Origin of the sequence: Acinetobacter higginsii (genome assembly GCF_000369525.1) — a bacterium.
Lineage (GTDB): Bacteria > Pseudomonadota > Gammaproteobacteria > Pseudomonadales > Moraxellaceae > Acinetobacter > Acinetobacter higginsii.
The window spans coordinates 57,672-115,342 of the sequence record NZ_KB850072.1 but is presented as its reverse complement, the minus strand read 5'-3'; the positions used below and the strand labels follow the sequence as shown (position 1 = coordinate 115,342).

The 57,671-nt window shown below is 39.7% G+C and carries 52 protein-coding genes, 3 tRNA genes and 1 pseudogene (2 of these 56 cut by a window edge); 14 read left to right on the top strand and 42 right to left on the bottom strand.

Annotated elements, in window-relative coordinates; all coding sequences use genetic code 11:
• From F902_RS06530 to F902_RS06515, 4 genes are all read right to left on the bottom strand, one after another.
• Positions 1 to 193, bottom strand: the 5' portion of a protein-coding gene (locus tag F902_RS06530; RefSeq protein WP_004652030.1) for a co-chaperone GroES. The gene continues 98 nt to the left of window position 1, outside the view; the window shows 193 of its 291 coding nt (coding positions 1–193); its start codon is at positions 191 to 193; its stop codon lies beyond the left edge, outside the window.
• 236 nt (positions 194 to 429) lie between these two features.
• Positions 430 to 6,702: an Ig-like domain-containing protein gene (locus F902_RS06525; protein ID WP_005202095.1), complete on the bottom strand. Its 6,273-nt coding sequence runs from the start codon at positions 6,700 to 6,702 to the stop codon at positions 430 to 432.
• A gap of 363 nt (positions 6,703 to 7,065) precedes the next feature.
• A complete protein-coding gene (locus tag F902_RS06520; RefSeq protein WP_005202091.1) occupies positions 7,066 to 7,824 on the bottom strand; it encodes a metallophosphoesterase family protein in 759 nt (252 codons plus the stop codon).
• A complete protein-coding gene (locus tag F902_RS06515; RefSeq protein WP_005202089.1) occupies positions 7,805 to 8,743 on the bottom strand; it encodes a diacylglycerol/lipid kinase family protein in 939 nt (312 codons plus the stop codon). The genes F902_RS06520 and F902_RS06515 overlap by 20 nt, the downstream gene beginning before the upstream one ends.
• Positions 8,744 to 9,140: 397 nt before the next feature.
• Here F902_RS06515 and F902_RS06510 point away from each other — a divergent pair, with 397 nt between their 5' ends.
• The 3 genes from F902_RS06510 to F902_RS06500 all read left to right on the top strand — a co-directional run bounded on the left by F902_RS06510 (position 9,141) and on the right by F902_RS06500 (position 14,226).
• The gene (locus F902_RS06510; protein WP_005202087.1) at positions 9,141 to 10,970 is read left to right on the top strand and encodes a phosphoenolpyruvate carboxykinase (GTP); all 1,830 of its coding nucleotides are present in this window, start codon (positions 9,141 to 9,143) and stop codon (positions 10,968 to 10,970) included.
• Positions 10,971 to 11,163: 193 nt separating this feature from the next.
• Positions 11,164 to 11,871, top strand: coding sequence for a hypothetical protein (locus tag F902_RS06505; RefSeq protein WP_005202085.1), 708 nt, complete (start codon positions 11,164 to 11,166; stop codon positions 11,869 to 11,871).
• 174 nt (positions 11,872 to 12,045) lie between these two features.
• Entirely contained in the window at positions 12,046 to 14,226 is a 2,181-nt protein-coding gene (locus tag F902_RS06500) for a TonB-dependent siderophore receptor (protein ID WP_005202084.1), read from the top strand.
• A 53-nt stretch (positions 14,227 to 14,279) separates the two neighbouring features.
• Here the strand turns inward: F902_RS06500 and glpD are convergent, their stop codons facing one another.
• The 3 genes from glpD to glpK all read right to left on the bottom strand — a co-directional run bounded on the left by glpD (position 14,280) and on the right by glpK (position 18,385).
• Positions 14,280 to 15,800: a glycerol-3-phosphate dehydrogenase gene (gene glpD, locus F902_RS06495; protein ID WP_005202081.1), complete on the bottom strand. Its 1,521-nt coding sequence runs from the start codon at positions 15,798 to 15,800 to the stop codon at positions 14,280 to 14,282.
• A gap of 261 nt (positions 15,801 to 16,061) precedes the next feature.
• Positions 16,062 to 16,820, bottom strand: a complete 759-nt coding sequence (locus tag F902_RS06490) for a DeoR family transcriptional regulator (RefSeq protein ID WP_005202080.1) — start codon at positions 16,818 to 16,820, stop codon at positions 16,062 to 16,064.
• A gap of 50 nt (positions 16,821 to 16,870) precedes the next feature.
• Positions 16,871 to 18,385, bottom strand: a complete 1,515-nt coding sequence (gene glpK / locus F902_RS06485; RefSeq protein WP_005202079.1) for a glycerol kinase GlpK — start codon at positions 18,383 to 18,385, stop codon at positions 16,871 to 16,873.
• Positions 18,386 to 18,646: 261 nt separating this feature from the next.
• Between glpK and F902_RS06480 the strand changes: the two genes are divergently transcribed.
• Positions 18,647 to 19,069 carry a hypothetical protein gene (locus F902_RS06480; RefSeq protein WP_004801483.1) on the top strand — a complete coding sequence of 141 codons (423 nt, stop codon included), beginning with the start codon at positions 18,647 to 18,649 and terminating at the stop codon, positions 19,067 to 19,069.
• A 61-nt stretch (positions 19,070 to 19,130) separates the two neighbouring features.
• Here the strand turns inward: F902_RS06480 and F902_RS06475 are convergent, their stop codons facing one another.
• The 3 genes from F902_RS06475 to folD form a co-directional block, all read right to left on the bottom strand.
• Entirely contained in the window at positions 19,131 to 19,415 is a 285-nt protein-coding gene (locus tag F902_RS06475; protein ID WP_005202073.1) for a GNAT family N-acetyltransferase, read from the bottom strand.
• A 145-nt stretch (positions 19,416 to 19,560) separates the two neighbouring features.
• Positions 19,561 to 20,229, bottom strand: a complete 669-nt coding sequence (locus tag F902_RS06470; protein ID WP_005202071.1) for a class I SAM-dependent methyltransferase — start codon at positions 20,227 to 20,229, stop codon at positions 19,561 to 19,563.
• Between the two features lie 51 nt (positions 20,230 to 20,280).
• Entirely contained in the window at positions 20,281 to 21,129 is an 849-nt protein-coding gene (folD, locus tag F902_RS06465; protein WP_004652016.1) for a bifunctional methylenetetrahydrofolate dehydrogenase/methenyltetrahydrofolate cyclohydrolase FolD, read from the bottom strand.
• A 152-nt stretch (positions 21,130 to 21,281) separates the two neighbouring features.
• Here folD and F902_RS06460 point away from each other — a divergent pair.
• Positions 21,282 to 21,355, top strand: a tRNA-Cys gene (locus F902_RS06460).
• Between the two features lie 8 nt (positions 21,356 to 21,363).
• Positions 21,364 to 21,449 (top strand) — tRNA-Leu (locus F902_RS06455).
• A gap of 126 nt (positions 21,450 to 21,575) precedes the next feature.
• On the opposite strand, the gene F902_RS06450 is transcribed toward F902_RS06455, so the two are convergent.
• Entirely contained in the window at positions 21,576 to 23,336 is a 1,761-nt protein-coding gene (locus tag F902_RS06450) for an alkaline phosphatase D family protein (RefSeq protein WP_005202066.1), read from the bottom strand.
• A 213-nt stretch (positions 23,337 to 23,549) separates the two neighbouring features.
• Here F902_RS06450 and F902_RS06445 point away from each other — a divergent pair.
• Positions 23,550 to 23,635 (top strand) — tRNA-Leu (locus tag F902_RS06445).
• A 142-nt stretch (positions 23,636 to 23,777) separates the two neighbouring features.
• Here the strand turns inward: F902_RS06445 and pgaD are convergent.
• The 7 genes from pgaD to F902_RS06410 all read right to left on the bottom strand — a co-directional run bounded on the left by pgaD (position 23,778) and on the right by F902_RS06410 (position 30,513).
• Positions 23,778 to 24,194 (bottom strand): poly-beta-1,6-N-acetyl-D-glucosamine biosynthesis protein PgaD, encoded by a 417-nt coding sequence (pgaD, locus tag F902_RS06440; protein WP_005202064.1) that lies wholly within the window; start codon positions 24,192 to 24,194, stop codon positions 23,778 to 23,780.
• Positions 24,195 to 24,228: 34 nt separating this feature from the next.
• A complete protein-coding gene (pgaC, locus tag F902_RS06435; protein WP_004801493.1) occupies positions 24,229 to 25,485 on the bottom strand; it encodes a poly-beta-1,6-N-acetyl-D-glucosamine synthase in 1,257 nt (418 codons plus the stop codon).
• A 13-nt stretch (positions 25,486 to 25,498) separates the two neighbouring features.
• Entirely contained in the window at positions 25,499 to 27,496 is a 1,998-nt protein-coding gene (gene pgaB, locus F902_RS06430; RefSeq protein ID WP_005202062.1) for a poly-beta-1,6-N-acetyl-D-glucosamine N-deacetylase PgaB, read from the bottom strand.
• A gap of 255 nt (positions 27,497 to 27,751) precedes the next feature.
• Positions 27,752 to 28,153, bottom strand: a complete 402-nt coding sequence (locus F902_RS06425) for a hypothetical protein (RefSeq protein ID WP_004801498.1) — start codon at positions 28,151 to 28,153, stop codon at positions 27,752 to 27,754.
• A gap of 368 nt (positions 28,154 to 28,521) precedes the next feature.
• Positions 28,522 to 28,863 carry an FKBP-type peptidyl-prolyl cis-trans isomerase gene (locus F902_RS06420; protein ID WP_004652009.1) on the bottom strand — a complete coding sequence of 114 codons (342 nt, stop codon included), beginning with the start codon at positions 28,861 to 28,863 and terminating at the stop codon, positions 28,522 to 28,524.
• Positions 28,864 to 28,893: 30 nt separating this feature from the next.
• Positions 28,894 to 29,424, bottom strand: a complete 531-nt coding sequence (locus F902_RS06415; protein WP_005202060.1) for a YaeQ family protein — start codon at positions 29,422 to 29,424, stop codon at positions 28,894 to 28,896.
• 54 nt (positions 29,425 to 29,478) lie between these two features.
• Positions 29,479 to 30,513, bottom strand: coding sequence for a CobW family GTP-binding protein (locus F902_RS06410; protein ID WP_005202057.1), 1,035 nt, complete (start codon positions 30,511 to 30,513; stop codon positions 29,479 to 29,481).
• A gap of 479 nt (positions 30,514 to 30,992) precedes the next feature.
• On the opposite strand from F902_RS06410, the gene F902_RS06405 reads away from it, so the two are divergent.
• Positions 30,993 to 31,187, top strand: coding sequence for a hypothetical protein (locus F902_RS06405; RefSeq protein ID WP_004801506.1), 195 nt, complete (start codon positions 30,993 to 30,995; stop codon positions 31,185 to 31,187).
• Positions 31,188 to 31,326: 139 nt separating this feature from the next.
• Here F902_RS06405 and F902_RS06400 read toward each other — a convergent pair whose 3' ends face one another.
• The 3 genes from F902_RS06400 to F902_RS06390 all read right to left on the bottom strand — a co-directional run bounded on the left by F902_RS06400 (position 31,327) and on the right by F902_RS06390 (position 33,173).
• Positions 31,327 to 31,848, bottom strand: coding sequence for an acyl-CoA thioesterase (locus tag F902_RS06400; RefSeq protein WP_004801507.1), 522 nt, complete (start codon positions 31,846 to 31,848; stop codon positions 31,327 to 31,329).
• Between the two features lie 217 nt (positions 31,849 to 32,065).
• Positions 32,066 to 32,689 carry a MarC family protein gene (locus tag F902_RS06395; protein WP_004801510.1) on the bottom strand — a complete coding sequence of 208 codons (624 nt, stop codon included), beginning with the start codon at positions 32,687 to 32,689 and terminating at the stop codon, positions 32,066 to 32,068.
• Positions 32,690 to 32,762: 73 nt separating this feature from the next.
• Positions 32,763 to 33,173: a J517_1871 family lipoprotein gene (locus F902_RS06390; RefSeq protein ID WP_005202055.1), complete on the bottom strand. Its 411-nt coding sequence runs from the start codon at positions 33,171 to 33,173 to the stop codon at positions 32,763 to 32,765.
• A gap of 301 nt (positions 33,174 to 33,474) precedes the next feature.
• On the opposite strand from F902_RS06390, the gene F902_RS06385 reads away from it, so the two are divergent.
• On the top strand, positions 33,475 to 33,810 hold the full coding sequence (locus F902_RS06385; RefSeq protein WP_005202054.1) for a hypothetical protein: 336 nt from the start codon (positions 33,475 to 33,477) through the stop codon (positions 33,808 to 33,810).
• A gap of 169 nt (positions 33,811 to 33,979) precedes the next feature.
• On the opposite strand, the gene F902_RS06380 is transcribed toward F902_RS06385, so the two are convergent.
• The gene (locus F902_RS06380; RefSeq protein WP_005202052.1) at positions 33,980 to 34,867 is read right to left on the bottom strand and encodes an ArgP/LysG family DNA-binding transcriptional regulator; all 888 of its coding nucleotides are present in this window, start codon (positions 34,865 to 34,867) and stop codon (positions 33,980 to 33,982) included.
• Positions 34,868 to 34,981: 114 nt separating this feature from the next.
• Positions 34,982 to 36,145: an MFS transporter gene (locus tag F902_RS06375; RefSeq protein WP_005202050.1), complete on the bottom strand. Its 1,164-nt coding sequence runs from the start codon at positions 36,143 to 36,145 to the stop codon at positions 34,982 to 34,984.
• A 552-nt stretch (positions 36,146 to 36,697) separates the two neighbouring features.
• On the opposite strand from F902_RS06375, the gene F902_RS06370 reads away from it, so the two are divergent.
• From F902_RS06370 to chrA, 5 genes and pseudogenes are all read left to right on the top strand, one after another.
• Positions 36,698 to 37,294: a LysE/ArgO family amino acid transporter gene (locus F902_RS06370; RefSeq protein ID WP_004801520.1), complete on the top strand. Its 597-nt coding sequence runs from the start codon at positions 36,698 to 36,700 to the stop codon at positions 37,292 to 37,294.
• Positions 37,295 to 37,582: 288 nt separating this feature from the next.
• A pseudogene (locus tag F902_RS22855) lies at positions 37,583 to 37,807 on the top strand (integrase); the annotation flags it as partial.
• A gap of 82 nt (positions 37,808 to 37,889) precedes the next feature.
• Entirely contained in the window at positions 37,890 to 38,768 is an 879-nt protein-coding gene (locus F902_RS06365) for a toll/interleukin-1 receptor domain-containing protein (RefSeq protein ID WP_005202047.1), read from the top strand.
• A 301-nt stretch (positions 38,769 to 39,069) separates the two neighbouring features.
• Entirely contained in the window at positions 39,070 to 39,981 is a 912-nt protein-coding gene (locus F902_RS06360; protein ID WP_005150545.1) for a chromate resistance protein ChrB domain-containing protein, read from the top strand.
• An 11-nt stretch (positions 39,982 to 39,992) separates the two neighbouring features.
• Positions 39,993 to 41,345, top strand: coding sequence for a chromate efflux transporter (gene chrA / locus F902_RS06355; RefSeq protein ID WP_005058256.1), 1,353 nt, complete (start codon positions 39,993 to 39,995; stop codon positions 41,343 to 41,345).
• A gap of 50 nt (positions 41,346 to 41,395) precedes the next feature.
• Here the strand turns inward: chrA and F902_RS22435 are convergent, their stop codons facing one another.
• From F902_RS22435 to F902_RS06270, 19 genes are all read right to left on the bottom strand, one after another.
• Entirely contained in the window at positions 41,396 to 41,521 is a 126-nt protein-coding gene (locus F902_RS22435) for a YHYH domain-containing protein (RefSeq protein ID WP_000733641.1), read from the bottom strand.
• Between the two features lie 88 nt (positions 41,522 to 41,609).
• On the bottom strand, positions 41,610 to 42,917 hold the full coding sequence (locus F902_RS06350) for an MFS transporter (RefSeq protein WP_005058254.1): 1,308 nt from the start codon (positions 42,915 to 42,917) through the stop codon (positions 41,610 to 41,612).
• 81 nt (positions 42,918 to 42,998) lie between these two features.
• Positions 42,999 to 43,637, bottom strand: a complete 639-nt coding sequence (locus tag F902_RS06345) for a hypothetical protein (protein ID WP_005058253.1) — start codon at positions 43,635 to 43,637, stop codon at positions 42,999 to 43,001.
• Between the two features lie 11 nt (positions 43,638 to 43,648).
• The gene (locus tag F902_RS06340; RefSeq protein WP_005058251.1) at positions 43,649 to 44,362 is read right to left on the bottom strand and encodes a HupE/UreJ family protein; all 714 of its coding nucleotides are present in this window, start codon (positions 44,360 to 44,362) and stop codon (positions 43,649 to 43,651) included.
• Positions 44,363 to 44,403: 41 nt separating this feature from the next.
• The gene (locus F902_RS06335; protein ID WP_005058248.1) at positions 44,404 to 44,739 is read right to left on the bottom strand and encodes a hypothetical protein; all 336 of its coding nucleotides are present in this window, start codon (positions 44,737 to 44,739) and stop codon (positions 44,404 to 44,406) included.
• An 11-nt stretch (positions 44,740 to 44,750) separates the two neighbouring features.
• Positions 44,751 to 47,879 (bottom strand): efflux RND transporter permease subunit, encoded by a 3,129-nt coding sequence (locus tag F902_RS06330; RefSeq protein ID WP_005058246.1) that lies wholly within the window; start codon positions 47,877 to 47,879, stop codon positions 44,751 to 44,753.
• Between the two features lie 11 nt (positions 47,880 to 47,890).
• Positions 47,891 to 49,369 carry an efflux RND transporter periplasmic adaptor subunit gene (locus F902_RS06325; RefSeq protein ID WP_005058244.1) on the bottom strand — a complete coding sequence of 493 codons (1,479 nt, stop codon included), beginning with the start codon at positions 49,367 to 49,369 and terminating at the stop codon, positions 47,891 to 47,893.
• A 10-nt stretch (positions 49,370 to 49,379) separates the two neighbouring features.
• Positions 49,380 to 50,579 carry a TolC family protein gene (locus tag F902_RS06320; RefSeq protein WP_005150543.1) on the bottom strand — a complete coding sequence of 400 codons (1,200 nt, stop codon included), beginning with the start codon at positions 50,577 to 50,579 and terminating at the stop codon, positions 49,380 to 49,382.
• Positions 50,580 to 50,627: 48 nt separating this feature from the next.
• A complete protein-coding gene (locus F902_RS06315) occupies positions 50,628 to 51,080 on the bottom strand; it encodes a hypothetical protein (RefSeq protein WP_005058242.1) in 453 nt (150 codons plus the stop codon).
• Between the two features lie 155 nt (positions 51,081 to 51,235).
• Entirely contained in the window at positions 51,236 to 52,132 is an 897-nt protein-coding gene (locus tag F902_RS06310) for a recombination directionality factor (RefSeq protein ID WP_005202042.1), read from the bottom strand.
• An 84-nt stretch (positions 52,133 to 52,216) separates the two neighbouring features.
• A complete protein-coding gene (locus tag F902_RS06305) occupies positions 52,217 to 53,359 on the bottom strand; it encodes a YqaJ viral recombinase family nuclease (RefSeq protein ID WP_005150509.1) in 1,143 nt (380 codons plus the stop codon).
• A 123-nt stretch (positions 53,360 to 53,482) separates the two neighbouring features.
• Entirely contained in the window at positions 53,483 to 53,743 is a 261-nt protein-coding gene (locus F902_RS06300; protein WP_005150507.1) for a hypothetical protein, read from the bottom strand.
• A 212-nt stretch (positions 53,744 to 53,955) separates the two neighbouring features.
• Complete coding sequence (locus F902_RS06295) at positions 53,956 to 55,005, bottom strand: DUF932 domain-containing protein (protein WP_005150506.1); 1,050 nt, start codon at positions 55,003 to 55,005, stop codon at positions 53,956 to 53,958.
• 88 nt (positions 55,006 to 55,093) lie between these two features.
• Positions 55,094 to 55,393 carry a hypothetical protein gene (locus F902_RS06290; protein ID WP_005150504.1) on the bottom strand — a complete coding sequence of 100 codons (300 nt, stop codon included), beginning with the start codon at positions 55,391 to 55,393 and terminating at the stop codon, positions 55,094 to 55,096.
• A gap of 139 nt (positions 55,394 to 55,532) precedes the next feature.
• Complete coding sequence (locus F902_RS06285; RefSeq protein ID WP_016805083.1) at positions 55,533 to 55,895, bottom strand: hypothetical protein; 363 nt, start codon at positions 55,893 to 55,895, stop codon at positions 55,533 to 55,535.
• A gap of 135 nt (positions 55,896 to 56,030) precedes the next feature.
• Positions 56,031 to 56,897, bottom strand: a complete 867-nt coding sequence (locus F902_RS06280) for a hypothetical protein (protein WP_005150497.1) — start codon at positions 56,895 to 56,897, stop codon at positions 56,031 to 56,033.
• A 34-nt stretch (positions 56,898 to 56,931) separates the two neighbouring features.
• Positions 56,932 to 57,084: a hypothetical protein gene (locus F902_RS22615; RefSeq protein WP_005150496.1), complete on the bottom strand. Its 153-nt coding sequence runs from the start codon at positions 57,082 to 57,084 to the stop codon at positions 56,932 to 56,934.
• A 33-nt stretch (positions 57,085 to 57,117) separates the two neighbouring features.
• Positions 57,118 to 57,483, bottom strand: coding sequence for a hypothetical protein (locus F902_RS06275; protein ID WP_005150493.1), 366 nt, complete (start codon positions 57,481 to 57,483; stop codon positions 57,118 to 57,120).
• Positions 57,484 to 57,671, bottom strand: the 3' portion of a protein-coding gene (locus F902_RS06270) for a hypothetical protein (RefSeq protein WP_005150491.1). Its footprint extends 937 nt past the window's final position; 188 of the gene's 1,125 nt are visible here — the last part of the coding sequence; its start codon lies beyond the right edge, outside the window; the stop codon is at positions 57,484 to 57,486.

Genomic DNA, 57,671 nt, shown 5'->3' with positions numbered 1-57,671 from the left:
CTTTATCGCCAACTTTAACGTCTAAAGCGCGAACGCCATTGTCAGTGATTTGACCATTACCTACTGCAATTACTTCACCTTGAGAAGGTTTTTCAGCAGCAGAACCTGGAAGTAAAATACCACCAGCCGTTTTAGTTTCTTCTTCTACGCGACGAATAACAACACGATCATGTAATGGACGAATGTTGCTCATAGTTAACTCCATCAGACTTAGTCTTTTTGATTAATTCGTATCGCCAATTCATGGCAATACATAAAATTTTGATATGCCACTTTTGTGGGGTTAAAAAAAATAGCTTCAAGGGGTGAATAAAAAAAAACTCGACTTTTTTAGTATTTTTTCTTCAAACTGATTTTGATTGAACAAATTGTCTACAACCAAGAAAAAGAGCTGTCATTGACAGCTCTTGGATTTTCATAAAAAGATGTTTAAAAAATAATTTGATGGTTGCCCAATAATTCACTCAATGTTGTGTTGACATTGTTGAGTAACACTAACTGAACACCGCTCTCAGCAGAGGCTTCACCATCTCGATCTATACTCACGATGGTATTCTCGCCCTCTTGCTTGACATGAATGAATTTTTCCAGAGATGCAACTGAGCCATCTCCAGCATAATCCGTCAATAATTGACTGAGATCAATCTTATCTGCTTGCAAATCTGTCCAGACATTACCGACATGAAAATCTTGCCAGCGATCAACAAGTCCATCACTATAATTCAATATGTTATAAATCACAGTATCCGAACCAGCACCTCCAATATAGGTATCGTGACCACCACGACCATCCAAAATATTGTTCCCAGCATTTCCGGTAAGGACATTATTCAATCCATTACCTGTGGCATTGATATTTGCACTACCAACTAGCTCAAGATCTTCAATATAACGCCCACTTTCTAAATGTCTTTCTATACTTTCTGGGTCATTTACCCAGTCATAATTCCCCATCAGGCTATAACTTACAGAACTCAAAACTTTATCATGCCCACCAAAGTCTATATCTCTGTAACCAGATTCGATTAGTTGATTTTCCCAATAACCACTTTCAACCCACGAATATTCCTCATGCCTTTCAATCCAAACATTTTCATAATGACCTTCAAGCCACTGATCTTCGTAAGAATCACCAACCCAAATTTGTTCAGAATACAGATTGCTAACCCATTCTTGCTCAATCTCAGGTCCATTAAGGGCATAACCGTCCTGCCATAATCCTAATTCGGAGTCAAAATACTGATTTACATAAGCATCATATGAACCATCATCAGTATAGTAACGCTTCCCGTCCTGATCACTATAGTAATCACGGTAGCGCCATTCCCCATTGTCAAACCAAATTTCCTCATAATGGCCTTCTATTAAAACTGGTTCATAATGGCCTTCTATCCATTGCTTTTCATAATATCCATCAAACCACTGAGATACATAATGGCTATCATCTACCCACACTTCTTTATAATTTTCATAATGCTCAATACGATATTCTTGGATAAAATCAGAACCATGATCTACTTGATAAATATTATCGGTCTGATCTCCTCTAAATTGATCTACCTTAATCTGGGGAATCTCTGTTGGTTTAATTATTACCGTAGCACTTTGGTTTCCCGCACTATCAATTACAGTCACAGCCAATGAGGTTGCTTTATTATTCATATAGACTTCAAATATTCCCTCCTTTTTCACAATAACTGTATTGGTATAAGACGGCTGACCATCAAAATTATAAGTTATTTCAACTAAGGCCTTAGGTTCTGCATGACCGATGAGATAACCAGATTGATTGACTGCAAATTGCGTTGCCGCAGCTGGTGCGACAGTATCGACTGGCGTAATAACTTCGGTATAGTTACTTTGATAGCCATTTTGTTCTACAACAACCCGTAGTACCTCACCCGTCGCTTGAGAACGATTTAATTCAATATTAAAATGTCCCCATTTATCGACAACGATATCACCAACAAGAAAACCTTGAGCATTTACAACTTTTAAGTAGCTATCGGGTACAGCATCTCCTGATATAAAGAAACCATTGTCAGACATAACGATATTTTCAGCTGGGCTGGGCGCATTACTATCGGCATTAAAAATAATGTGAACTGGCGTGCTGACATTTTTTGCTAAATCCGTTGCTGTAATAAATAACTGCTCACCGCGTAAAACTGGTGGATAAATACTTAAATTGAAATGCCCCGTTTCATCTGTGTTGAACTCTGCACGAACATCACCATCAGCATCAATGACTTTGATTGTAGCTTTTGGTTCAGATTGTCCACTAATTCCATCACCATTTTCAGTAATAACCACCTCACTGAGCAGTGGCTCAATATTATCCAAAGGTGCAATAACTTCAGTGATTGGGCCATATAGATTGTTCGTTGGGTCTAAGGCACGGACATATAATGTCTGTCCTTGTAAATAGTAGCTATTAAGCTGTACATTAAACGTACCATCTTCATTAACAACTAAATTCCACCAATTACTATCCACGCGCTCGCCAACAGCATTACTCACAATAATTTGCTGGCCAGCAACTGCCTGACCAGATAAATTATGTCCTTCTATATCAAGCAATAAATCTGTCACAGCTTGCGGGGTATTGAGTAATACAGGCAAAACTTTTTGTACAACATCACTGCGATTTCCTGCAGGATCTCTCACCACAAAACTTAAGGTTTGTGTTTGATATTGACTATAGTTGATCCAGTGAGAAAAAGAGCCATTGTAGGCCACAGTCGTTGTGATCAAATTTCCATATTGATCAATAATATCAACTCTTGCATTTGATTCAGCCAGACCAGAAATCCATCCTGCTTCATTTATAGTGATATTTTCAGCAGCGAGAGGTGCAACTTCATCCAATGGCGCAACAATCGTTACTTTTTCACTCACATTGCCTGCACGATCAGTGACTGTGACCGTTAACGTCTGCGCGTTTAAATAAAATTGATTCAAATAAACAGTAAATGTGCCATCAGTATATGCCGTACTGCTCCATCTACTGACTAGATTATTATTCTCATCATAAACTTGAATGATGCTATTAGGTTCAGCGATACCCGTTAAAATAGAGCTATCGCTGCCCTCCGTTAATTTAAGATTCTTAGCCGCATCTGGTGGAGTTGAGTCTTTTATGGCTTCAAGTGAAAGGGCTTCACTTTGATTTCCAGCTCGATCAAAAACAATAAAACTTAATTGTTGTCCTTTTAAATAGACATTATCAAACCAACCTGAAACCTTACCATCACTCCCCGCAGAACCGCGTCCAACTTCATTGTGGTTTGCATCATAAATTTTAATTGTACTATTGGCTTCTGCTATTGCTGTAAAACGACGTCCATCTTGATCAAACTTAACTGATTGAATGGGGTTAGGATTAATATCATCTATAGGCGCAACAATGCTGGTTTTTTCACTGACATTTCCTGCACGGTCAATCACAGTTACAGTTAATATTTGGCCTTTTAAATAATATTGATTTAGATAGACAGCAAATGTTCCATCCGCATTAACCGTATTATTCCATGAATAAACTAACTGACTATTTTCATCATAGATCAAGATCGTGGCATTTGCTTCTGCCATACCCGTTAGAATCGATCCATTATGACTTTCAGCCAGAAGAAGATTTGTCGCTGCCTCTGGTGGTGTATTATCATTTAGTGCATAAGCAGTAACGGCTTCACTCTGGTTGTCTGCCCGATCAAAAACAATAAAACTTAATTGTTGCCCCTTTAAATAAACATAATTTAATTGACCTGAAACTTTACCTTCACTATCGGCATAACCACGCCCAATTTCGTTATGATTTACATCATAGATTCTAACTATGCTATTGGCTTCTGCTATTGCAGTAAAACGACGACCGTCCTCATTGAACTCAATCGATTGAATGGGTTCAGGCTTAATGTTATCTAAAGGTGCAACAATGGCTACCTTTTCACTCACATTTCCCGCGCGGTCAGTTACTGTTACCGTTAAAGTCTGCTCTTTTAAATAATATTGACTAAAATCTATAGCAAATGTGCCATCAGAATTAACTGTCGTGTCCCATGGATAAACCAAACTATTATTTTGATCATACACTTGGATTGTGGCATCAGGTTCTGCGGTGCCTGTTAAGATTGAACCAGATCCTCCCTCTACAAGCTTAAGCTTGGTCGCAACTTCTGGAGCTACTGTATCCACGACAACTTTTTCAATTGCAGTTTCTACAATATTCCCCGCAATGTCTGTTCCAACAACCTTAAATAAATAAGTACCATCAGCTAAATTAACTTGTTTAACAGTCGTTTCTGCCCAGGTTTTCCCACCATCTTTAGAAACTTCATAGCGATTATTAAGCGTGGCTTCTTTATTAATTACAATTGGATTTAATGCCTGTAAATCAAAGCTATTATCTTGGGTAATTCGATCAAAAGGTGAACTCCCAGTGTCATTTAAATTAACTATTTTTAAAGTACCTGCAGCTGGTGCGATCGTATCTATCGTCACGATAGGAGACAATACTTCACTGCTATTCCCCGCTTGATCCGTCACAATGGCTTTAAATTGATAAACTCCATCTGACAAATCTTTTTGTGCGACAACGGTCTCAGTCCACTCACCGCCATTTTTAGACATTTGGTAGGTAACTACTGTTCCCTGTTCCTGTCCGTTAAGATTCAAATTAAAGGTCTGATCGTTGGTGATGTAATCCGTCGCTGAAACACCTGTATCGGTAAAATCTATAAATGATAAAACACCAGTCTGCGGTGGCGTTTTATCAACAGTCACAAGCGGAGACAACACTTCACTGCTATTCCCCGCCGGATCCGTCACAATGGCTTTAAATTGATAAACTCCATCTGACAAATCTTTTTGTGCGACAACGGTCTCAGTCCACTCACCGCCATTTTTAGACACTTGATAGCTAACTACTGTTCCTTGTTCCTGCCCTTTAAGGCTCAAATTAAAGGTCTGATCATTGGTGATGTAATCCGTCGCTGAAACACCTGTATCGGTAAAATCAGTAAATGATAAAACACCAGTCTGCGGTGGCGTTTTATCAACAGTCACAAGCGGAGACAACACTTCACTGCTATTCCCCGCCGGATCCGTCACAATGGCTTTAAATTGATAAACTCCATCTGACAAATCTTTTTGTGCGACAACGGTCTCAGTCCACTCACCGCCATTTTTAGACACTTGATAGCTAACTACTGTTCCTTGTTCCTGCCCTTTAAGGCTCAAATTAAAGGTCTGATCATTGGTGATGTAATCCGTCGCTGAAACACCTGTATCGGTAAAATCAGTAAATGATAAAACACCAGTCTGCGGTGGCGTTTTATCAACAGTCACAAGCGGAGACAACACTTCACTGCTATTCCCCGCCGGATCCGTCACAATGGCTTTAAATTGATAAACTCCATCTGACAAATCTTTTTGTGTGGCAACAGTCTCATTCCACTCACCGCCATTTTTAGACACTTGGTAGTTAACTACTGTTCCTTGTTCCTGCCCCGTCAAGCGCAGATCAAACGTATTATTTTGTGTAATATAGTCCGTATCCGAATAACCACTATCAACAAAATGTGTAAAAGCCAGATGCCCTGCAACAGGTGCGGTTGTATCAGGGGCTGTGATCAGAGTAGCTGTACTTTCATTGCCAACTTGATCTTTAGCAGTTACATAAAGCTGTTCGCCATTGGTCAAAGCATGAACTAAAGTCAGACTAAATTTACCATCAGCTCCCACTATCGTTTCCGCTAACGCTTTACCAGTTACATCTTTCACAATAACCATACTGCCAATTTCAGCTTGGCCAGTTATGGTTTTTCCATCCTGTTGCTCAGTGAAACTACCTTGAGGTGAAACAGGTGCGGTTGTATCAGGTGCCGTGATCCGAGTAGCCGTACTTTCATTGCCAGCTTGATCTTTAGCAGTCATATCAAGCTGTTCACCATTGGTCAAAGCATGAACCAAAGTCAGACTAAATTTACCATCAGCTCCCACTATCGTTTCCGCCAACACTTTACCAGTTACATCTTTCACAATAACCATACTGCCAATTTCAGCTTGACCTATTATGGTTTTTCCATCCTGTTGTGCAGTAAAACTACCTTGAGGTGATACAGGCGCTGTGGTATCAGGGGCTGGATCATTTTTTTTACTGCCATTACCCCCACCACCACTGGCAGCAGCGATTGCACCGACACCTGCCACACTTCCAGTAATCCATGCCCAACTCGGGATGCTCCCTACTGTGCTAGAAGCTGTCGTTGCAATTGCATGGCTAGTCTCAACTGAACGATCAGTTGCAATCGCATTCGGGATCTCAGATAAGGGACGAACAACTGAGCTGTCTGAAGCCAAAACATCGGGCGGAACACCATCTAAGACTAAATAATCGGAAATCGGCTGCTCTTCAACTTTAGTGTCGACAATTGCAGCCCATAAACTTTCTCCATCCTGTAACGGAAGCTGCAAAGTATCCTGTACAAAGAATCCTTCTAGAATAACTTTTGTACCATCAACTAGATGCACAATTGCATCATTACCGATACGTGTAATTGAAGAGATTTGATCAACGTTAACCCCAGATTTTGCAAGCAAAGCTTGATTTAAAAGGATTGGTTTTGTTTGTCCTGCTATTCCGATCTCAGATGTGGCAGCTGCTTTATGATTATTTTTATCCAGTAAAAATACACGTTTCATTTTGACCCCTAACTGCCTACTGAAATCGCAAAAATGTTCAATATTTTATTTGCGATTTGCATATATTATTAAAAAGCAAATCTTAGCAAAACTTAGGCAGTTACAACATATTACAAACTAAAAATTAAAAAGAAAAACTCAGCAGTTTTCAAAGTAATTTATATTTTTTAAGAAAGAATAAGCTCAATTATAAAATGTGTTTTTTATTTTAAAATCCAAACTAACTCATTGATGGATAAAATATTAATCAAAATTTTAGTCGTTAAACACATTTCAATTACCGCCGAACAAAACAAGTAAGGCTAAATTTATATAACCTATAACCATCATCTACTTAAGCACACAAGAATCTTTATAACTGGTTTATTTCAATGTGTGAAAGTTACCCAAGCTCTCATCAAACCAATAATGCTCAATCTTGCCATTATCCGAAATTACATTAAAACTATTGGTTAATCCAAAGCGTAATCGGTTTGAAGTCGCTGTGCCTGCATGGATATCTAAAATTGGATGATCAAATCCCAACTGAAAAATTTGATTTAAATCATGCACAGCAACTTTATGTAAATGTCCGTGCAATAAACCAAACAACCCTGTCTCTCCCCAGCGTTCTAAAGCAATTTTCCCTAGCACAGGACAATCTTTATCACCATGCTCATTTGGAAAGGTATAAAAAGGCTGATGGAAAACCACCAGTTTTATTTTATTCGCTGGCGCATGATTTAACTTTTCATAGGTTTCATGAATTTGATCCAGTGAAATATGTCCCCGCGTATGATATCGCCGACGAATACTGTTCATCCCAACAATATAAAAATGCTCCGTTTCCAGTGTTGTTTCCAAACGACCAAAGAATGCTTGATAACGAACAAAAGGAGAAAAGAAACGGTTCCATACATGATAAAGCGGAATATCGTGATTGCCTGGTACCACCAGATAAGGAAGATCGAGCGCATCTAGAAATTGTCGACATGCATAAAACTGCTTAAAGCGCGCGCGTTGTGTCAGATCACCACTCACGATCACAGCTTCAGGACGATGTTGCTGGCAAAATTGCTTGATTGCTTCAATACAGACGTCACGTTCCGTTCCAAAATGTAGATCAGACAGGTGTAATAACATTCGGAACCATCACTTTTAACGCGGATTTTTTCACTGAAAATTTTAATGGGGTGTCCATCACCATAAGCTCTCCATCTATTGCCACCGTTAATTTTGGCTTTTTACAATTAACCAGTATATGTTCGGCACAAAATGAATACACATCAGAAGCTTGATCAATTTTACCCTGAACCAATTTCCATAACATTTTCATTAAGCTGAAACGATCACTTTTGGCAACAACAACCCCTGCTAACTTTCCATTAGCAGCACATTCTGCAATTCTTAATTTCATATCACTCAGTTGCAGTTGATTATTACCAAAAAAAACTAAAGGGGTTGCAACAGGATAGCTCTGTTCATCAATGGTCACCGCAAGTTTTAAGGATTTATGTTCACGCAGTAATACATCCAAACCCGATGTATAGGCATTTAGCGGAAAACGTCCAAGTCGCTGATTGTATAGTTCACGCTTTTTTATAAATAAAGGATACAACCCTAAACTCGCATTATTGAGATAAATTTGATCATTGATTGAAGCAACGTGCACTGCTTGTATCCTACCCGTTGCAATCACTTCTGCCGCTTGCGCAACATCAATCGGGATATTCAACGCCCGTGCAACATAATTAAACGTACCCAGCGGTATGATCCCCATCGGAATATCTGTATGGATTAACTGTTTTGCAACCGCATTTAAAGTTCCATCTCCCCCAGCCGCAACCACAACGCCACGTAATTCAGTCTGTTGATGCCTAGCCAAAACAGTTCTCATCATGTCATCAAAATTAACCTGCTGATTTAATTCAAAAACCTGAATTTCAAACCCATATTGTGTCCAATATGTCATAAGACGCTCATATTCATCATCTTGCTGCGCAGCATGGAAACCTGATTTTTGATTATAAATAATAGATAAAGGCTGTAAATTTCGACTCATTCGCATCAACCTTGGGGCTTTTGATAAGCCTATTTTTGTTTACAAAATCAACAAATAAAAGCAAGTTTATGTAAATTTTGAATGAACATTATTCATATAATCAATAACAATTCTCAAAAAATTAAAAATAAATTAAAATACTGATTAAAAAAGAAATTTATAAAAAAAATATTACATATAAAAAAACAAAATAATAAAACATAGAATAATAAAATTATTAAAAAACAATATTATAATCACAAACCAACATTTCCCACCTTACACACCTACCTATTCTTTAGTCTTATATTTTTTATGATTTTATGCTTTAATACAGCCACTTTTTTTACTTCATCTGTCTCACTGCCATCCAGTGGATAGAATTTGTACGTCGTACACACTTTAAAAAGGCATCACCATGACCCAAGTGAACGCACCAGAATTCGTTCGTCACCCTAAGCTGATTGCATGGGTGGAAGAAATTGCAAAATTGACCAAACCAGCAAAAATCGAATGGTGTGACGGTAGCGAAGAAGAATATCAACGTCTCATGGACTTGATGATCGCTAACGGCACCATGCAGAAACTCAACCAAGAAAAACATCCTGGTTCTTATCTTGCAAATTCTGATCCTTCTGACGTTGCTCGTGTTGAAGACCGTACTTATATCTGCTCGCAAAATGAAGAAGATGCTGGCGCAACAAACAACTGGGTTGCTCCTGCAGAAATGCGCGAAAAATTAAATGGATTATTTGACGGTGCAATGGAAGGCCGTACCATGTATGTGGTTCCCTTCTCGATGGGTCCTTTAGGAAGCCACATTGCTCACATCGGTATCGAGTTAACAGATTCACCTTACGTTGCAGTCAGCATGACTAAAATGGCACGTATGGGTAAAGCAGTTTATGACGTGTTAGGTACAGATGGTGAGTTTATCCCATGCGTACACACTGTTGCTGCACCATTAAAAGATGGTCAAAAAGACGTTGCTTGGCCATGTAACAACGAAAAATATATCGTTCACTATCCAGAAACGCGTGAAATCTGGTCTTACGGTTCTGGCTACGGCGGTAATGCATTGCTTGGTAAAAAATGCCTAGCATTACGTATTGCTTCTGCAATGGGTCGCGAGCAAGGCTGGTTAGCTGAACACATGCTAATTCTAGGTGTAACTAACCCACAAGGTGAAAAACACTACATCGCAGCAGCATTCCCTTCTGCATGTGGTAAAACCAACTTTGCAATGTTAATTCCACCAGCAGGTTATGAAGGCTGGAAGATTGAAACTGTAGGTGACGATATTGCTTGGATCAAACCAGGTGAAGATGGTCGCTTATATGCAATCAATCCAGAAGCTGGTTTCTTCGGTGTTGCACCTGGTACAAATACCAAAACCAACCCGAACTGCATCGCAACCATGCATAAAGATGTGATTTATACCAACGTTGCTGTAACCAAAGATGGCGAAGTATGGTGGGAAGGTCTTACTAAAGAAGTTCCAGCTGACCTAATCACTTGGAAAGGCCAACCATACGTTGAAGGTGAAAAAGCAGCACATCCAAACTCACGTTTTACTGTTTCTGCGGGTCAATGCCCTTCGATTGACGCTGACTGGGAAAATCCAGCAGGCGTACCAATCTCTGCATTCATCTTCGGTGGTCGTCGTGCAGATACCGTGCCTTTAGTTTCTGAAGCATTTGACTGGGTTGATGGCGTTTATAAAGCAGCAACGATGGGTTCTGAAACAACTGCAGCAGCGGTAGGCCAACAAGGTATCGTTCGTCGTGACCCATTCGCAATGCTTCCATTTGCGGGTTATAACATGGCTGATTACTTCGGTCACTGGTTAGACATGGGCAAAAAAGTAGGCGCGAAAGCTGAAGCAGCTGGTAATAAATTACCAAAAATCTTCAACGTAAACTGGTTCCGTCGTGATGCTGAAGGCAATTTCGTATGGCCTGGTTTCGGTCAAAACATGCGTGTTCTTGAATGGATCATTGATCGTTGTGAAGGCCGCGCTGAAGCGACTGAAACACCGATTGGCCTTGTTCCAACTTATGAACAATTGAACTGGACAGGTATCGATTTCTCTAAAGAGCAATTCAACACTGTTACAGCTCAAGATAAAGATCAATGGATCAAAGAACTTGAAAGCCACACTGAGTTATTCACTAAACTTGGTGCTCGCTTACCTCAAGCACTTAAAGATCGTCAAAATGAATTATTAGCAGCTGTTAAATCTGCTTAATCATAATTGACATAAAAAGGTCGCTACGGCGGCCTTTTTTGTCATCTTAAGCTGCAAAACTATAATAAACTAACAGCCTCAAAAGTAATTTTCATCCATCGAAGATGAATAAATTAAGACGTTAATGTGCCAGCAAAAGTCAGTTAAAAAATATAAAGATATCCGTATTTTATCTATTTAAACAGGAAAAGTTATGCAACAAGAGATTACAACTGCACAAGATTTTTTAAAATTACTCCCAGACTCAGACACCGTCTTTACAAGCAAAGACGCCTTTCTCGCAAAGCATTTACTCCCCCTCATTTCGATTGACCTTGCCCAGATCAATCCTGAATGGCACGGTTGGATTCATTTAGTCAATCCAATTGAGCCTTATGAGTGCTACATCGGCTCAGAGACTGCTGAGTTTTATAATGAATTTGCGCATGAAAATTGGTTTATTTTACAGTTGGATGAGCAGTCTCAATATCATTGGCTGGCTGATCAACACTATTTTATTTTAGAAAATAAAAGCCATCCTTCATACACTGAGGTTTTGACTCACAGTCAAGAAATGCATGAAGACTTTAAACAGGTTAAACAACGCTTCTTAGAACAAAAAAGAGTGATTAGCACATCTGATGTCAATTATCAAAATGACAAGCCCACCATTTTACTCAATCAACTGGGTGGTGATGCTGAATATGGCAACTGGTGCTACCCGATTGAAGAACAACTTAAATTGGAAAATATGGAACAAGATGACCATTGTTTTGTACACATCTTTGACCAACAGCAACGACGTTATTATTTTATTGCCTCCGCATCTGGTTGGGAGTATTGCAATCATGGTGCCGACAATATCTTGATGTTTTACCAACCCGAAACTCGACGTGTCCTATTTACATTTGACTGGACATAACCAATCACAGGTCGCTACAGCGGCCTTTTTTAATGCCCGATTTTCGAAAATTCCTATCAATCCTCCACCCCACGCTAGGTATTCCCATTAAGCTTTGGACGAAATAAATTGCAAAGTTAACGAATATTAACAATAATTGTAATAATAATATTTCTCATTTACACGGTTGTAGACATGAGTTCTTCCTTGCTGTTCAAACGCACTCCCCTTTTTTTAGCAATCTCCACATTAGTCAGTATCAGCTCATATAGCCATGCACTTGAGGAAGGATCACAACAACTCCCAACTATCAAAGTTCAAGCCTCGCAAGATAGCAATGCCAGTGAACAAACCAAAGCATATACCATTAAAAATAGTTCAAGCGCCACCAAACTCGATATTGAAGCCAAAGAGATCCCTCAGACCATCAATGTGGTGACACGGCAACAAATTGAAGATTTCGGCCTGACCAGTTCCAGAGATGTGCTCAACAATACCCCTGGTGTGACTGTAAATTCGCTAGAAACTGAGCGCTCGGTGTATATGGCACGTGGTTTTGAAATCTCAAATATTCTAGTCGATGGTGTCGGCTTCCCTTCAAGCGAATGGAATTATAACGACACCAATCCAGACAGCTATTTCTATGACCGCATCGAAGTCATTAAAGGTGCAGATGCACTGACCAATGCTTTTGGTGATCCAAGCGCAACCATTAACTACATCCGTAAACGCCCAACTAAAGAGTTCCAAGCCAATGCAGGTCTAAGCTATGGTTCGTGGGATACTCAACGTTATGAAGCAGATGCTTCAGGCAGCCTCGTATCAGATGGTCGTCTCCGCGGCCGTGTTTCTGGTTTTCAACAAACAGGCGACTCAAACTTAGACCGCTATAGTTCTGAGAAAAATGGTATTGCAGGAATTTTAGAAGCTGATCTTGGAGACAATACCTTACTGACCATTGGTGCCAGCCAAGAAAAAAATAAACCCAATGCCAATAACTGGGGTGCGTTACCGTTGATGGATTCTACGGGTAAACAAATCAGCTATGATCGCTCCTATAACCCTAATCCAGATTGGACCTATTGGGACAATACTTCGCGTAATGCATTTTTTGAGTTAAAACAAAAATTATCAGAAACTTGGTCTGCCAATCTAAGCTACAACTACAATGAGAAGGATCGTGACAGCCGACTGTTATATTATTATGGCTATCCGACCGCAAATGGCGCTGATGTCGATCTTACCGCTAAAGGCTTTCATGAAAAAAATAAACAACACAGTGTTGACCTCAACCTAAATGGAAAGTTTGAATTATTTGGTCAGCAACATGAAGCGATTGTTGGCTATAGCTTTACCCAGAGCAAACAAAATGATGCTCAAATTGTGGGTGATATTCAAGACAGCAATATTGCAACATGTGTGCGCGGTACAAGTCCAAACACCTATAATGCCCAATGCACAACAAACTGGGCAAGTTGGACACCAAACAATGTATCTTGGGGTGCATTTGCAGAAACAGCCGACTATACACAACGCAATCAATCGCTTTATGCAGCAACTCGCCTACACTTCAATGACGATTTAAAATTAACCCTCGGTGCAAATTACGTTCAAGCCAAGAGTGAAGGTACGAGTTATGATGCACCAATGGCCTATGATGAAAGTAAAGTTTCGCCTTATGCAGGCCTTACTTATAACTTTACACCTGAATATACCGGTTATATGAGCTATACCTCAATTTTCCGCCCACAAACCTCGGTTGACCAAGCAACGGGCAAAGTTGCAGATCCAATCGAAGGTAAAAGCTATGAGGTCGGCTTTAAGAGTTCTTGGTTAGACAATAAGCTTACCGGGACACTGGCCGTGTTTAGAACCGAAGAAAACAACTACCCACTTCGTTCAACGGATAACCCTTCAATCAATCGCAAAGTTGAAATTAGCGATTTACGCTCGCAAGGTGTAGAAGTTGGCTTGGCTGGACAATTAACCGATCAGGTCAATATTTCACTCGGTTATACCCAGTTTAGCCTGCAAGATCTAAAGAATGGCGGTGCTGCAAGAACATATAATCCAACACAAAGCTTTAATCTTTTAACAACCTATTCCCCTACTCAGCTACCAAAGTTAAAAGTTGGTGCAGGTCTAAAATGGCAAAGTAAAATCACCCGTTTTGATCCAAGTTTTAATACCTATCTCAAACAAAGTGATTATGCCTTGCTGAATTTGATGGCAAGCTATGACCTTAGTCCAAATTTCAGTATTCAGGCCAATGCCAATAACGTAACGGATAAAAAATATTTAAACAGCTTTACCGATGGACAAGCCTTCTACGGAGCACCTGCAAATTACACCATTGCATTCCGCTTCAAATACTAATGAAGACCAATAAAAAAGCCCCTTATTCAAAGGGGCTTTTTTATTGAGAACTTTTAAGCAGCAACCGTGCTATTTGGTTTATTTGCTAAATATACATCTAAGTTTTCGATTTCACTTGGTGCAAAATTGAGACCAAGCTTTGAACGTCTCCACAGAATATCTTGGCTGGTCGTTACCCACTCAAAGCGGCATAAATAATCCACTTCTTTCGCATACAAACCTTGACCAAAATGTTGACCTAACTGCTCAATCGAAGTTGCTTCACCCAAGATATTCCAAATACGTGAACCATAAGCAGATGCCCAACGTTTTGCCAAAGACTCAGATGCATCAGTGATTTGTGCACGAATCTCTTTCGCCAACTGTTCAGCTGATGCCATATTTTCACCACCCGGCAAAGCCTCAGTTGCTGTCCAACTGCCTTTCATTTCTGGGAAAAATGCTTTGAGCTGCTGCATTGCAGATTCTGCTAACTTACGATACGTGGTTAACTTACCACCAAAGACCGAAAGTAAAGGTGCCTGATCTTCTGCTTCTTGCGATAAAGCCAAAGTATAATCACGGGTAATTGCAGATGGATTGTCTGATTCATCATCACACAATGGACGTACACCAGCAAAAGTCGAAATAATATCGGCTTGGGTTAACTGATTTTTGAAGTGTGCATTACTGACTTCAATCAAGTAATCAATTTCTTCTTGGGTGATTTTTACTTGTGCAGGATCACCTTGATATTCACGATCCGTAGTTCCAATCATGGTGTATTGGTCTAAGTACGGGATTGCGAACACAATACGACGGTCATCATTCTGCATGATAAAGGCTTTATCGCCTTCATACAGCTTCGGCACAATGATATGACTGCCTTGAATCAAACGAATACCATACGGCGATTTAAGCTGCAAATCTTGCTTAATAAATTGTGCCACCCAAGGGCCAGCCGCATTCACTAAAGCCTTTGCCTTAATCTGGAATTGACCTTTTTCATTTTCCAAATCAACAATCCAGTATTGCCCTTCACGTTGTGCTGATAAACAACGTGTACGTGTGACAATGTCCGCACCTTTTTCTCGGGCATGCATGGCGTTCAACACCACCAAACGAGAATCATCAACTGCACAGTCTGAATATTCAAAACCACGAGTAATTGCAGCATTTAAAGGGCTGTCTTCTTTAAAATAAACGTTATTCGAACCCAATAACTTTTCACGTTTACCCAAGTGATCGTAAAAGAATAAACCTGTACGAATCAACCACGCTGGGCGTAAGTGTGGACGATGCGGCATGATAAAACGCATTGGACGGATAATGTGTGGTGCTTTTGCCAACAATACTTCACGTTCAGCCAGCGCTTCGCGTACCAAGCGAAACTCTTTGTGTTCAAGGTAACGTAAACCACCATGGATCAATTTACTGCTTGCAGAAGAGGTATGGCTGGCCAAATCATCTTTTTCACAGAGAAATACTGATAGACCACGACCTGAAGCATCTGCTGCAATACCAACACCGTTGATACCACCACCAATGACAGCAAGGTCATAAATTTTGTCGTTTGACTGAGGAGAAGTTTGCATAAGCCACCGCAAATTTTCATTATTGTTCAATAACGAACATTTAAACATGTAAAATGAAAACAAACAATAAAAAAACGTCAAAAAAATGCCAATTTATAGACATTTTTAGATAAATGGTCAAAATTGAAAATGAATCGATTAAAAAGTGGATCTTCTGGCAATACAAAGACTGCTCATGGTTACAGCATTATTCTTATTTAAATATTCTTGAGCCAAATAATCTCAACTCAAGAAAAGTAACAATTTTTCGAAAATGAAGATTTACTGGGCAACGATCAAGCCAACATCTAAATCTCGAATGGTTTTCATAAACTCATCATTCGGCTGTTGATCGGTAAAAATACAATCAACTTGCTTAAGTGAACCTAAACGGATCATCGCATTACGACCAAACTTACTGCTATCCGCAGCAAGAAACACTTGTCGGGCACTCGAAACAATCTCTTGAGATACGCACACTTCTTGGAAGTCAAAATCCAGTAAAGTCCCGTCTTCTTCGATACCACTGATGCCTACCAGTGCATAGTCTGCCTTAAACTGCTTAAAGAAATCCGCAGTCGCCTGACCAATCACGCCACCATCTGGACGCACACGCCCACTGGCAATCAACACCTCAAAGTCTTCTTTGGTACTCAGAATTTTGGCAACATTGAGGTTATTGGTAATAATCCGCAAACCAGTATGGTTCAATAACGCATGCGCGATTGCTTCAGTTGTAGTCCCAATATTAATAAACAAAGAAGCATGATCTGGAACGGCTGCAGCAACTGCGGCTGCAATCAGTCTCTTTTCTTCCAACATATAGCCGACACGCATCGTATATTCAGTGTTTTCCACACTTGAATCATGCGCTGCACCACCGTGATAACGTCTCAGCAAGCCCTCATCCGCCAATTGATTAATATCACGACGGATGGTTTGCGGGGTGACATCAAAATGTTGAGCAAGTTCTTCAATACTGATATAGCCACGCTCTCTCACTAGTTCGAGGGTTTTTTGTTGGCGTAGTATCAAGCTCATGCTCATCCATCCTGTGTTGTTTTAAGTCATACTAAACGGTCTATTTTAGCTTAATCTTCCGCCCAATCACGAGTGCGTCCGACAGCTTTTAACCAACCTTTATAGAGTTTTTCAGTCACATCCTGACTGCACTCTGGCACAAAGGTATTTTCGATGGTCATTCTACTCTTCAATTCGTTTAAATCCGACCAGAAACCGACAGCCAAACCAGCCAAGAATGCTGCACCCATACCCGTTGTTTCTTTCATTGCAGGACGTTCAACTGAAGTGCCCATGATATCGGCTTGGAACTGCATCAAGAAATTATTGGCAGTTACACCACCATCGACACGCAAGGTACGCAATTTCTCACCTGAATCTTGCTGCATGGCATCCAATACATCACGGGTTTGGTAGGCAATCGATTCCAATGTGGCACGAATAATATGTTCGATACTTACACCGCGGGTAATCCCCAAGATTGCACCACGTGCTGTTGGATCCCAATATGGCGCACCTAAACCTGTAAATGCGGGCACCACATAGACCCCGTTGCTGTCTTTTACTTTGGTTGCATAGTATTCGGAATCATGCGAATCATTGATCGCCTTAAGTTCGTCACGCAACCATTGCACACATGAACCACCATTGAACACCGCACCTTCCAGTGCATAGTTCACTTCACCACGCGGCCCACATGCAATTGTCGTTAATAAACCATGATTAGATTGTACAATGCGTTTGCCCGTATTCATGAGCAAGAAGCAACCTGTACCATAAGTATTTTTTGCCTGACCCGCTTCAACACACATTTGTCCAAATAGCGCAGCCTGCTGATCACCAGCAATACCTGCAATTGGAATTCCAATCTCTTGCCCACTAATGGTATGTGTATAACCGTAGACTTCAGAAGAACCACGAACTTCGGGCAACATCGCTTTAGGAATATTTAACGCTTCAAGCAGTTTATCGTCCCATTCAAGCGTTTCGATGTTGAATAACATGGTGCGAGATGCATTGGTATAGTCAGTCACATGCACTTGGCCATTGGTCAATTTCCACAGCAACCATGTATCGATGGTACCAAATAAAAGCTCGCCACGTTCTGCACGTTCACGACTGCCTTCAACACGATCGAGAATCCACTTAATTTTAGTCGCAGAGAAATACGGATCAAGGACCAAACCAGTCACTTTATGAACGTAATCCTGCCAACCATCTTGACGCAGTTGATTACAAATTTCATTGCTTTGACGGCTTTGCCATACAATTGCATTGTAAATAGGTTTGCCGGTCTGCTTATCCCAAATGACAGTGGTTTCACGCTGATTGGTGATCCCAATCGCTGCAATTTGCTCGCTAGAAATACTTGCTTGCGCTAAAGCTTCAACCCATACCGCACTTTGCGTTGCCCAGATTTCCATTGGATCATGCTCAACCCAACCTGGTTGTGGGTAAATTTGCGTAAATTCACGCTGAGCAATACTGATGACATTCGCATCGTGATCCAATACGATCGCACGTGAACTGGTTGTACCTTGGTCAAATGCAACCACGTATTTCTTTTGACTATCTGTAGAGATCATGACATACCTATCCAGACTTGCTTATGTATAGTGCAATAAATTAAATGCCCGTTAAAAAACGGGCTCAAATACTACAAAAAAGCAATGACTTCTGTATTAAATAAAAAACTTGGCAGATTATATGCAAAATTGTTCGAAAACGAAAATTCTTTCTTTATATTTGAAGCTAAAAAACGATGAATAGCCTGTGTTTTAAAGATTCCTCACAATAAAAAACTTATTTTATGCGATACTAAAACCAGAAATAACAGGATCATTGATATGAAAAAAACCAATTTATTGTTAATTATGAGCGGTGCTCTTGTTCTTGCAGCCTGTCAAAGTAGTCCACATCAATACAATGGCACAACGGGTTATCAAATTGAAAATAAAACTGCCACTTCTGCGACTGTTGCCTATACCCTCGCGGCACGTAGCAATAGCGATCTAGATGAGAAAAAATTACAACATGCCTGCAAGCAAATTTTAGGTGCAGACAAAACCTATAAACTTGCAGTATTGAGTGTCAATGAAATCGTTAATCCAACCCAACAAGAGCAATATGGCGTAAAAATTGGTAATAGCCGCGCAACATTTGGCTTATCTAATTCGCCAGATTTGAATAATAGCGAAGGCTATGCAACCCGTCAGGCACTTGAAACACGTCCAAGCACACTCAAAGTGGTTCGCTATACATGTTCTTAATTTTATGACTTGATCAATAAAAATGGATGTATTCCATCATTGAGAATACATCCAACTCAACCTACCCTTTCAATACGTCATGAATCGAAAGATCTTTATCAAACACCGATTTTGCAAATGGGCATAAAGGAATGACTTTCACCTGACGTTCACGTACAAAGGCGATCAACTCCTTTAACAACTTATGTCCTACACCCTGCCCACGAAATTGATCACTTACATCGGTATGGTCAATAATGAGCATGCTATCTCCTGCCCAAGTGTATGCCATCTCACCCGCAAGCACCCCACCTTCGAACAGCTTAAATGCACCATGTTTCCCATCATCAATCTGCTGAATACTCATACACGTTCCTTTTTTAAACATTCTGCTATATAACAGCCCAAAGGCCATCTGTTTATTTCATTTCAATGTTTTAGCATGCGTGGTGAGGCGATTGTGTTGAGATTTGATAACCTCAACACTATTGTTCTTTTTTAACAAGGAATATTTATTTGGTACGATAAAAACTGACGTTTCTAAACTCTTTGGCTTCATCCAAATCTGGCCAAGTACTTGCACTACGTTCGTCAATTTTTAGATATTGAGGATGACTAAAGTTTTTGACTCGACTATCGGCAACCCAGACTTCAGGTGCGAACTTTAAGAACTCATCCAAAAAGAAACGATTGGATTGGTCGTATAGCACATCTGCTGCCAGTAGCACATCGACTTGTTCGGACTGATACAAATCGTCCAGATACTCAAGCTCAACATCATTCAGCAACGCATTTTCACGACATGATGCCAGACTCACGGGATCAATATCACAACAAATCACACGTTTAGCACCAGCCATTTTTGCCGCAATCGCAACCACACCTGAACCTGCACCAAAGTCCAGTACCACCTTATCTTTAACATGATGTGGCTCTGCCAACAGCCATTGTGCCATTGCCAGACCAGAGGCCCAACAAAAAATCCAGTACGGCGTTTCATTCCAAATCCGTCGAATCACTTCATCATCTAAACGGTCGGTCGGAAATACCGGAGGAATTAACCAGAGTGAAATCGGCGTTTCAGGTAATTGTTGTGCCAACAAATCAGTATTGGGAATCACCTGATGCAAAGCCAGCAACAAATGTTCAGGCGCTTTGGCAAATTGAAAAGTACAACTCATATTTGTTTAATTCTAAAAAAACCCCTCTTCGCGAGGGGTTATCAATAATCTTTACGCTAATGCTTTTTCAGCAGCTTCTACAGTTTGACGAATCAAAGTCGTGATCGTCATCGGCCCCACACCGCCTGGAACTGGGGTATAAGCAGACGCAATTTCTTCGATACCAACCAATTGGATATCACCAACACCACCACCATCACGTGGATGGAAACCTGCATCAACTACAACGGCACCCTGTTTGATCCAGTCTTTTTGAATCAATTCAGCTTTACCGACTGCACCGACAATAATATCTGCTTGTTTAACCAATTCTGGCAAGTTTTGAGTGCGTGAATGGCAAATCGTCACAGTTGCATTGGCTTGTAATAACATCATCGCCATTGGTTTACCCAAAATAGCAGAACGGCCCACAACAACCGCATGTTTACCTGCGATTTCAATTTTGTTTTCTTGCAAAATGGTCATGATGCCAGCTGGAGTTGCTGAACCATATGCAGCCTCACCCATTGCCATACGACCAAAACCTAAACACGTCACGCCATCCACATCTTTTGCCAATGAAATCGCATCGAAACATGCTCTTTCATCAATTTGTTCAGGCACTGGATGTTGCAACAAGATGCCATGTACATCTGGATTGGCATTTAATTTTTCAATTTCAGCCAATAATTGTTCAGTTGTGGTTTCTTTTGGAAGCTCAACTTTCAATGAGTCCATGCCAACACGACGGCAAGCATTCCCTTTCATACGCACATAAGTTGCAGATGCACCATCATCACCAACTAAAATAGTTGCCAAGATTGGGGTACGCCCCGATTTTGCTTTTAATGCTTCTACACGTACCAACAAATCCGTTTCAATTTGTTTTGCTAATGCACGACCGTCTAAAACCAATGCCACAGCGCATCTCCAAAGTGGGTATGAATCAATTGCGTAAATAATACATGATAATTTGAGCAATATTCTTTTAGATGTTGTTTTTATGTGCATATTCGCAATAAACACTATTGTTTTTTTTTTAAAGATTGCTAATATGTGCATCACCAAGAGATGGCGGGGTGGCAGAGTGGTCATGCAGCGGACTGCAACTCCGTGTACGCCGGTTCGATTCCGACCTCCGCCTCCATTGGTAAAGCCCGAGTGGTGAAATCGGTAGACACAGGGGATTTAAAATCCCCCGCCCACAAAGCGTGCCAGTTCGAGTCTGGCCTCGGGCACCATCTTTCAGCTAATGAAATATGGTGCAAATAAAAATCCAGCGTAAGCTGGTTTTTTTATGTCTAAAATTTAAGGACAGATCATAAAAAAGCCAAGTTCATTGACTTGGCTTCCCCCACGTTTGAAACTTAAGCCACTTGCTGCCCTGTTTTCACAGGCAATAAGTTTTTATCCAAGCTCAATTGATAACCACGGGTTTTATCAATCACATATTCAGGCTTTTTGATCGAATCGACATAAATCCATTGTGATTGCACTTGTGCAGCATCAAATTGAACAATCAAATAGCCTCTTTGATTTAAATTGCAGTAATTCAACTCATCAATCAAGGTTGTGAATGCAAATTCAAACTGTTGCAGTTGTGCCAATGGAATATTTAAATATTTTTCTAAGCCCGGTGAAGATACAGAACTGGTTGCTAACTCCACCCCAACGAATGCACCATCTTTACTGTATAAGTTTGACGACCAAGCGTTATGCGTATCCCCTGCCAGTACCACGACTTTTTTCTTTAATTGCGCCAAGGCAGCATACACAATCTCACGCTCAGCAAAATAACCATCCCATGCATCTAAGTTATAAGGTGCAACCGTCAGAACACGCGCTTTTTCTTGTGCTGTTAAACTAGGATCACCTTTCTGCAAGCGAATTTTTAAAGTCACCAACTCGGTAATTTGTACATTCATCTTATTTAAAGTATCTGCACTCGGATTCCCTGCGGTAATTTCAGCTAAAGCAAGCAGTAACTCAGCAGGAACCAACATCTTAGTCATCAGAATTTGCTGACCAAGTACATTCCAGTTTGCGGTCGACTGTTGCAGTTTTCCAATCAGCCAATCACGTTGGGTATAGCCCATTAGAGTACGTGCTGGATTGGTCAAATCTGCTTGGAATTTTGCAATATCCAAACCATTCGCTGTCATATAGTTGGCATAATCCAACTGTTCATCACGCGCAATAATACGCGTATCCAACATCGTCAATTGAACCAGATTACCAAAATCGAACTGGCGATAAATCTTGGTGTGTTGATCATCGACAGGGCGAATTGGCATCCATTCAAAATAGGCCTGTAGAGCTGCCAATTTACGATCAAGGAATGGACCTTCATTCGGCTGGTGATTTTCAGCCCCTTCTCGCCATGCATCATTAGCTAACTCATGGTCGTCCCAAATCACAATAAATGGATGACGATGGTGCAAGGCCTGCAAGTCTTTATCTTTACGATACAACGCATAACGCTTGCGATAATCATCCAACTTAATAATTTCTTTATTATTGTCTGCAGCAAGCGTACGACCTAATTTAGCTGCATCTTCTGCTGCATAACCATCCGCGCCATATTCATAAATATAGTCACCTAAATGGATCACCACATCGACATTTTGCTTGGCCATTTCACGATATACATAGAAATAACCTGCTGGATAGTTTGAACATGAACATACTGCAAAACTGACTTTTGTCGCACTGCTTGGCAAAGTCTTGGTTTGACCCACAGGTGAAACTTTATCCCCGAAGATAAAACGGTAGAAATAGCTTTGATCTGGTTTTAAACCTGTTGCATCTACCTTCACAGTAAAATCTTGTGAAGCCGTTGTGGTGACTTTATCGGTTTTAATGATTTGTTTGAATTGCTGATCTAAAGCAATTTCCCACGTCACTTGCAGACGCGCACTACTCTCATTTGGCGTCAAGCGTGTCCACAAGATCACGCGATCCTGTAAAGGATCACCACTGGCAACCCCATGTTCAAAATTCACTTGTAATGTTGCTGTCTCTTGATCTGAACTGTCATTACATCCTGTAAAACCCGCAGATAAAGACAACGCCCCGAAACCGAATAGACTTTTTTGAATAAGTTCCCGTCGAGAAATTTTTGCTGTCATTTGGATAGCTACCTTAACTTTTATCACTATAAATAAATGATTTAAATTAATCGGCTTAAATGAAGCTTTGATCTCAGTTTGATGAAAGAATCATGAAAGTTATATGACAGTGCTTAATTTTCATCAGATAAGCACATGAATTGATTGAAAAGAAAGCAAATAGCAAGTTTTGCTCTTGCCAAGTTTTAAAGTGTCCTCTATTATTGCGCACATGCCCGAGTGGTGAAATCGGTAGACACAGGGGATTTAAAATCCCCCGCCCACAAAGCGTGCCAGTTCGAGTCTGGCCTCGGGCACCATCTTCCAACTAATGAAAGATGGTGCAAATAAAAATCCAGCATAAGCTGGTTTTTTTATGTCTGAAATTTATGATCTGATCATAAAAAATGCCTTAATTTTTTAATTAAGGCATTTGATATTCTTAATTTAGAACAATAAGTCTTATTCTACGCGAACAATCTTACCATTCTCATCATGATGGACGATACTCACCTTCTGCTGACGTCCAATCTGAATTTCTTGCTCAGGCAATTCGAAATAACGCGCATAATCAGGTAAGGTCTTTTCAATAGCATGCTTTTTATGCACACGTTTTGCAGGTAACAAACTCCAAAGCAATAATGCAACCGCGCACATAAACAATGCCGTTACACCATGCTCAATACCATTACCAAATGCGGACATTAAACGCTGTGCGATATGGGTCTTTTGTAATTCAACCAACACCCATACCAAAATAAATGGACGCCATAACAATAACCACCCTGCCCACATCATTGCGGTGGTAGTAGTCGAGAAGTAGCGTTTATGCCATGGGAGTTGGCGACGTACATCAATAATCAAGCTGTCTGCTTTCATTGCTTTTTACTCAGCAAAATGAATCTTTTAGGATTCAACGAATTCCACGATCTGGGCTAATCCAACGGGCACGCTTCTCATCATTACGCAACAGTACCTTTGGAAAGGCGACGATTGTAGCAGTAATTGTGATCAACCAAAACACAAACGGGTACCAAATCATCCAATAATAATTTTTCCCAAGGTTTGGTTCATAACGACTATCCATCCATTTGCTTAAAGCAAACTGAATTAAACAGGTCGCCCCCAATAAAATTCCACTACCGTAAGGTAAAAATGGCGAGCTCACCACCGCCAGTGCTGGAATTGCAAAGATAAAATGCAATAACCAGATGATCGCCATAATAAGCATCAAATATGACCAAACAAGTGTCAAACACAGTTCAAACATCAACGGCCATAAAAAATTAAGTTTAGGCTTTAAAAACACATCAATATTTTTAACCAAGACCTGTGCGCCACCCATGGCCCAACGTAGACGCTGCTTCCATAAACCATTTAAGGTTTCTGGCATCAAGATCCACACCAAGGCATTTGGCTCAAAACGTACATCCCAACCTGCGCGTTGTAATTTCCAAGTGATGTCGATGTCTTCAGTCAACATGTTCGGTGACCAATAATCAACTTGATGTACTGCACTTTTACGAAAAGCGGTAATCACGCCCGATACGGTAAATAAACGACCAAAGGTTCGTTGTGCACGCTTGATCATACCAACAATCGAAGAGAACTCACCAACCTGAATGCGCCCAAGCAAGGTTGAACGTGTCCGAATACGCGGATTACCAGTTACCGCTGCCACAGTTGGATCTTCCAAGAAATGACGCATCATCCATTTGGCCGCATGCGGATCAAGCAGAGCATCACCATCAATCCCGATCAGAAATTCTGCATCGGTCATCAAGCTACCCGCTTGTAGCCCCATTGCCTTGCCTTGGTTCTGTGCCAGATGTACCACACGTAATTTTTCATACTGTGTCGCCAATCGATCTAGCACTTCACCGGTATTGTCAGAACTACCATCATTAATCGCAATCACTTCAAAGTTAGGGTAATCCAGCTTAAGTGCATGACTAATGGTTTCTTCAGCATTGTCCCCTTCATTAAAGCACGGCACTAAGACCGCAACTTTAGGATATTCAGCTAAAGCCGCAGGTTGCTGATAGGGAGGATCTTGACGCTCTCTCCAATAGAAAATGAGTGCCCCCACCATCCATAAATACGACATAAATAATGGATAGTAAAAAACAAACTTAATGGCATATGACCACAATAAAGCAATCCAACTCATCTACATTACTCGACTATGGCACTAATTGAGATGATTTTAGACCAAAAGCCTTACGCATTGTTTCAACATCTGGATGTCCTTTGATCGGATCATCTGGATAATAGGCCACATGCATTGCACCTTGTTCATATAAGGACTTAATCGTCGCAGCCATTTCTTCAGACGGCACTTTTTGGTCATTGCGCCAGTTTACCGCCTGTAACTCCATCACGGTCTTTTTAATACCGTTTGGATACTGCTTCACGCGATTCATGATATCTGAATAGAACTTAGTTGGATTGTCCGATTGCTCCATATAAGGCATTGCCATAATCGCAGTAAAATCATAACGATTCAGTGATTGCTCTAAAGATTGTGCATACCAGTTTTCTGCATAAGCATTTAAAGCCACCTGCGCATAAAGATTACGAGCAGTCACTAGGAATGGTTGATACTGACGAACCTCTCCTGCCAACTCCATTGCAAAATCATCTAAATAATTGGTTTTATAAGCCGTCCATTTTTGCAAGTCGGCATCGTTATCACGAATTTTAGCAAGGTCAGTTGGTAAGCCTTGTTTGGCATACGCCGCCAACGCATCAGGACTGGCATCTTCATAATCTGACAAAGTCACGTCATCATGGAACAACAGCCCATCAAACGGCGTCGATTTTGCTAAATCCTGATAAATTTCTTTAATGGTTTGGCGCGCTTGTGGTGAAAATGGACTGAGACGAATATAGCCCATATTCAAATGTTCGCCTGCTTTGGCTTGTTGGGTTTCCACTAAATCTTTCGACACTGGATCAGTCTTAGGCAGTTCCCACGCCAAGAGTGGCATCCAGGCATATAAACGCTGTACAGGCGTACGGGTTTGGATTTGCCAAGCCACACGATTGAACAAATCTGCACGCATTGGAATATGACGATTTGGGAAATACACCATATCGGCAGAACCGTTGGCATCTGGATCAGAAAAGGCCTGTAAATACACCGTATTTACGCCCATGCCATTAATACGGTCAATCAGATGATCGAGATTACGTTCTTGCTGCTTGGTATCTGGGTCATAAATGTAATCTAAATCGACATGCATAATTTTTTGCGGTCGATTGTTATCATTCAAATTCAATTCACGGTTCTTAATCTCTTGTGCCAAAGCACTGGTCGACATATTGCCCTGAATCAAAATACGACTCATATTTTGAAGTGATTGCTTGGCATGATCTGCCCCATCATCCAAGGTAATGGTAATCGGCATCCCCAACTGTTTGGAGGTTTGTACCAATTGCATATTATAGCGACCATACGGCCAGACCATTACACGCGGTGAACGTAAACCATGTGATTTTAATAGCTCATTGTTCTTTTTTAAATCTTGATAAACACGGGCTTGATAAGCTGCATCACTTTCATAGCTCTTAGTTTTAGGGTCATAAATACGCGTAATCGCAGCAGGTTCCAGATTGCCCTGCGGATTGCCATTAATGCCTTGATGTAAATGGTAACTGTGGCTGGCGATTTCAACCAAACCACTGTTCTGCATTTCCTTCAACTCATCCCAACTCAAGATTTTATTGCGCTCAATCAGCTCACCACCAAAATCAACTTTCTGGTCTGCTTTAGGTTCTAACCAAGATCCGACGACAGCCAACACCACTGGAATTTTTTTTGCGCGAATAATCGGATAGGCATTTTGATAAAACGACTGATAGCCATCATCCACCGTCAGCAAAATAGGTTTCGTTGGTAATTTATACTTACCTTGATGTGCTTTGATCAGTTGGTCGACATTAATAAAGTGATAGCCATTCTTTTTTAGCCAATCAATATGTTCACCAAATTGTTTGGCTGTCACAGCATAACTTGGAATCAAGGCATCTTTACGTTCTGTGATTTCATGATACCCAATGACCGTCAATGTGGTTGCATCAATTTTTGGATTTGCCGCAAAAGTTGTGGTGCAGGCAACCACCCCAAACACAAGACCTAAAACAGTTTTTAAAGTTGGGGACACTAAACGTGTTGTCATAGAGATATCGTCTCAAGATTAGAAATTCGCTGATCGCAGATCATGCCTGCATCATCTTACAATTTTATGGACAAATAAGATGTTTTTGATGGTCAGCTGGAAGTACGGATTCTATTTATAATTTTAAAAGCTGAAAATAAACTTAAATGTATTTTTTATGAAATCAATCACATTTTAATTCAATATTTTTTGGTAAGCACACTAACCCCTATTTCAAGATTTGAATTAGGGGCATTTAAGCATCCTTATACGAGATTAATATTGTATTAATTGAAAGTTAGGATGATCTGCAAGTTGCTGTAAATAGTGGCGCTCTTTTTGATAAAAATATTTATTCAGACGGTTCACCCATTCACCACGGCGGAAAGTCTGAATTTTTTTATGCACCCCATCATAGTCCAATAACACCACATTGCTATCATTTTCGCCGACTGCCAAACGCGTGATTTTATAGTCATGTGGCGCATACTGATGCGAAGGCTGTAAAGATCTGAGGATTTCAACCTTATAATCACCATCCATCCAGTAGTGTTTGTCCGTCAGCGCTTTTTCATTGACCCAAAAACCAGTCTGGGCGCCATCATGGGTATCAATCAGAAAAAAATGATCTAACTCTCTTAATAGTTCTGATGCAGTGATATCCAAATAATCATTCATATCGACCTCTACTCACTCAAATTCTTATCATTACTTTTTGCGACATTTTTTATCATCGATGAACTATAGCTGACTTACCCCCATCAACTTAGAGTCACCTGAAGCACAACATTTCACACCCTGAAAATACAGATTGATGCTTTAACAATAAGGGCCATAGAAAAATTGCTCTTTTAACTCAAAGATATACAGGACTGTATACAGAATCAATATATTTTTCTTGGGCTGTAATAAAATTCAGATGAAAGAAATGTTTTTAAAATCAAAATCTTATTATACAATTATCAATATTATTTTATCTTTATGATTTTAAAGCGATTTAGTCTAAAAATAAACCAAACCGCTTCGATTTACTCAATCAAAACTGGTTATTCGTCGCGTGTTTTTACGTCGAACAGTTCAATTTCAAAAGTCAGATTGGCATTGGCTGGAATGATCTTGCCCATTTTACGTGAGCCATAGGCCAAATGTGCAGGCACAATCAGCTTACGCTTTCCACCCACACGCATGCCCATAATGCCCTGATCCCAACCTTTAATCACACGACCGGTACCAATCACGGTTTCAAAGTAGTTGCCACGATCTAAAGACGAGTCAAACTTGGTTCCATCTTCCAACCAACCAGTATAATGAGTCGTGATTAAAGCACCACGAACCGCTTCTTTGCCTTCACCTACTTTCAAGTCAATGATTTCTAATTCTGCGCTCATTTCTATCTCTCCACATCACTCAAACTAAAATTATTGCAATTGTTGCCACTGAATGTCGACTTGACCTTTGTCACTTAACAAAGTCCATTCGCCATCCATAATATTCAACTGCAATTGCATGGTACGTTCGCATAAGCTCTCAAGTGCCTGCGTAGTTTGTGGGGCCAATTGCCACACTTGCACATTGCTCAAAGTTTTAATCTTGGTGTTTTTCTGCCACCAATCGTCTGACTGAGAACCATAAGTCACAACTGCAACACTCTTACAACGTGCACTGGCCTTTTTCACTTTATCTTCAGATGGGCAGCCCACTTCGATCCATTGCTCTAGCAGTCCGGTCAGGTCTTTTTGCCATAACGCTGGCTCATCTGTTTCAAATAAGTCTTTGGTGAACTCTAGACGTTCATCGGCAAACCGTGCATAAGCCAGAATACGAACCATTAAACGCTCAATGGTTTCAGAAGGATGCTGAGCAAGTGTGAGCTGATAATCGGCATAGATATGCTCATCCATATTGGCAATATTGAGGTCTGCCTTATATATCGTTGCTTTTAACGCCATAAACTAAACTCTTAAATACAGTGTTCTCAAATTTGGCGCTAAGCATACTCTATTTTACCGAGAAGCATGTGCGATTTGATCAAGTTGATCAACAATCGGATCGATACGGCACTGCAATAATTCTGTTTCAAAAGCCAACCAGTCACGTGTTGACTGACAAATCACCTCAATTCGATTATCAATGCTCTCCTCGGCCGACTTATAGTTAAACTGCTGCGGATTAAAATTAAAACTTTTCCAACCTAGATCGGTATTAAAAATTCCTTTAATTCGTACCCAGTCTTGTTGCGCACACAACACATCTAATAAATCATGAAAATTAAATTGCCAGCGTTTCGGCAATTTCCAACCTGCGACCGTATAACCCTGAGCCGTTTCAACATAATGATAAGGGAGTTGCTTTATTTCTGGCGTCTGTTCAATAGCTTGTGTTTGCTGCAATCTTAATAAGGGTTGGATCTTACGTTGTACAGGTTGCTGCTGAATATCCAATTGTTGCATAACCACCTGCCCATTTTCGGCTTCAATCCAATACTGGACATAGGTTTCATATTCTTGTTTTAAAGCCGCATAGGCTTGATGATCTGCTGCCGTCATACAGTCGATATGCGACAACACCACAATTTGAGCCGCTTTTAATTGATCGCTATATAAATTCTGTTTGACCCAATCCTGATCATGTAGACGACTCCCATCTACAACTATCACCAAAGCTCGCATTGCCAAGCTCGTTTGCCAATGCGGTTCAGTCAATTGCTCCAATAATTGTGCTGGATGCCCTAAGCCCGTTGGTTCAATAAACAATCGATCAGGTTTGCTTTCACTGAGTAAGCGAGAAAGTGCAATCTGCATCGGTAATTGACTGCTACAACACAGGCACCCCCCCAACAACTCTTTCACCGCATAGCCTTGTTGCTGGGTTATCAGTTGTTGGTCAACCCCAATTTGCCCAAACTCATTCATCAGAATCGCCCAAACTTCATGCTCAGGCTTTTGAGTGAGTAAATGCTGCAATAATGTGGTCTTACCTGCCCCTAAAAAGCCAGAAATAATATGAGTGGGAACTGTTTTGGGAGCAATAACCTTCACGATCGACTCGCATTGAAAATTTATTTCATTCTAAAGCGAAAAATTGATGAAATAAAATAAAGAATGATCTCCCTCTATAATTAGACTTAAAAGCCATTAAATAAAAATAAAGAGATATTCATCACATATTAAATCTAAAAATCTTATTTAAAAATAAGATATAAATGGTTTATTCAATTAATAAATTTTTAGAAAATGAAGACTAGTGTTTAAAACACGTAAAACAATAGATTATTTTTTAACCATAAAAACATATTTACATACATTTTAATCCTTAATTTCTTCATGATGTTTTACATAGCAACTACATAAAGCGATTCAATATTTCATATTGTTAAGATAGACGTAATAGATTGTTAAGAACATTGCCGCAAATACGTTTGGCACATAGCATGGACCTCATGCCGAAATTGAGAGATTGGGATTAACCGAATCCTCCTATTGCGGTTGTTATTTTAAATGAAATAAGGATGCCAAACATGAAATTTATCAAAACTGTTCTTGCGACTACACTTACTCTTGCTGCAGCTTCTACATTTGCAGCACCAGTAGAACAACAAACTGAAGAAAAAGTTGTTGTTTCAACTCAAGAGCAACCTGAAACTCAAGGTCAAGCTGCAACTGATGCAACAGCAACTGAAGCACCTGCATCTACACCTGCACCAACAAACTAATCAGATCTTAAGGTTCCTCCAGACCCTTTAGACCCACATTTATAATGATTTAAAATTTATTTCATTACAAATGTAAAAAAAGATCGAACCATGCTGCGGTTCGATCTTTTATTTTTTGAATAAGCTCTGCATTAAAAAATTAGCATTGAGTGGTTTTCTTAAACATGCTGCATGAAGGCTGATGAACTTCTTGTAAACGTGTCGCCTTACGCTGCTCTGCGGCTTCAAAGCGACAACGCTTCCATTCTGTATCTAGATTTAATTGTGGTACTTCTTTTGGCTTACGCTGTTCATCCACTGCAACCATAGTGAAATAACAAGTATTGGTATGGCGGATGGTACGCTTCTGAATATTTTGCGCTTCAACACGAATACCAATTTCCATCGAAGTACGCCCAACATGATTCACGCTGGCCAAAAAGGTCACTAGCTCACCAACATAAATTGGTTCTTTGAAATTAACGCGATCAACAGATAAAGTCACAACATAGCTGCCTGAGTATCGGCTTGCACAAGCATAAGCAACTTGATCAAGTAGCTTTAAAATCGTTCCACCATGAACATTACCTGAAAAGTTGGCCATATCAGGTGTCATCAAAACGGTCATTGTCAGCTCTGACTGGTCGTCAGGTGCTTGGTTTGCTTGATCTAATTGATACATGGGAAGAGCTCATAGAGAATACAACATGATTATTATCGTTTATTCATGGGTATAAACATATGCGCAAAACGATAAAACATCATCAATTCTTTTTATGATCTTGTTATTGTTTAATTCAAAATAATGACATCCCAAGTATTTTTGATTCAATGCATCCTCAAAAGAAAGAGAATGTTTGAAAAATACCTGAGATGTAGGAATCTGGGTTTAATACAATTCAACTCAGATTAGCTGAACGAATCAGCCCAATGATACCGTTTACAATCATATCAATTGCGATCGTACCGATCAGTAAAGCAGATAAACGTCCGACAATATCAAAATAGCGATCGATATATTTTGCATGTTTATAGCGTAAATGGTCATGACCAAACTTCATCAGGATCAAAATACTACAGGTTAGAATCAAGGTAATTGCAATAACAGCTATTGCCCCAGTAAAAGGTACACTTACCCCTGTCACTACCGCCGCACTAATTGTGCCTGGACCGATCATAAATGGCATCGCGATGGTACCCGCCAAATGCTCAGGCGCCCCCCGCATCTCACCAATGGTTTCAGCCCCTTGGAAAACATAGCGATAACCGATCACCAAGAAAATTAGACCACCAAAAATTTGAAAGGATTCGAAACGAACATTTAAATAGCGACTAAAAATATTCTCACCGCCCCAGGCAAATAGAATAAACACCCCGAAGGCGATCAAACTGCCCTGTATCAAGGCTTTACTAAATACCTTTGCATCGGTATTACGGATCATCCCGACCATGTAAACACTCATCAGGAAGGGATTGAGCAATGAGAAAAATAATGCAAACGCATGAATATAAGGAGAAAACATAACGGTCTCTTTAATCTGCGGAAAATTTTAACTGCCTGCAATCACAGGCAAGGTTTAGAATCGCAATACAAAATTAATTTAGGGCTTGCTTACAACCCACAGTGGCATTCTTTAACGAATCATCTTTATTCAGATCAAGATTAACCCCTAATCCCAATAGACTCATGTGAATGTTAGCCTCGCTGTTATTCAACGCTTTGACTTTAAACTTGACCCCTTTATCACTGTATAGGGTGTTATCAACCAACTTTACCCGATAAGACATGACTTCCTTACGGTCATCCATACACAGCATCCCAATGCCTTGACGGTTCAGACTTAACGCGACTGATGCAGCACCCGCTTCACCTGTCCAACTTCCTGAAAATGGGATCTGTGTTGTACTGAGTTGGTTAAATTGAGCAGGAGACATCGTTGTGATCGAAGTACAACCAACCAAACCCAATACCAAAATCGCGGGTAGTAAAATATTCTTCACAACCATTACCTAAACCGATCAAAATCAAATAATTGTTACTATTTTCCCATATTAAGGCCTTTTTTGATTTGTACAGCATGTATATGACTAGTATCGGAAATGTAAAAAACATTAAATAAATCTGTGATATCACAGTTATATTCAAGTTTGATACAGAGAGAAAACTAAAACCTCTAATAAAGTATTTAATTCTTTAAAGCAAAATAACCTAAATCAATGCATAAATAATTCCTCATCAAAAATAATAAATTTTTCTTGATTTTTAGTTCAATCATCTGTAGATTTTCTTTTTGAGCGAGTAATTCAAATGAATTTCCAATCTATATTTGAAACGTTTCAAACTCTTCCAAATGGAACGGATGCCTACCAACAATTAAAACATCAATGTGAACAAGCCATTGTTGCTGCTGAGCACCCGCTTGAACACAATGCTTTATTCCTCATTTATGGTTTTGCAAAAAACTATGTCCTACTTTATGAAGATCAAGCTGTCACGCCAGTTTTCGCAGACAAAGTAAAAGCACAAATTGTCGCTTATATGCATGAACTCAATGAAGCATTAAGCACAAAAGATGCCAGCAGTATATTAACCGCCTTAAATCATGTTTCTAAACAATATATTGGAAGCTCTAGAATTTTCTAATCATTGTCATCCAATATAATATCCAGACTTGTTTTAGTTTTGACATTACTTCTAAACATTTATTAGGTTTCATTTCACCAATTAAACGTTTTAGAAGTAATGTTAGCTCATGCATTTAAAATCTTGTTCTATACACGATATAATAATTTTTTATTGTTATTCTCTCATCTTAGGCCAAAATTAATCGAGCGTGATTTACAATATGCTCTGTCAAAAGCTGTAGTGGCTTTGATTGTTGATCCCAATGATGCCAATACAGTGGAATATCAATTCGAATATCAGGCAATAACCCAACCAATACTTCTGCTTTATTTTCAATATTCAGTTGCAGCTCAGGCACCATGCCATAGCCTAACCCCAATTTAATGGCGGTCACAAAAGACTCTGATGATGGAATTAAATGACAAGGATAAGTCCCTTTCATCAATCCATAGTTTTTTTCCAGAACATCAAAATGCATACGGTCTTTTTCATTAAAAATAATCGCTGGTGCAGCCCGTAAAGTTTCTCGATGAATGCCTTCTGCAAACCATTTCCGTCTAAATTGCGCTGTCGCCATCATTTGATAACGCATCAAGCCTAAATATTGCGCACGGCAACCACGCATGGGTTGATCTTCAATTGAAATACAGGCACTCACCGTCCCCTTTTCTAATAATGAATAGGTATGAGATTGGTCATCTGTTCTCAGCTCAATCACAATCTTTTCTTTGAGTAACACATCCTTTAATGCAGGAAGCAACCATGTCGCTAAAGAGTCTTCATTTGAACCAATCACAGTTTTAAAAAAATGTGATTCTCCTCCACCAGTCAAACCATGAAGTAAGTTTTGTTCTAAACGTCGGATGTGCTGTATGTGTTCAAAGATCTGCTGACCTGCTTGTGTTAAAACACAAGGACGACCCCGGATCAGCAGTAGTTGCCCTAATTCTTTTTCAAGTGCTTGCACCCTTAATGTCACCGCTGATGCAGTAATACAGAGCTTGGCACCTGCCTGTTCGAAGCTTCCATGTTCCGCAACTGCAAAGAAGGCTTCACATTGTTTATTGTCCAGCATAAGAACCTTAGAAAAATTTAGGAAAATTCAAACAGCCTTAATCTTACTAAATTTTAAAAATAAAAAAAGATGATCATAACCAGTACAAAATAGCTTTGCCCTGATTGATATAGATCAAACCAGTCTTTTTCTTAAATAGATAATACTGAGTAAGGCAAATGCCAAACCAATAAAGGACGGCGCATAACCAAAAGGCGTTGCCAGCAGCCCAACGATGACCGCACCCGCTACTGCGCCGCCATAATTAAAAATATTAACACGAGCAATAATTTCATCGCGTCGGCTTTCATCCAAACGACCTACAGCAGAATAGGTCAGTGGAACCAAAGCACCTACGGCAACACCAGCCAATGCAAAACCCAAAATAACGGTCACTAATGAATGGCTGATTCCAGACAATACACATCCGAATGCCCCGATCAGGAGCGTGACCAAAGCAATCCATGTCGCTGTTTTAAATTGCAGTAAATAATCAAGACTTAAGCGTGTGAGTAGAATTCCAATTTGATAGGCTGCATAACCCAAAGGAGCGATGGTTGCCGAGCTTGCCAAAACATCTTTGAGATAAATTGAACTCCATGTACTGATTGCAGAATCGACAGTAAACACAATCAAAATAATCAGCCCAAAAATAAGAAGCTGTTGATATGGAATCGCTGGCTTATCTTGCAGATGTATGTCTGAGGATTGTTTTTGCTGAAATAAACAGTGTCTAGAGAGTTGCGAGGTGATAAAGGCAATCGCTACTGCAATGCATAATGCTGTCGTTGCTCCAAGTGCTGTTGAAACCGTGGCTGACATAATCAATGCCCCTAAAAATGCAGCCGCGGTATAACATGCAAAGAAACCACCAAATACACTTTTACCAAGCCGTTGTTCCATGATAACTGCTTGCATATTCAGTGCTGCATCTAAACAGCCTAATCCAAGTCCATAAAGCAAAAAACTCGCAATCATGAGGATCAAATTTGGACTAAATGCAGCAATTGCTATTCCTAGTGCTTCAAAAATAAAGCCAGTCACTACAGCAAGTCGTGAGCCAAGCTTGACTGCGATACGATCAGCTAAAATTGAACCGAGTGCCGCTGCGATGCATACCCCTAGAATAATCAGCGATAATTGATCATCTGAAAGTCTGAATCGACCTTTTATTGTGGGGAGTGCCGTCATCACGGTCGCGTAGCCAAGGCCTTGTGTGGCAAAACCAAGTGCAATCACTTTTCGTGTTTTGCTGAGCATCAGATTGTTTTCATTATGAATATTATGATTGAGGTCCATGCCTGACTCACTGCATTATTTTTAAATATTTATCTGGATATTTCCTCGAGCACTTCCTGTGTCGATTGTTTTTAATTTTGATCTAAAACGATTCTGAAAATAAGGGCAATATTTGAAAAATAAGGGGGGTATTTCGGACAACAAGATTAAGCAGCTTTGTTACATCACTCGACCTCTAAGCACTTATTCAGTCATATCCATCTCAGATAAATAAAGCTATCGCTAAAATCTAAGGTACAACCCATTGGTTTTTATTCTCAATGCATCGGAGCAGTCTATTCAAAAAGCCCATTTTTAATGGCAGCAAAAAGTGCTTTACCTTGTCTAGTGTCTAAAATTAAAACTTAAAAAAATTTAGCTAAACCAAAACAATCTTAATTTTACTGACTTTTATAAATAAAAAAAGATAATAGCAAACAGTAAATTTTTAATGGAAAAAAGCATCTAACACTTGATCTAAGCGTTAGACGAACGGCCTTTGCCTAAGCATATGCACGTTGTTTTCCAGCCAAAACCAGCACAGACCACCCTATATGATCGAGGAACCAAAATATGACTGCATTTTTCTATGGGCTTGGTATTGGCTTTTCTTTAATTTTAGCCATTGGCGCGCAAAATGCTTTTGTTCTAAAACAAGGCTTAAAGCAACAGCATGTTTTTTGGGTCTGTTTGATCTGTGCACTTTCGGATTCTATCTTGATTTATTTAGGGGTCATGGGCTTTTCAAAAATCGTGATTGACTTCCCTTTGATCGTTACCATTGCCAAATACTTTGGTGCTGCTTTTTTATTTTTATATGGACTTCGAAATTTTTACTCAGCCATCAACAATAGCTCATCACTCAACCCCAGTGAAATTGAAAAAGACTCATTGCTTAAAATCATTGGAATGTGCTTGGCCTTCACCTGGCTGAATCCACATGTCTATCTAGACACCGTGATTCTGGTTGGTTCGATTTCAGTTCAGTTTGCAGATCATCTATATTTGTTTGCAGCAGGAACCATACTTTCTTCATGGATCTTCTTTTTCGCTTTAGGCTATGGCGCAAGAGTTTTATTGCCTTGGTTTAAAAAGGCCAGTTCATGGAGAATTCTAGATGTTGTTGTTGGACTGATGATGTGGGCAATTGCAACGAAGCTGTTAATCTAAAATACAGAGAAATAAAAAAGCCCTTATTTTCATAAGGGCTTTTTCGTATTTGGCGGAAGCGGTGGCAGTCACATTAGAATGGTAGTTTACTGATAAATATATATAAAATATTTTAAATTTAATTTTTTACTACTATTTTTACTACAAAAAATTCAACTTATAATTTTGGCATTTAATCCATCAAAATTATTTTTATGAATTGACTTGATGATTGTACATTAAAAACTCATCACTTGCCTCTTAACTTGTTCTAAGATCATTTGGCCATAAAGTACAGTATAAGTTCATCTAGGCTATATTGAGCCTAAACAAAGTCCTGCAAACACTAGACACAGTTTAAGTTCAACATTTCGCGACTGGTCAGCTGATAAAACTGATTACCCTCGTGAAGTCTGTGAGGTACTTGCACATAAATTACCAGATGAGGTTGAAGCTGCTTATCTACGTGGGGCATATCTTGAAAAACGGAAAGGTCTGATGGCTGATTGGGCTGGATATTGTTGTTTACCTTAAAGAATGATGCAATACGTAAGACTTGTATTTAATAAGCTCAAATAATAATCTTATCTTTTAAAATATTTATAGTAGAGAGAACATGTCGATACAAACTATTAGCAGCACCATAACTAGACTAAACAAAGAGTTAGCTGATATTACTCATCGAATGAGCTTAGAACAGAAAAAGGCAGCGGATAGCACTTCCAAAATTTTACAAATTCAAAATTCTATAGGTAAAACAACTAGTCCTAGCACCCTCAAATTAAAGCTATCTGAAATTAATAGAAAAGAACAAGAAAATGCTCGTATACAATCGAAACTTTCAGAATTACAAAAAAAGAAAACTGATATTGACAATAAGCTACTGAAAGAAAAACAGAACCTTATAAAAGAAGAAATACTGGAAAGAAAAAAATTAGAGGCTCTGACTAAAAAACATCAGAAAGACGAAATTGAACATCAAAAGAAACTGAAACGTGAAATTGATGCTATTAAGGCTTCTACCCAATACATTACTGATGTTTCAATACCATCTTACAACAATACAATACCTGAGATTGAACCAGAATATGATTTGTTTATTTCACACGCTTCAGAAGATAAAGAAGATTTTGTCAGACCACTTGCAGAGACATTACAGCAACTTGGAGTAAAAGTTTGGTACGACGAATTCACGTTAAAAGTTGGGGATAGTTTGCGTCGTAAAATTGATAGTGGTCTCCGAAACTCTAAATACGGTACCGTTGTTCTTTCAACTGACTTTATAAAAAAAGACTGGACCAACTATGAACTTGATGGCTTAGTAGCCCGTGAAATGAATGGTCACAAAATGATTCTACCGATTTGGCACAGAATTACTAAAAATGATGTTTTAGATTATAGTCCGAATTTAGCTGATAAAGTCGCCTTAAATACTTCTGTAAATAGTATTGAGGAAATTGCCCATCAATTAGCTGATGTCATCTTAAATCGATAAGCACCTTCTAAGAGTTAAAATTTTGACTGAGATTTACAAAGAACCTAATTCTCAGTCAACTTTTGCACACCCTGCAATTTAAACAATTTTTTTGATAAGTAGTACTAAACTCACAAATATTGAAGTGTGCTGAAACAATATATAACCAAATAATTTATATAAAATCATAAACTTAAAAAACAACTGCTCTTTAGTCATTTCCGCACTTTAATATTTCTTCTGATATAAGAAATCACTTCTTTGTATTTGCCCTTTAATTTTTTATATGTAATATATTAAACAAATAAGTTGAGTATATTACATGAAAATATCCTTACTCATATCCTCATTGCCTACGCAGAACACAACCACTCGTATGAGAGTCTGGCGATCTCTCAAAGCAAGTGGCGCAGCAATTCTAAGAGATGGGGTCTACTTACTCCCTATTTCGCATAGTGAAAAGTTTGACCCTATTGCTAATGATGTTATTTCAGAACAAGGAACTGCTTATGTGTTTCATGCTGAGCAACCCTTAAATCTTGAACTTGCTCCTTTCTTCAATCGAAAAGAAGAATACGACACTCTCTATAAACAACTTTCTGAGTTAAGAGATCGACAGACTAAAGATGAAAAGAAAGAGCTACTCAAGCAAGTTCGTAAACTGAGAAAAAGTATCGATGCGCTTGTAGAAATTGACTTCTACCCCGATGAGACTCAAGCACAGGTTTTAAATGAGCTATCTTCATTAGAACTTTCAATTGCACGTCTTGGTGAAGTGAATGAGCCTCAAGCGATACAAGCTCATATTCAACTTCTAGATAAAGCTAGTTATCAAAACAGAATTTGGGCAACACGTAAAAGACCTTGGATTGATCGTCTAGCCTCTGCATGGCTAATAAAGACATTTATTGATACCTCACCAACATTCATTTGGTTAGAAATGCCAAGTGACTGCCCAGAAGCAGCATTAGGATTCGATTTTGATGGTGCAACTTTCAGTCATGTCAATCATTGGGTGACCTTCGAAGTTCTTTTACATAGTTTTAATTTAGAAACACCTGCATTAAAGAAAATTGCTGAAATTGTTCATTACTTAGATGTCGGTGGAATTGAGCCTCCCGAAGCAATCGGTATTGAAAAGGTTATTCAAGGAATTAGAAGCCAGATAAGTGACGATGACCACCTATTTGCCTTATCAAATCACATTTTCGATGGCTTATATGCCAACCTATAAAGAGAATAATCATGGAACAAGAACAAGCCGCTGTACATGAAGAACCAGCACAGCCAGTTCATTTTTGGCAAGCTTTCTTATTTTGGCTTAAATTGGGGTTTATTAGTTTTGGTGGACCAGCGGGGCAAATCGCTGTTATGCACCAAGAACTCGTTGAACAAAAACGTTGGATTTCTGAAAAGCGTTTTTTACATGCTCTCAACTACTGCATGTTACTGCCTGGGCCTGAAGCACAACAATTAGCAACCTATATCGGTTGGTTGATGCATAGAACCGTTGGTGGATTAGTTGCAGGAATCCTTTTTGTATTACCCTCTCTATTTATCCTGATTGGTCTGTCATGGGTCTATGTAAAATTTGGTGATGTTCCTATTATTGCAGGTCTTTTTTATGGGATTAAACCAGCTGTTGTTGCTATCGTTTTTCATGCGACATATCGGATTGGTAGCCGATCGTTGAAAAATAAGTTTTTATGGGCAATCGCTGCGCTTGCATTCATCTCTATATTTTTCTTTAACTTGCCATTCCCCTTAATCGTTCTAACGGCTGCGATCATTGGATATTTAGCAAGTAAAAAATATCCAAGCGTTTTTACAGGCGGAGGTTCACATCAGCAAGGTAAAAAAGATTATGGTCCCGCATTAATTGATGATGATACACCTACCCCAGAACATGCCATATTTAGTTGGAAACATTTAGCTAAGATACTTTTGATTGGAGCAATCCTATGGCTTGCCCCAATTTTCAGTTTGGTTTTAACGCTTGGTTGGGATCATGCTTATACTCAAATGGCTTGGTTCTTTACAAAAGCTGCTTTGCTCACATTTGGTGGTGCTTATGCAGTATTACCTTATGTTTATCAAGGTGCTGTTAATTTTTATGGTTGGTTGAGTCCAACACAAATGATCGATGGTTTAGCCCTTGGAGAAAGCACCCCAGGTCCTCTGATCATGGTTGTTGCGTTTGTAGGATTCTTAGGTGGCTTTAATCATGCTCTGTTAGGCAATGATCATCTGTTCTTGGCAGGTGCGTTGGGTGCTGTGATTGTGACTTGGTTTACTTTCCTGTTTTCTTTCATTTTTATTCTAGCTGGTGCTCCAGTGATTGAATCAACCCACAATGAATTAAAATTTACTGCACCTTTGACGGCAATCACTGCCGCTGTTGTTGGTGTAATTTTAAATCTTGCACTTTTCTTCAGTTACCACGTTTTATGGCCAAATGGATTCGATCATCCATTCAACTATGAAGCAATGGTTATTGCGATTGCAGCATTCATCGCCTTGTTCCATTTTGAAGTCAAAGTCATGTATGTCATTTTAGCTTCGGCATTCTGTGGTTTGATTTTGTACATTGGTGCGTAAACTTATAATTTTTAATAAAAAAGGAAGCTTAGCTTCCTTTTTTTATACCATTAGTGGCAGTGACGATCCCCTGTTTTACTATTCGTGTGGCATCCTGAAGAATCAGTACCACCTGAATGAGCAAAAGCATTTGTTACCGCAAGCCCCATTAAACATACCAAGATTAGTTTTTTCATATTGTTTCCCTTTTTATTGAACGATAAAACAAGTTTGAAATTGTACAACAAACAAACGATTTACTTCTAAGCCATTAGTCGAAAAGAATTATTTAGGCCATTTTTGATGATGGTCATCAATCACATACTCATGCACATGTACACCATTAATTTGATGCTGAATCACATGTTCGTGGTCTGCGGGTAAATCATCATGGCTATGTGCTAGAAAATCTTCATCTTTAGTTGTCCATAAGCATAATGCAAGAATGAGAGCAATAATCGCAATAACAGCCATCGGAATAAAAGTCTGTAATGTGCCTATATTCGTACTCAACCATCCAACCAATGGATAAGTGATCAGCCAACAAGCATGAGAGAAAGCAAATTGGGCGGCAAACAATGATGTTCTATTCTCACTTGATGCAGACTTACGAATCAAGCGACCTGTAGGTGTTTGTGAAACTGAATATCCAATACCAAGGACAAACCAAAGTGCTAACAAACCATTATAAGATGCAATCAAAGAACCACTGAATAGTCCAATGACAAGAATTGTTGTTCCCGTCAACATGACTGATCTATCAGGAAATTTATCCAATATCTTTGGTAAAACAAAAGCAGATAACATTGACCCAAGTCCAAAAAGACCAAATGCCCATGTCGTTGCATTTTCGGTAAGTTTAAATGTCGATTGAACCAATACAACAGTATTTACAATCACAACAGCACTCGCCGAAGCAATAGCTAAATTTAAAGCAAGCAACGCCTTAAGTCTCGGCGTATTAAAATAAATTTTAGCTCCCTGCTTTATACGGCTATAAACACCTCTAAACTCAGGCACTTTGGCGACTGGTAATTTTGCACTTACCACAAACAAAGCAGAACCGATAAAACCTAATACTGTTCCTAAAAACAGATTATGGTAGCTCATGACAGTGAGTAAGAAACCTGCCAACATTGGGCTGATAATGTTTTCTAAATCATAGGCTAGTCGAGACAATGACAAAGCATTGGTATAGTCTTTTTCTTCAGGCAGAACATCTGGAATCATTGCCTGAAATGTTGGCGTAAATGCAGCAGATGCAGATTGCAGAATAAAAATGAGAATATAGATTTGCCAGATTTGTGTCACAAATGGTAGGCACAAAGCTGTTAATGCTCGGATAATATCTAATCCAACCAATACCTGTTTTCTTGGTAAGCGCTCTGCAAATGCTGATGCTATAGGTGCTACACCGATATAAGCAATCATCTTAATTGCCAAAGCAATACCAAGAACTTGAGCAGCTTCTCCCTTGGCAATATCGTATGCCTGTAAAGCTAGGGCGATCGTGATTAACCCTGTTCCAATGAGTGCAATCACTTGGGCCAAGAACAAATGCCGATATGTGGTATTTTTTAGTACTTCTAGCATTTTATGGATTCCTTTTTAGAATCTGACATCTATAACGATTAAATCTCCTTGGAAGACTATTCCAAGGAGATTGATTAAAGCTTAAAAGACTTTCTTCATTTCACTAAACTGTCCTTCTACAAGTAGAGTTACAGTCACTGGATTTTCTGTACGGTTACGCCAGAACCAACCATGTTTACCATCAAAAGCTGCTTTTAAGACACCTTGTTGAGTTGTCTCATTCTTGCCTTTTCCATAGCCATGATAGAACCCTTTAGGGGCATTTACGGGATCACCATGAGTATCATAGTTAAGACCACCTCCTACAGCTTTCCAATCAAAGTTGACACTTGCACTTTGTGGCATTGTTAGTTTTACCTCTGTTGCCTGCCCAGGTTTTAACTCAATACTAATGCTCTCTTTATTAATCGCAGGCATGGTCATCTGAACAGTATCAATTGCCGTTTGAGTCGGAGTTTCTACTGACATTTCTTCAGCACTATTCACTACCTGTTGAGCATTGAGACCATTCACTGATTCTTGAGCGAGTGATTGTTTGATTTCACCCATTTTCGTTAAGCCAAGCACTTTACCTATACCCGTCGGATCAATCGCATACTCCGCAGGCATGACACAGGTAACCAACACGACCACAGCACTAACGGCAGCTATCGCTGTTGATTTAATTAACTTTCTTGATGAAGGTAATTCGATATCTTTTGGAATTTCAGCGTTATACATAATTTAGATCCTTATTGAGTAATGAAGCCAGTAAGTTGATAGCCAACAAGTAAAAAACCGAGGAACATGAGGAAGACATTGCTTTGATAGGCTGTTTTAAAGAAATACGATGTCTTTCTCCAAAACGTCATCAATAACATGATGATGCACAGAGCCATAAACTGACCTAATTCAACCCCAATATTGAATGAGATTAAATTTGCCAACAGTCCATCACTCGGAACTTCATACTCCTGAATTTTTACTGCGAGTCCAAAACCATGAATCAGACCAAAAATTAAAGTCGCTACTTTCGTGTTTGGTTGAAAACCAAACCAACGCTGATAAGCCCCCAAGTTATCAAGAGCCTTATAAACAATTGAAAAACCAATGATTGCATCAATGATGTAAGCATTTATCGAGATATTGTAATAAACACCCACGAGCATGGTAATCGAATGCCCAAGTGCAAATAGGCTGACGTACAAGCCGATATCTTTCATTCGATATAAAAAGAAGATAATGCCAACAAGAAATAATAAATGGTCATATCCAGTGACCATATGCTTAGCACCCAAATAGATGAATGGAATCACATGAACGCCATAAATTTCTTGAATGTAGCCCTTATCACCTTCTGCTACACCATGAGCAAAAAGTGTAGGACTTGCCAATGTAATGAATAAAGTAAGTAATCGCTTTATGTAAGCACTTAATTTCACAATGTGTGAATCAATAATTTGCATGTATATCAAACTCCAAAATTTAAAATGAATTGAAAATCCATTCACTTTTTGGGCGGTTTAAAAATACGGCTTATCATCAAAAAAACATATTCTTTACACCAATCTAGAATCGATATCCCCTTTAATAGATGAGCTAAAGCAATCGATTTAAGTACGTCATAACCAACAAAATGTTCATAGTAGTTATCCTGATGACCATGTGAATGTTGTTGGCTGACCTCATGATGATGAGAATGAATTGCGTCAATTGAAACGTGTCTCTGAAATTCATTTTCAGTTACATGCTCATTAAAGTGCAAACATAAAGCGAGACTGATCATGCAGACTAGCCACATCATCACAAATTTGCTTTGTTTATCTCGCAATATATTTGTCATTAAAGATGCCCCTAAACAACCTGTTCAGTAGCATCGTTTGATTTTCTTGACCAACCTTGGTTAAACCACACATATAAGGTCGGCAAAATAATCAAAGTCAGTAAGGTTGATGAAATAATCCCACCAATAACGACAGTTGCAATTGGACGTTGAACTTCAGAACCAATACCTACGTTTAAAGCCATTGGGATAAAGCCTAGAGAAGCCACTAAGGCTGTAATCAACACAGGGCGAAGTCGTTCCATTGCACCATGTCTCACCGCATCAATGACACTTTCCCCTTGCACTCGAAGCCTTTGAATGGCAGAAACAAGAACTAAGCCATTCAGCACAGCCACACCTGACAATGCGATAAAGCCGACGGCAGCAGAAATTGAGAATGGAATATCCCGTAAAGCTAAAGCGATCACACCACCTGTTAATGCAAATGGTACGCCTGTGAATACCAAGACACTGTTTCTAACATTACCTAAAGCCATGTAGATCATGGCAAAGATCAGAATTAAAGCAATTGGAACAACAACCATGAGTCGATTCGATGCAGACTCCATTTGTTCAAATGTACCCCCCCAAGTCAGCCAGTAGCCTTCTGGTAATTTAAAATCTGCATTCAGCTTAGATTGTGCTTCTGCAATGTAACTACCAATATCTGTACCACGGACATTTGCTGTGATGACGATACGACGCTTACCATTCTCACGAGAAATTTGGTTTGGTCCTTGAACATTTTTTAACTCGATCAATTCTGATAAAAGTACACTTGAACCATCAGGCAGATTCACAGGAACTTGATAGAGTTTTTCTAAGTCTGTGACAGAGTTTTGATCCATTCGAACAACAATATCGAACTTTCGATCACCTTCAAATACCTTACCTGCTGTCTCACCAGTGATGAGGCTAGAAACCTGTTGCTGTACATCCTCAGCATCAAGCCCATAGTTGGCAATCATGTCTTTTTTCAGCTCGACAGATACCATGGGTAAACCCGTCATCTGTTCAACTTTCAAGTCAGCAGTACCATTCACTCCCTCTAAAATTTTAGCGGCAGCGTTTGCTGATTCAAGTAGTTGACCTAGATCATCACCATATATTTTCACAGCAACATCGGTACGGACACCTGAAATAAGTTCGTTAAAGCGCATTTGAATCGGCTGAGTGAACTCGTAATTATTTCCATAAACACCTTTAGCTACTCGTTCAATATCTGCAACGACTTCCGCTTTTGGTTTCTTTGGATTTGGCCACTCGCTACGTGGCTTCAACATGACAAAGTTATCAGCCACATTGGGTGGAACTGGGTCAGTGGCGATTTCTGCTGTTCCAACTTTGGCAAACATGGTCTGAACTTCAGAAATTTTCACAATTTCTTTTTCAAGCGTGTATTGCATTTCAACGGCTTGAGTTAATGAAGTACCTGGGATACGCAAAGCATGTAATGCCACATCCCCCTCATCTAAAGAAGGTATAAATTCTGAACCTAAACGAGTTGAAAGACTTGCACTGAATATAAAGAATATTGAGACAAAGGCGATCAGTAAATATCTGTGATTTAAAGACCAATCTAAAATTGGGCTATACAATTTCTTAATAAAATGAACAATCTTTGACTCTTCTTCTTTAATTTCACCTGTAGTAACTAATGCCACCATTGCAGGGACAAACGTAATTGACAGAATCATTGCACCAACTAAAGCCATAACTACCGTTGCAGCCATTGGTGTAAACATCTTGCCTTCAACACCAGTCAAAGTCATCACAGGCAGATAAACCAAAATAATGATCAATTGACCATAAAGAATCGCTTTTCGAGATTCCTTTGTTGCTTCAAACACAGTCGTAAAACGTTCTTTTTGAGTCAGAATACGTCCTAACTCTTTTTGCTTCATGGCTAATTTAGCGAGAGATGCCTCGACAATAACCACCGCACCATCAACAATAATTCCGAAATCGAGTGCACCTAAACTCATTAAATTGGCACTGATCTTTTGGTTAACCATGCCTGTAATTGTCATCAACATGGATAATGGAATCACCATCGCCGTAATCAAGGCTGCTCGGAAATGTCCAAGAAAAAGAAAAAGTACCACAATGACCAGAATTGCACCTTCAAGTAAATTCTTCTTCACTGTCTGAATCGTTGCATCAACTAAAGTTGTTCGGTTGTAGACTGCTTTCGCTTCAACACCTTCAGGTAGCGACTTTTGAACCTGTTGTAGCTTTTGATCTACAGCATGAGCAACATTTCGAGAGTTTTCGCCAATAAGCATGAACGCTGTACCCAGTACAATTTCTTGCCCATCTTTGGTCGCAGCACCTGTCCGTAATTCATGACCAATCGATATTTTTGCAACGTCTTTCAATCTGAGGATATAACCATTGCTCGTCGTGATCGGAATATTTTGGATTTGTTCAATCGAGTTAATTTGAGAATCAGAACGGATTAAATACTGCTCACCATTTTTCTCAATGTACCCTGAACCTTTGTTCATGCTGTTCTTAGAGATCGCCTCTAAAATAGCTTTCTGATCCAGCCCTATACTACGCAAATAAGCATAATCAGGTTGAACAACAAATTGTTTTAGATAGCCACCAATAGTATTGATTTCATTCACACCCTCTACATTTCGAAGCTGAGGTTTAATGACCCAATCTTGCAAGGTTCTTAATTCAGTGGGTGAAAGTGGGTTTAGACTATTCTTGGCATTCTCAACTGTATACATGAAGATCTCGCCAAGCCCTGTAGAAACAGGTCCCATTGAAGTCGATATGCCGCTTGGTAGTGTTGGTGTCACGCCTTGCAATTTTTCATTGACAATTTGACGGGCAAAATAGATGTCCGTCCCCTCCTTGAATATCGCCGTGACCTGAGATAAACCGTATCTCGACACAGAACGTGTATATTCAAGATTAGGGATACCTGCCAAAGCTGTTTCAATCGGGTAAGTGACTTGTGACTCCATCTCCATAGGAGACAAGCCTTGTGCTTCACTGTTGATTTGGACTTGTACATTTGTGATATCAGGAACAGCATCAATAGGTAGTTTAAAATAGTTATAAACACCCAATGCAGCTACGAATAGGAAGACGATCAGTACAAGCCAACGATTCTTAATCGAAAGCTTAACAATTTGGTCAAACATAGTACTACCCCTTAATGATCATGAGTAGCGCCAGATTTACCTAGCTCTGCTTTTAATAAATAAGAATTGCCTGCCGCATAAACCTGACCTGCTTTTAAGCCTGACTTAACTTCAACAAACCCGTTATATTTTTCACCCAACTCTAATGGACGTGCTTCAAAATCATTGCCTACACGAATGAACACCACATCCCAATCACGGAAGTTTTGTAAAGCATCTTCACGAACCACCATAGGCTTCAAGCTTTGATTTTCAAAAATATGTGCGGTGATCAATTGACCTGAACGCCATTTAAATTGGTTGGCAATTTCAACAAAGACTTGAGCAGTACGTGTTTTTGGATCAATGATATCACTGATGTATTTGATCGTCCCCAATGCTTCTTCTGTGCCTGATTGAATTTGAGGTTTTACAGTCACCTTAGCATTCGGGTTAATTGTATTCAGCTTATCCGCAGGAACATTGACTACTGCAAGTAACTGAGATGTATTGGCAATTTTAAATATTGGCGAAGCTGGTGTGACATTTGATCCAACTGCCCCTAGCACTTGTAAGACTGTGCCAGACATCGCAGCCCGAACTTCAATTGTACCGTTGCCTGAACCACCATAAGAGCTGATTAAATTGTTCAGTTCATTGGCACGAATCTGAGCATTATCAAATTCACGCTTTGCATTAATGTAGTCAATTTCAGGCGATACTCGTTTTTGAAATAACGTTCGCTCTTGCTCCATCTTTTTACGTGCAAATTGCAAATTATCTACTGCAATAGAACGCTCAGCATTTAAGCGGATCAAGTCTTGGCTTTGTACTGTAGCTAATAAATCACCTTGACTTACTTTATCGCCAATCGTGCGATATGTTTTGATGAGTGTTCCACTTGCTTTCGGTGTGATAAAACTTTCAAAATTATCAGGGAACTTCAATTCTCCCTTTAACTCTAAAGCATTTTCAAACATCATGGATTCAACTTTTAGGAGCTCTAAACCACTGCTCTTGATACTACTGTCCAACATGGTGACACGACCTTCTTTGGTGTCCCATTTCCACGTATGTTTTTTACCTTGATAATCAACGTTGACAATCATTAAAAATGAATGTGGTTCATAGACAATTTCATTACCGATCAAGTAATCACTCTCTGGTTTAAATTGAATATTTTGCTCTGCATCCAAACGTTTGATGTAGACATTTGCCGTTAATGCTTCAGGTTTAAGCGGTTTATCTTTGAAATACCCATAAACACGGAGATGTGGTTCTACGCCCTGCTCAAAGATTTTCACTTCCGCTGAGAAATCGCCATCACGATATAAACGTCCACCATGAGGTCCTTTCTCGTCACCTGCTACTGCAACTTTTACTTCTGTTGCTTCCCCATGTGCTGAAGAAGACTGAGTCTTTTGACCTGTCTTGTACCATGCCACAGCACATAACACGACAAGCAAGGCAATAATGCCCGTAGCCATTAAAGTATTGGTTGGTTTATTCATATTCTTGCCCTTATTCTTGATCTAAATGAGTAATGTAGTTGCGCTCGACTTCTGCAATTTCTGTCTGCAAAGCCAACCACAAATCGAATCGAGCAAGATGTTTGTCTAACCAAATTTGCTTAATGCTATTGAACTCAAGTAACGAGTTTTTCCCTGCTTGGTATCCCATCTCTGCAATGCGAAGACTTTCATTGGTTGCGGGCAAAACGGTTTGATCATATTGGTGGATCACATCGATTAAGTTAGAAACCTCAATGGACTTGTTTTCCAGTTCAATTTTAGAATTACGGCTAACCCATACAGACTGCGTTTCAGCTTTCATCTGTTCCGCTTGGGCAATCGCAATATTGCCTTTATTTCGGTTGAAGATATTGAGTGGTATTGAGGTTGAAACTTGGAATACCTTGTCATTGGTTTCTTGATAGTTTTTGACCCCAACACCCAAAGTGATATCAGGTATTGCTTCTTTACGAGCGAGTTCAAATTGTGTCTTTTTCAATTTTGAACTCAGAAACGCTTCTTGCTCAGCCAAACTAATTTTGTCTGTGAAATTAAAACTTAGAGGAACTTCTAAAGCGTTACTTGGTAGATTCGATGTGAACTTAGAGCACAGATTCTTCTGAAACTGCCCCTTTTTCACTTCATTTTGATAACGTAGTTTTGATTCAGATGAAAGTGCTGCACTGAGCTGAGCATCCGAAGGAATGACTCGCCCAAACTTGAGCCTTTCCGAAAGAACATTGGCTTGTCTTGCATTAAACTTGCTTTCTGTTGAATAAACTTCAGCACGTTGAGTTGCCACATACCAGTTCGCCATACAGATTCTTAAATCTGCTTTGAGTTCAGCCTGACGCTTTGCTATTTCGAACTGATTACGATCACCTTGAAAACTCGCAATTTGCTTTCTCAAGGAGAGTTTATTACTAAGAGGAATCTCTTGTGACAACCCTAACAAGGTTGTTGAGCCATCCAAACCCTTCAATTTGGAATTACCAAGATTATCCAACTCCACATTGAAAGTAGGATTATTTAATCTGCCAGCAAACTTTTGGTTGATTTCATAAGCTTGCTCGGACTGCTGTAGGCTATTGAGTACAGCATCACTTGCGATAACCTGCTTTTGTAGTTCAGCATAATTCGTTTCCGCAAATGCGTTTGCTGCCGTTACTACAAAACCACAGCTAAGGAATAGCTGATAAATTTTAGACATGACTTTACCTATACAAAAAAATGAATAATTATTTTTTGTATATAAAAATCAATTTCTTAGAACAATAAGAGCTTTTGTATAGGTATAAGAATTACGTAAAATAAATATTCTTTTTCTAAAGTCAAATACCCGAATCTGATGTTCAGATAACTTTAGGAACAGAAAAATAAGAGCAGTGATAAAACTTAGAATAAACACAGGGTCTATGCTTAGATCACTATCAGAAGAAATAGGCTTCACCGAGTGATGGTAGATTGGCTCATCAAAATTCTTCCAAGTGTGTGTTTCTACATCATGATCAGTCATACTTGTAAAAGAATCACCTGAGTGCTGCAAAGACCAATGACTTGATGCATCATCTTCCACAACAATACTTAATTCATGTTGGTGTTCAATATTTTCAAGTAAAACAGGTGCCCACGCATGAACTCCCGTAATTGTTATCGTAAACAAAAACAGGATAAATGCGAGTATAAGCTTAGACAACCTACTTGAACGCATGACGATGGACATACTTCTGATTTGCTAACAAAATACTAAAAAGCGTTATTAAAGTAAATCCATCTCTCAGATATTCTAGAAGTGAATATCTTCTTATCTACAGACCAAAATCTGCAAAAAAAGAGTACGAGTACTCTTTTCTAATTAAATTCATTTCAATTCAAAGCCTGCACCGACTGCTGCAACCCTTTCTGAATATCCTGAACATGAGTGAGATCATAAGATTGTTGATGCTGCTCTGGCTTCGTTTCATCCGTATAAAACTCCTCAACAATATCCAAGCCCTCTTCACCACCCACCTCAAAACTGGCATTGCCATAGCCCTGCCGTGCCACATGATCTAAAGCTTCCTGATAAAACCCTGCTGCCTTACTTTGCTCATCTATCTGTTTGGCTGAGCTAATTGCATCTTTCAGGTTTATGCCATCCCTTAAGGTTAAATCCACGTAGTAGATCGGCGTGCGATAGCTTTGCGTGGTGCTCTTGCCTCGTAAAGTGAGTTGCAATGGCAGGCACGAAAGCAAATCACCCGATGCGGCATGGTAATAACGCAACCGTGCCGCCAAAGTGCGGATACTGTTAAAGCCTGTGGTTCTAAAGATGAATGTGCCAAACTCATCCGATTCATCCAGATTGACGTAAAGTCGTCCGTAGGGCTTGCACAATCCACCTTGTGCCAATGGGCATAAATCTGGAGATGGACATGGATGTTGCTCAATCCCATGTTGTCCAAGTCGCTGACAGCTTTCACCGTTGCCTGAGCAAATTAAACGTCCAGTTTGGCGGTCAAATAGGCTGTACTCTGCTCTTAAGTTGAGATCAGGATCATTGAAGATCATCCGTACAGGTATGGTTCTGAGTTTTTGGTTTTGTGCTTTAGCTCGTAGTTGTTCATCCAGTGGATGCTTAATCCATCCGTCTTTTCCTTGAATTTGGCTGGTAATGGTAAATTGGTCATCTTTTTCAGGCAGACGTTTGCCATTCTTTTCTACAATCTTGCCTATGCTGATACGACCCAAAACAGGTGGGGTAATTGCTAAACCTTTAATCATGGTCATTTCCTTTAAATAAAAATTAGACATAAAAAAAATCCCATACCTATTAGGGTATGGGATCGGTTTGGTTGGAGGTATTCGTTATCCACCATTCGGATAAATCTGAAATCTTCGTGTTCCTGCTTTGGTCTGTGGAAACTGCTGGAGATATTCAGGATGTTGTTTCAGTAAGGATTTACTGTCTAGGCTGATTGAGTCTTGTGATTTCTTCCATGTCACTGATCCCCCTGTAAACACTGCTCGTTCTGCCTCTTTCATCATCATTTGTAATTGATGTTTGAGTTCATCAAAATACTGTTGATGCTGCTCAACCTTATACCTCTCTTCAAGCAACTGATTAAATAGGTAATTGGCTTGTTCATTTTGAGTCAGGTCTTCCACTGTTAATGGAATCTGTTCTGGGTAAAGCTGTTGCAAGGCTTTGGCTGCTGAATCAGAGGCATCTACACTGGGTGGAATACCTGTTTCCACACATTGCCAAAAGTGGCGTTCGGCATTGATAATGTGCTGAATCACGGTTTCATTACGTGTCACTTTATAGATTTTAGTTTCATGCCCACAGATCAAAGCACATATATGTGCTGCCTGTTTTCCTGTCACGGCTAACTGATGTTGCACTTGGCACAGTACATACAGTGGTACGCCATCTCGCCACAGTTTTGAACCGTACTCACCTACTGTTTTACACTCTAATATTTGAACTTCACCATTACCAACCACGGCATAGTCCAAATTGGCAAGCATAAAATGTTTGTCTTCATCAGGGTGTTGCAGTACTGCATTGACTCGACGTACTTTATGGTTAGTGTGCATGCTGTAGTACTGTGCCACCAAAGGCTCAAGCTGCTTGCCCCAGTACAAAGGTGCATAGCCTGCACTTTCGTCTTCAATGTTTTGCTGCATCTGCCCTGTCTTGATCATCCATAATTCCAGCATCGACATATACGGATTAAGTCCACAGGCAGTTGCTGCATCGCTACTGCCAATACCTTGTTTTCTAACCTCTAGCCATTGCTGGTAATTCATCTGCTTGGTATTGGCGAGACGTTTTGCTACTGGAGCTTTAGTTTTTCGTGGCTGCGTATTCAGTCGGTCTCGTTTGGTTCGAGTTCCGACTTCAACCTGTTGAGTCAGTGAGTTTTGGGTGGTTGGATTCAGGTTTGGTGAATACGGCTGTAGCGGTGGATGGTTTAATGTGTTTTGAATTTGAGTATTGCTATTCATTAGAAATATTCCTGTATGGGTAAAATCGTAAAAACTAAATTTTGGGCATAAAAAAACCACATCGCGTGATGTGGTCTTTTCAAATCAATAAAGATTTATCTTAAAAAATCTCAATAGTTGAGCTTAATGACTCGATAAACTATCAAGCAATTCAGGAGTTAAAGTAGTTAAATGTCTTTGAAAACTGTTTAAATCCACGCCTGAAATACTAAAGTGATATTCCAATTCCTGACCATTACTGATGGATTTAGGCTCTGATATATAGCGCCCGAAGATATTAGGTAAACGCAGCTCTAGCTCTTCAGCTAATTTACTATCGTTTACTTGTAACACAAATTCTGTCTCAGAAATTTGCTGGATAAAGAGATTTTTAGAATACTGCATAGTGATTTTAGTTCCTGCTGTCGCTCAGCTATTTCCTTTATGATTGAGCAAAAATTCATTTTTTCAATCAAGAATTGAAAATTATTTCAGCTCAGAACCAAAATCTATGCATAAAAAAAGCCACATCTGGAAATGTGGCAAAGGGTACTGCTGTACTTGTATGGTGTTACCGTATGCTTAGGCTAATGTAGAAGACTTAACTGAAACTGAATTTAGGCAATCATTCGAAGTGCTTGTTCTAAACCGCGCTGTTTGATCGCTGCCCCAGCGCCAAACCATGCAGAATCGAGTCGATGGTCAGTACTCATCGCTCGACGTTCATGGTCAGTGAATTCCGTAATTGCGCACAATAAACCATACGCCGTATCTTTCGCTGAACTCAGTTCAGCACCACGTCCATGCCCGTTAAACATGGTCATGACTTTCGACATCGCACGTCCATTCGGTTCAGTTTTATTGTCGGCTTTGGTTGAGCTTGTTTGATTTGGCATGGCTGCATTGCGATAGAACTGAATAATGCTTTCATCCTGTTCAGCCATACTCAAGTTGGTGTTATTAAACACTGCATCAAAGTAGGCTGCTGCTTCCTGCTGGGTGACTTTACGTTGACTCAGTTGCTTCATTTCATACATATGTTCATCCCACGCACGAACCGAAATACCGAGTTGCTGTTTAACTTTCTCGGCATCGAACTTGGTGCTATGCGGAACTTTAACTACACCTGCACTGGTGTTTTGCCCTTTGAGGGCAATGGCTAGAGTGTTGTTACACACTACTCGAATAGATGTGAATTGAGCTGTCGTTGCCAATGTGCCATCACAGGCTGTTGCCAATAAAATATAGCCATTACTCACATCCTTTCCTTTTAAGGCAGATGTTTGTCCTGTTTTAGCGAGTGCCCAGAATTTCTTCCCACCTTTCAGTACCCCTGCGGTTTCCAGTTCAAAGCCCGATTGTTCAGTCAAGTCTTTGTAGAAGTGTAGGATCTCCATGGGTTGTACTTCCTGAAAGCGCTGACTCACCACTGATAAAGGTTCATGCGTGTCTGAGCGATATAAGACCCGTTGCTCTTGGTACGGCAAGATCAGGCTTTGTTGTTTATGGTTTTCAGCCATATAACTGACATCCGAGGATTCAATCCGCCAGTCCATGCCTGCCTGTTTTGCCCAGACCTCAATCGGTTGGTTTGGTGTGAGTTGATTACCTAAGCCATGCCAAGGGGTTTGTCCTACAAATGCCATGGTTTCAACTAAATGTGCCATAGAAATAATTCCTCTATAAAAGTGAAGTTGTTTAAAAATAAAATTGAGTGAAGTCAGGTTGTATAAATCAATAATTGAGTAATGAAGCTTAAGCAGCTACAGCAAAGTCCTGTCCGCATTGCAGACAGTGATAATGTTGAGCGGATTTATAATGGCGATAGAAATAATGTTGGCTGACCATGATCAGTGTTCCACCGACCACCACCCCAATCAGCCCACCGATATACGGAGGGATACCTGCTTCTTTTGCCAGTTTGATACCCAGTGCAGCCATCGCAGGCGGGGAAAATGCGTCTAGGATTTTTTCAAAATACTGTGGACCATTCGATTGAGATTCTCTAAGAATCACCTGTTCTGAATGGCAATAAGGACAATGTACGGTACTCATCACGAAAGTCCTGTCAGTGGAGGTGAATATTGATTTTGATATCCGAATCTTGAGATTTGCAGGCATAAAAAAACCATGCCCATATTGGGCATGGTCTTTGTCGCGTGTTGGGTAAGTCTATATTTTGGTTTGAGCCTGCTTATTTAAAGCTATAGCTTGCTGCACCTTGATCAGTCTCAATATCAACCTTCACTACAGCATCGTAGGAACATCGCAAGTAAAGCTGTAGGGATTGTCCAATTTGGAAATAGGCAGGCAGCTTGATTGGATCATTGTATCTGCCTGTATAACTACAGCGCCCATTGTTTACATCGACCTTGTTTAGTGTGATTGGCTCAGAGTCCAGTGAACGTAAGGTTAGAATCACATAGGTACGGTCATACAATCCTCCTTGGCTGTATTCCGTATTGAGGTTGACTTCCATACGATCGGGGTTAAAACCTGAACCACATCCAGTCAGCATCAGCGGCAGGGTAATTAATGTAGGTAGTATCAATTTCATTAATCGTTTCACAATTATTTTTCCTTTATTCGGTTTACCTTCTTGAATGTTAAAACAGCACCAAGTCAGCTTGTGTCTTGGCTGGGTGCTGGGTCTTCACATAGGTAATATGTATTTGAAATTTCTTTATTCTGATTAAGTATTCCCTGCTATAAATGCTGGGAATTGTGCAAGAATGCTTGTAGCAGTTGCTTGATCAACATTTAAAGCGGTACTGATCTGAAAGAAATGGTCCCGTGCTGTTTCAATTTCAAAGTTCCTTTTTTCCATCAACACTAGCACTTCCTCAAGCAGGCTGTGACATAGTTGGGGTGGCAGGCTGTTTTGAATCGCAGTGACTTCATCAAGGAGGTCAAAAAAATCAAACTGCTGATCTTGTTGCATCAACTGTTCTAGAAATGCCTGATCCACTGGATTAACAAATTCACGGTCAAATAACTGTTGCATCAATGCCCTCACCTGATTGCTCCACTCACCTCTCCACCCCAGTAATAAATAAGCATACAGTTTGATGATCGGTTGTAGGTTTGGGATCGTTGTGGGTTGGCTTTGTTGCTGTATGGATGCTGATGACAATGAGTCAGTCTGTGTTTTATGAAGCGCACAATATTGGTTTAGGAAATCTGCCAATAGCCGTAGCCCAGCTTTCTCAGGCTGAGCCAAGGTCACTTTAACTGTGCCATTGATCACTAACTGTTTACTAAGCATCCCCATCGAATAACCCACCGAAGTGATTGCTTTCATTGGATAGGTATTTGCATTGGCAAAGGCTTCCCTGAAATAGATCCCTTGCGTCGTCAGACACAATCCATTCTTGCCATGACCAAATACCGTTTCATCCACCAAGATCAATACCTGTTCAGTTTTGGTTTGGGGAGGCAAATAACTCATTGCTCCCAGAATCTTATTCATGGGAATTTGGGGTGCTAAGAAAATAGCAGGATCAGCCTGTAATAAATCCAACTGCGGAAACTGTTGTTTAAATTGATTAAAGTCCATCATTATTTTTTCACTCTTGGGCAAGTTAAGGCTTTAATCAAAAAATAAATTTCAATAATTGGAACGGCCACATCAGGGCACGACCCAATAGATAGGCTGCAAGTGGACCACTGTCCTCAATACGCCATAGCAGACTGAACCAATACAACACAGCGATACTTAGGTAAGGGATTACAAATTCTTTTTTCATGTTTAGTTATTCTCTTCATCTTTGTGATCGTGCTTAGTTCGATGCAACCAATTGCCAGCCTGTCTCTGAATCATAAGGACGTAAATCAATGACCTGATTTTTGAGGAAGGATTGCTTATATTCATCATCAAAGCGTTCAACCGTGATCTGACAGCGATAGATGTCGTACTTGGCACTGGTGCCTTCTTGACCTGCAAATAAATTGCCGACTTGACATTGCTGTAACTTGATCTGGATCACTGAAGCATCTTGAGCATGTAATAACTGAAGTACAGCATCTGCTTTGGGAAGTTCCGTTGGCATGTCCTTACTGCCACATCCATACAAGCTACCGAGTAACAACAGACCACACAGGAGTTGGATATTTCGAACGGATTTATTTTTAAAGATCTCTAACATTTACAGTGTCCCCTCGATATCACTTGACCCTGCATTGAGGTTAAGCTGGGTGATTTCTTCCTCAGTTGGTGGTCTGACTTCTAATTCAGGTTCAGCTTGCTGCTGTTCAGGATTACGGTAATGCTTAAGCCCAAACTGGAAGGACAACTTTTGTTTGAGTGAGTATGGTTGTTCTGAATTGAGATTCT

Coding starts and splice junctions, on each gene's coding strand:
- glpD (WP_005202081.1), bottom strand. CDS start 15,800: ATGCAAACTTCTCCTCAGTCAAACGACAAAATTTATGACCTTGCTGTC.
- F902_RS06420 (WP_004652009.1), bottom strand. CDS start 28,863: ATGAGCGCAGAATTAGAAATCATTGACTTGAAAGTAGGTGAAGGCAAA.
- F902_RS06510 (WP_005202087.1), top strand. CDS start 9,141: ATGACCCAAGTGAACGCACCAGAATTCGTTCGTCACCCTAAGCTGATT.
- F902_RS06300 (WP_005150507.1), bottom strand. CDS start 53,743: ATGCAGTATTCTAAAAATCTCTTTATCCAGCAAATTTCTGAGACAGAA.
- F902_RS06480 (WP_004801483.1), top strand. CDS start 18,647: ATGAAAAAAACCAATTTATTGTTAATTATGAGCGGTGCTCTTGTTCTT.
- F902_RS06375 (WP_005202050.1), bottom strand. CDS start 36,145: ATGGACCTCAATCATAATATTCATAATGAAAACAATCTGATGCTCAGC.
- F902_RS06490 (WP_005202080.1), bottom strand. CDS start 16,820: ATGAGCTTGATACTACGCCAACAAAAAACCCTCGAACTAGTGAGAGAG.
- pgaB (WP_005202062.1), bottom strand. CDS start 27,496: ATGACAACACGTTTAGTGTCCCCAACTTTAAAAACTGTTTTAGGTCTT.
- F902_RS06425 (WP_004801498.1), bottom strand. CDS start 28,153: ATGAATGATTATTTGGATATCACTGCATCAGAACTATTAAGAGAGTTA.
- F902_RS06335 (WP_005058248.1), bottom strand. CDS start 44,739: ATGACAAATATATTGCGAGATAAACAAAGCAAATTTGTGATGATGTGG.
- F902_RS06505 (WP_005202085.1), top strand. CDS start 11,164: ATGCAACAAGAGATTACAACTGCACAAGATTTTTTAAAATTACTCCCA.
- F902_RS06365 (WP_005202047.1), top strand. CDS start 37,890: ATGTCGATACAAACTATTAGCAGCACCATAACTAGACTAAACAAAGAG.
- F902_RS06325 (WP_005058244.1), bottom strand. CDS start 49,369: ATGAATAAACCAACCAATACTTTAATGGCTACGGGCATTATTGCCTTG.
- pgaD (WP_005202064.1), bottom strand. CDS start 24,194: ATGAAAGCAGACAGCTTGATTATTGATGTACGTCGCCAACTCCCATGG.
- F902_RS06280 (WP_005150497.1), bottom strand. CDS start 56,897: ATGATGGACTTTAATCAATTTAAACAACAGTTTCCGCAGTTGGATTTA.
- F902_RS06360 (WP_005150545.1), top strand. CDS start 39,070: ATGAAAATATCCTTACTCATATCCTCATTGCCTACGCAGAACACAACC.
- F902_RS06475 (WP_005202073.1), bottom strand. CDS start 19,415: ATGAGTATTCAGCAGATTGATGATGGGAAACATGGTGCATTTAAGCTG.
- F902_RS06350 (WP_005058254.1), bottom strand. CDS start 42,917: ATGCTAGAAGTACTAAAAAATACCACATATCGGCATTTGTTCTTGGCC.
- F902_RS06390 (WP_005202055.1), bottom strand. CDS start 33,173: ATGGTTGTGAAGAATATTTTACTACCCGCGATTTTGGTATTGGGTTTG.
- F902_RS06415 (WP_005202060.1), bottom strand. CDS start 29,424: ATGGCGTTAAAAGCAACGATATATAAGGCAGACCTCAATATTGCCAAT.
- F902_RS06315 (WP_005058242.1), bottom strand. CDS start 51,080: ATGCGTTCAAGTAGGTTGTCTAAGCTTATACTCGCATTTATCCTGTTT.
- F902_RS06450 (WP_005202066.1), bottom strand. CDS start 23,336: ATGACAGCAAAAATTTCTCGACGGGAACTTATTCAAAAAAGTCTATTC.
- F902_RS06525 (WP_005202095.1), bottom strand. CDS start 6,702: ATGAAACGTGTATTTTTACTGGATAAAAATAATCATAAAGCAGCTGCC.
- F902_RS22615 (WP_005150496.1), bottom strand. CDS start 57,084: ATGAAAAAAGAATTTGTAATCCCTTACCTAAGTATCGCTGTGTTGTAT.
- F902_RS06405 (WP_004801506.1), top strand. CDS start 30,993: ATGAAATTTATCAAAACTGTTCTTGCGACTACACTTACTCTTGCTGCA.
- F902_RS06275 (WP_005150493.1), bottom strand. CDS start 57,483: ATGTTAGAGATCTTTAAAAATAAATCCGTTCGAAATATCCAACTCCTG.
- F902_RS22435 (WP_000733641.1), bottom strand. CDS start 41,521: ATGAAAAAACTAATCTTGGTATGTTTAATGGGGCTTGCGGTAACAAAT.
- F902_RS06285 (WP_016805083.1), bottom strand. CDS start 55,895: ATGAAATTGATACTACCTACATTAATTACCCTGCCGCTGATGCTGACT.
- F902_RS06320 (WP_005150543.1), bottom strand. CDS start 50,579: ATGTCTAAAATTTATCAGCTATTCCTTAGCTGTGGTTTTGTAGTAACG.
- F902_RS06400 (WP_004801507.1), bottom strand. CDS start 31,848: ATGTATCAATTAGATCAAGCAAACCAAGCACCTGACGACCAGTCAGAG.
- F902_RS06310 (WP_005202042.1), bottom strand. CDS start 52,132: ATGATTAAAGGTTTAGCAATTACCCCACCTGTTTTGGGTCGTATCAGC.
- glpK (WP_005202079.1), bottom strand. CDS start 18,385: ATGATCTCTACAGATAGTCAAAAGAAATACGTGGTTGCATTTGACCAA.
- F902_RS06500 (WP_005202084.1), top strand. CDS start 12,046: ATGAGTTCTTCCTTGCTGTTCAAACGCACTCCCCTTTTTTTAGCAATC.
- F902_RS06345 (WP_005058253.1), bottom strand. CDS start 43,637: ATGTATAACGCTGAAATTCCAAAAGATATCGAATTACCTTCATCAAGA.
- F902_RS06295 (WP_005150506.1), bottom strand. CDS start 55,005: ATGGCACATTTAGTTGAAACCATGGCATTTGTAGGACAAACCCCTTGG.
- F902_RS06515 (WP_005202089.1), bottom strand. CDS start 8,743: ATGAGTCGAAATTTACAGCCTTTATCTATTATTTATAATCAAAAATCA.
- F902_RS06340 (WP_005058251.1), bottom strand. CDS start 44,362: ATGCAAATTATTGATTCACACATTGTGAAATTAAGTGCTTACATAAAG.
- F902_RS06385 (WP_005202054.1), top strand. CDS start 33,475: ATGAATTTCCAATCTATATTTGAAACGTTTCAAACTCTTCCAAATGGA.
- F902_RS06305 (WP_005150509.1), bottom strand. CDS start 53,359: ATGAATAGCAATACTCAAATTCAAAACACATTAAACCATCCACCGCTA.
- F902_RS06380 (WP_005202052.1), bottom strand. CDS start 34,867: ATGCTGGACAATAAACAATGTGAAGCCTTCTTTGCAGTTGCGGAACAT.
- F902_RS06520 (WP_005202091.1), bottom strand. CDS start 7,824: ATGTTATTACACCTGTCTGATCTACATTTTGGAACGGAACGTGACGTC.
- pgaC (WP_004801493.1), bottom strand. CDS start 25,485: ATGAGTTGGATTGCTTTATTGTGGTCATATGCCATTAAGTTTGTTTTT.
- F902_RS06395 (WP_004801510.1), bottom strand. CDS start 32,689: ATGTTTTCTCCTTATATTCATGCGTTTGCATTATTTTTCTCATTGCTC.
- chrA (WP_005058256.1), top strand. CDS start 39,993: ATGGAACAAGAACAAGCCGCTGTACATGAAGAACCAGCACAGCCAGTT.
- F902_RS06470 (WP_005202071.1), bottom strand. CDS start 20,229: ATGAGTTGTACTTTTCAATTTGCCAAAGCGCCTGAACATTTGTTGCTG.
- F902_RS06330 (WP_005058246.1), bottom strand. CDS start 47,879: ATGTTTGACCAAATTGTTAAGCTTTCGATTAAGAATCGTTGGCTTGTA.
- F902_RS06370 (WP_004801520.1), top strand. CDS start 36,698: ATGACTGCATTTTTCTATGGGCTTGGTATTGGCTTTTCTTTAATTTTA.
- F902_RS06290 (WP_005150504.1), bottom strand. CDS start 55,393: ATGAGTACCGTACATTGTCCTTATTGCCATTCAGAACAGGTGATTCTT.